Source organism: Marinobacter halodurans, assembly GCF_004327985.1.
Taxonomy (GTDB): domain Bacteria; phylum Pseudomonadota; class Gammaproteobacteria; order Pseudomonadales; family Oleiphilaceae; genus Marinobacter_A; species Marinobacter_A halodurans.
The window spans coordinates 1-57,671 of sequence record NZ_SJDL01000010.1; the positions used below are offsets into that span (position 1 = coordinate 1).

46 protein-coding genes (1 of these 46 running past the window's edge) are annotated in these 57,671 nt (G+C 61.2%); 24 read left to right on the forward strand and 22 right to left on the reverse strand.

All coding sequences use genetic code 11. The annotated features are described in order from the left end of the window. Nucleotides 1-115: 115 nt before the first annotated feature. The 3 genes from EZI54_RS08155 to EZI54_RS08165 form a co-directional block, all read right to left on the reverse strand. Entirely contained in the window at nt 116-487 is a 372-nt protein-coding gene (locus EZI54_RS08155) for a hypothetical protein (protein ID WP_131480858.1), read from the reverse strand. Nucleotides 488-829: 342 nt separating this feature from the next. Continuing rightward, nucleotides 830-2,278 (reverse strand): exodeoxyribonuclease I, encoded by a 1,449-nt coding sequence (gene sbcB / locus EZI54_RS08160; RefSeq protein WP_131480860.1) that lies wholly within the window; start codon nt 2,276-2,278, stop codon nt 830-832. 75 nt (nt 2,279-2,353) lie between these two features. Continuing rightward, nucleotides 2,354-3,226 (reverse strand): DUF6160 family protein, encoded by an 873-nt coding sequence (locus EZI54_RS08165; protein WP_131480862.1) that lies wholly within the window; start codon nt 3,224-3,226, stop codon nt 2,354-2,356. A gap of 387 nt (nt 3,227-3,613) precedes the next feature. Between EZI54_RS08165 and EZI54_RS08170 the strand changes: the two genes are divergently transcribed. After that, on the forward strand, nt 3,614-4,627 hold the full coding sequence (locus EZI54_RS08170) for a response regulator (protein WP_131480864.1): 1,014 nt from the start codon (nt 3,614-3,616) through the stop codon (nt 4,625-4,627). A gap of 3 nt (nt 4,628-4,630) precedes the next feature. Continuing rightward, on the forward strand, nt 4,631-5,605 hold the full coding sequence (locus tag EZI54_RS08175; RefSeq protein ID WP_131480866.1) for a GGDEF domain-containing protein: 975 nt from the start codon (nt 4,631-4,633) through the stop codon (nt 5,603-5,605). Here the strand turns inward: EZI54_RS08175 and can are convergent. Beyond that, nucleotides 5,591-6,262 (reverse strand): carbonate dehydratase, encoded by a 672-nt coding sequence (can, locus tag EZI54_RS08180; RefSeq protein ID WP_131480868.1) that lies wholly within the window; start codon nt 6,260-6,262, stop codon nt 5,591-5,593. The genes EZI54_RS08175 and can overlap by 15 nt on opposite strands. A gap of 180 nt (nt 6,263-6,442) precedes the next feature. After that, entirely contained in the window at nt 6,443-11,335 is a 4,893-nt protein-coding gene (locus EZI54_RS08185) for an NAD-glutamate dehydrogenase (RefSeq protein WP_131480870.1), read from the reverse strand. Between the two features lie 435 nt (nt 11,336-11,770). On the opposite strand from EZI54_RS08185, the gene EZI54_RS08190 reads away from it, so the two are divergent. From EZI54_RS08190 to EZI54_RS08215, 6 genes are read left to right on the forward strand one after another with little or no spacing between them, the layout of a single operon-like run. Further along, nucleotides 11,771-12,733, forward strand: coding sequence for an AAA family ATPase (locus EZI54_RS08190; protein ID WP_131480872.1), 963 nt, complete (start codon nt 11,771-11,773; stop codon nt 12,731-12,733). A 4-nt stretch (nt 12,734-12,737) separates the two neighbouring features. Continuing rightward, on the forward strand, nt 12,738-13,673 hold the full coding sequence (locus EZI54_RS08195; RefSeq protein WP_131480874.1) for a DUF58 domain-containing protein: 936 nt from the start codon (nt 12,738-12,740) through the stop codon (nt 13,671-13,673). A gap of 22 nt (nt 13,674-13,695) precedes the next feature. Then, on the forward strand, nt 13,696-14,181 hold the full coding sequence (locus EZI54_RS08200) for a DUF4381 domain-containing protein (RefSeq protein WP_242674385.1): 486 nt from the start codon (nt 13,696-13,698) through the stop codon (nt 14,179-14,181). After that, nucleotides 14,175-15,185 carry a vWA domain-containing protein gene (locus tag EZI54_RS08205; RefSeq protein WP_131480876.1) on the forward strand — a complete coding sequence of 337 codons (1,011 nt, stop codon included), beginning with the start codon at nt 14,175-14,177 and terminating at the stop codon, nt 15,183-15,185. The genes EZI54_RS08200 and EZI54_RS08205 overlap by 7 nt, the downstream gene beginning before the upstream one ends. Then, complete coding sequence (locus EZI54_RS08210; protein WP_131480878.1) at nt 15,178-17,019, forward strand: VWA domain-containing protein; 1,842 nt, start codon at nt 15,178-15,180, stop codon at nt 17,017-17,019. Before EZI54_RS08205 ends, EZI54_RS08210 begins: the two co-directional genes overlap by 8 nt. Continuing rightward, nucleotides 17,013-18,788 (forward strand): BatD family protein, encoded by a 1,776-nt coding sequence (locus tag EZI54_RS08215; RefSeq protein WP_131480880.1) that lies wholly within the window; start codon nt 17,013-17,015, stop codon nt 18,786-18,788. The genes EZI54_RS08210 and EZI54_RS08215 overlap by 7 nt, the downstream gene beginning before the upstream one ends. A gap of 100 nt (nt 18,789-18,888) precedes the next feature. On the opposite strand, the gene EZI54_RS08220 is transcribed toward EZI54_RS08215, so the two are convergent. Continuing rightward, nucleotides 18,889-20,874: an SDR family oxidoreductase gene (locus EZI54_RS08220; RefSeq protein ID WP_131480882.1), complete on the reverse strand. Its 1,986-nt coding sequence runs from the start codon at nt 20,872-20,874 to the stop codon at nt 18,889-18,891. A 559-nt stretch (nt 20,875-21,433) separates the two neighbouring features. Between EZI54_RS08220 and EZI54_RS08225 the strand changes: the two genes are divergently transcribed. Further along, complete coding sequence (locus tag EZI54_RS08225) at nt 21,434-21,733, forward strand: hypothetical protein (RefSeq protein ID WP_131480884.1); 300 nt, start codon at nt 21,434-21,436, stop codon at nt 21,731-21,733. Between the two features lie 75 nt (nt 21,734-21,808). Continuing rightward, nucleotides 21,809-24,628, forward strand: a complete 2,820-nt coding sequence (locus tag EZI54_RS08230) for an insulinase family protein (protein ID WP_242674387.1) — start codon at nt 21,809-21,811, stop codon at nt 24,626-24,628. Between the two features lie 56 nt (nt 24,629-24,684). On the opposite strand, the gene mtnA is transcribed toward EZI54_RS08230, so the two are convergent. Continuing rightward, nucleotides 24,685-25,758, reverse strand: a complete 1,074-nt coding sequence (mtnA, locus tag EZI54_RS08235) for an S-methyl-5-thioribose-1-phosphate isomerase (protein WP_131480888.1) — start codon at nt 25,756-25,758, stop codon at nt 24,685-24,687. 158 nt (nt 25,759-25,916) lie between these two features. Between mtnA and EZI54_RS08240 the strand changes: the two genes are divergently transcribed. From EZI54_RS08240 to EZI54_RS08280, 9 genes are all read left to right on the forward strand, one after another. Beyond that, a complete protein-coding gene (locus EZI54_RS08240) occupies nt 25,917-27,248 on the forward strand; it encodes a TRZ/ATZ family hydrolase (RefSeq protein ID WP_131480890.1) in 1,332 nt (443 codons plus the stop codon). 40 nt (nt 27,249-27,288) lie between these two features. Continuing rightward, nucleotides 27,289-28,017 carry a bifunctional 2-polyprenyl-6-hydroxyphenol methylase/3-demethylubiquinol 3-O-methyltransferase UbiG gene (ubiG, locus tag EZI54_RS08245; protein ID WP_131480892.1) on the forward strand — a complete coding sequence of 243 codons (729 nt, stop codon included), beginning with the start codon at nt 27,289-27,291 and terminating at the stop codon, nt 28,015-28,017. Further along, complete coding sequence (locus tag EZI54_RS08250; protein ID WP_131480894.1) at nt 28,014-28,694, forward strand: HAD-IA family hydrolase; 681 nt, start codon at nt 28,014-28,016, stop codon at nt 28,692-28,694. The genes ubiG and EZI54_RS08250 overlap by 4 nt, the downstream gene beginning before the upstream one ends. A 39-nt stretch (nt 28,695-28,733) precedes the next feature. After that, a complete protein-coding gene (locus tag EZI54_RS08255) occupies nt 28,734-29,477 on the forward strand; it encodes a YciK family oxidoreductase (protein WP_131480896.1) in 744 nt (247 codons plus the stop codon). A 28-nt stretch (nt 29,478-29,505) separates the two neighbouring features. Further along, entirely contained in the window at nt 29,506-29,745 is a 240-nt protein-coding gene (locus EZI54_RS08260) for a glutaredoxin family protein (RefSeq protein ID WP_131481069.1), read from the forward strand. A 101-nt stretch (nt 29,746-29,846) separates the two neighbouring features. Next, the gene (gene yaaA, locus EZI54_RS08265; RefSeq protein WP_131480898.1) at nt 29,847-30,620 is read left to right on the forward strand and encodes a peroxide stress protein YaaA; all 774 of its coding nucleotides are present in this window, start codon (nt 29,847-29,849) and stop codon (nt 30,618-30,620) included. A gap of 9 nt (nt 30,621-30,629) precedes the next feature. Then, complete coding sequence (locus EZI54_RS08270) at nt 30,630-30,830, forward strand: DUF2788 domain-containing protein (protein WP_131480900.1); 201 nt, start codon at nt 30,630-30,632, stop codon at nt 30,828-30,830. A gap of 162 nt (nt 30,831-30,992) precedes the next feature. Beyond that, on the forward strand, nt 30,993-31,931 hold the full coding sequence (rdgC, locus tag EZI54_RS08275) for a recombination-associated protein RdgC (RefSeq protein ID WP_131480902.1): 939 nt from the start codon (nt 30,993-30,995) through the stop codon (nt 31,929-31,931). 275 nt (nt 31,932-32,206) lie between these two features. Further along, nucleotides 32,207-32,644, forward strand: coding sequence for an REP-associated tyrosine transposase (locus EZI54_RS08280; protein WP_131480904.1), 438 nt, complete (start codon nt 32,207-32,209; stop codon nt 32,642-32,644). A 292-nt stretch (nt 32,645-32,936) separates the two neighbouring features. Here EZI54_RS08280 and EZI54_RS08285 read toward each other — a convergent pair whose 3' ends face one another. Next, nucleotides 32,937-35,672 carry a bifunctional acetate--CoA ligase family protein/GNAT family N-acetyltransferase gene (locus tag EZI54_RS08285; RefSeq protein ID WP_131480906.1) on the reverse strand — a complete coding sequence of 912 codons (2,736 nt, stop codon included), beginning with the start codon at nt 35,670-35,672 and terminating at the stop codon, nt 32,937-32,939. Nucleotides 35,673-35,977: 305 nt separating this feature from the next. Between EZI54_RS08285 and EZI54_RS08290 the strand changes: the two genes are divergently transcribed. Further along, the gene (locus EZI54_RS08290; RefSeq protein ID WP_131480908.1) at nt 35,978-36,907 is read left to right on the forward strand and encodes a histone deacetylase family protein; all 930 of its coding nucleotides are present in this window, start codon (nt 35,978-35,980) and stop codon (nt 36,905-36,907) included. Between the two features lie 28 nt (nt 36,908-36,935). Here the strand turns inward: EZI54_RS08290 and EZI54_RS08295 are convergent, their stop codons facing one another. From EZI54_RS08295 to EZI54_RS08315, 5 genes are all read right to left on the reverse strand, one after another. After that, nucleotides 36,936-37,703, reverse strand: coding sequence for a substrate-binding periplasmic protein (locus EZI54_RS08295; RefSeq protein ID WP_165495717.1), 768 nt, complete (start codon nt 37,701-37,703; stop codon nt 36,936-36,938). Between the two features lie 112 nt (nt 37,704-37,815). Further along, nucleotides 37,816-38,217, reverse strand: a complete 402-nt coding sequence (gene fliS / locus EZI54_RS08300; protein ID WP_131480912.1) for a flagellar export chaperone FliS — start codon at nt 38,215-38,217, stop codon at nt 37,816-37,818. A 33-nt stretch (nt 38,218-38,250) separates the two neighbouring features. After that, nucleotides 38,251-40,230 carry a flagellar filament capping protein FliD gene (fliD, locus tag EZI54_RS08305; RefSeq protein ID WP_131480914.1) on the reverse strand — a complete coding sequence of 660 codons (1,980 nt, stop codon included), beginning with the start codon at nt 40,228-40,230 and terminating at the stop codon, nt 38,251-38,253. A gap of 310 nt (nt 40,231-40,540) precedes the next feature. After that, nucleotides 40,541-40,966: a flagellar protein FlaG gene (locus EZI54_RS08310; protein ID WP_131480916.1), complete on the reverse strand. Its 426-nt coding sequence runs from the start codon at nt 40,964-40,966 to the stop codon at nt 40,541-40,543. Between the two features lie 72 nt (nt 40,967-41,038). Continuing rightward, the gene (locus EZI54_RS08315) at nt 41,039-42,484 is read right to left on the reverse strand and encodes a flagellin N-terminal helical domain-containing protein (protein WP_131480918.1); all 1,446 of its coding nucleotides are present in this window, start codon (nt 42,482-42,484) and stop codon (nt 41,039-41,041) included. A gap of 384 nt (nt 42,485-42,868) precedes the next feature. Here EZI54_RS08315 and EZI54_RS08320 point away from each other — a divergent pair, with 384 nt between their 5' ends. The 3 genes from EZI54_RS08320 to EZI54_RS08330 all read left to right on the forward strand — a co-directional run bounded on the left by EZI54_RS08320 (nt 42,869) and on the right by EZI54_RS08330 (nt 47,419). Next, nucleotides 42,869-44,371, forward strand: a complete 1,503-nt coding sequence (locus EZI54_RS08320; RefSeq protein ID WP_131480920.1) for a flagellin — start codon at nt 42,869-42,871, stop codon at nt 44,369-44,371. 63 nt (nt 44,372-44,434) lie between these two features. After that, nucleotides 44,435-46,318, forward strand: coding sequence for a hypothetical protein (locus EZI54_RS08325; RefSeq protein ID WP_131480922.1), 1,884 nt, complete (start codon nt 44,435-44,437; stop codon nt 46,316-46,318). 21 nt (nt 46,319-46,339) lie between these two features. Then, nucleotides 46,340-47,419: an FkbM family methyltransferase gene (locus EZI54_RS08330; RefSeq protein ID WP_165495718.1), complete on the forward strand. Its 1,080-nt coding sequence runs from the start codon at nt 46,340-46,342 to the stop codon at nt 47,417-47,419. 26 nt (nt 47,420-47,445) lie between these two features. On the opposite strand, the gene EZI54_RS08335 is transcribed toward EZI54_RS08330, so the two are convergent. Genes EZI54_RS08335 through rfbB form a run of 7 tightly spaced genes read right to left on the reverse strand, consistent with a single transcriptional unit; the run spans nt 47,446 to nt 54,097 of the window. After that, nucleotides 47,446-47,760: a phosphopantetheine-binding protein gene (locus EZI54_RS08335; RefSeq protein WP_131480926.1), complete on the reverse strand. Its 315-nt coding sequence runs from the start codon at nt 47,758-47,760 to the stop codon at nt 47,446-47,448. After that, nucleotides 47,721-48,887, reverse strand: coding sequence for a Gfo/Idh/MocA family protein (locus tag EZI54_RS08340; protein ID WP_131480928.1), 1,167 nt, complete (start codon nt 48,885-48,887; stop codon nt 47,721-47,723). The genes EZI54_RS08335 and EZI54_RS08340 overlap by 40 nt, the downstream gene beginning before the upstream one ends. After that, nucleotides 48,884-50,425, reverse strand: a complete 1,542-nt coding sequence (locus tag EZI54_RS08345; RefSeq protein WP_131480930.1) for a class I adenylate-forming enzyme family protein — start codon at nt 50,423-50,425, stop codon at nt 48,884-48,886. The genes EZI54_RS08340 and EZI54_RS08345 overlap by 4 nt, the downstream gene beginning before the upstream one ends. After that, nucleotides 50,422-51,096, reverse strand: coding sequence for an LbetaH domain-containing protein (locus tag EZI54_RS08350; protein WP_131480931.1), 675 nt, complete (start codon nt 51,094-51,096; stop codon nt 50,422-50,424). Before EZI54_RS08350 ends, EZI54_RS08345 begins: the two co-directional genes overlap by 4 nt. A 5-nt stretch (nt 51,097-51,101) precedes the next feature. Continuing rightward, a complete protein-coding gene (locus tag EZI54_RS08355; RefSeq protein ID WP_131480933.1) occupies nt 51,102-52,181 on the reverse strand; it encodes a DegT/DnrJ/EryC1/StrS family aminotransferase in 1,080 nt (359 codons plus the stop codon). Then, a complete protein-coding gene (gene rfbA / locus EZI54_RS08360; protein WP_131481071.1) occupies nt 52,165-53,046 on the reverse strand; it encodes a glucose-1-phosphate thymidylyltransferase RfbA in 882 nt (293 codons plus the stop codon). Before rfbA ends, EZI54_RS08355 begins: the two co-directional genes overlap by 17 nt. A 1-nt stretch (nt 53,047) precedes the next feature. Beyond that, nucleotides 53,048-54,097: a dTDP-glucose 4,6-dehydratase gene (gene rfbB / locus EZI54_RS08365; protein WP_131480935.1), complete on the reverse strand. Its 1,050-nt coding sequence runs from the start codon at nt 54,095-54,097 to the stop codon at nt 53,048-53,050. 234 nt (nt 54,098-54,331) lie between these two features. On the opposite strand from rfbB, the gene EZI54_RS08370 reads away from it, so the two are divergent. Then, entirely contained in the window at nt 54,332-56,332 is a 2,001-nt protein-coding gene (locus EZI54_RS08370) for a tetratricopeptide repeat protein (protein WP_131480937.1), read from the forward strand. A 69-nt stretch (nt 56,333-56,401) separates the two neighbouring features. Here EZI54_RS08370 and EZI54_RS08375 read toward each other — a convergent pair whose 3' ends face one another. Together EZI54_RS08375 and EZI54_RS08380 are read right to left on the reverse strand one after the other, a co-directional pair. Continuing rightward, nucleotides 56,402-57,052, reverse strand: coding sequence for a TIGR04282 family arsenosugar biosynthesis glycosyltransferase (locus tag EZI54_RS08375; protein ID WP_131480938.1), 651 nt, complete (start codon nt 57,050-57,052; stop codon nt 56,402-56,404). Then, nucleotides 57,030-57,671 carry the 3' portion of a TIGR04283 family arsenosugar biosynthesis glycosyltransferase gene (locus tag EZI54_RS08380; RefSeq protein WP_131480940.1) on the reverse strand. The gene runs 69 nt beyond the window's last position, so only the last 642 of its 711 coding nucleotides appear in the window; its start codon lies beyond the right edge, outside the window; the stop codon is at nt 57,030-57,032. The genes EZI54_RS08375 and EZI54_RS08380 overlap by 23 nt, the downstream gene beginning before the upstream one ends.

The following is a 57,671-nucleotide window of genomic DNA, read 5'->3' on the forward strand; positions in this document are numbered from 1 at the left end:
AAAGAGCGTGCAGGGTAGACTTTGACATGGCGTATCATTCCTCTGTTGGTTGTGATCTGGCGAGATCAACCAACAGGATACGCCACCTCTTCAACTTGCCTCCATACACCAGAAATCACCATAGCTCCGCCCCAACAACGACTAGGGTATTCAGGCGACTGGCAAAGTTAATTTTAATCAGTTCATTTCTGAATCGGTTCCAAGGCAAATGGCTGCCGTCAGCGAGCATCAATCCATCCTCATCGCCATGACACTCTAAATGGATTATTGGAGCAATAGCTTCTTTCGGGATTCTTTCGGAGATTGTTCGAAGGCAACGGATGAAAGCGTCTGCATCCTCAACCGGGAATATCTCAGCCGATAGATTCTCGACTTTAGAATCAAGATGCATTAGCTGGTCTTCGAAAAGCCGCGTTCCAGTCTTGAGCTCTCCCTCAGCCAAGGATTCAATGACGATCACTTTGTTCAAAAGGCCGGCTACTTTCATATTCGTCCTGATTGCTTAACCGCGATTAGGCCGCGCTCCGTGATATTGAATATACAAGCGCCCGGTATAACAGCATGATCACCCACCCCATAAACGCCTTATTTCCATAGCATTAACCCCACACGTGATCGCACCCTGCAATATCACCGCGTTCTTCATAACATTCACCAACCTGTCGCCCGCTAACCAATGTAGCCAAACCAACCACACCTCGCCAATGAGGCAGATCAACAAATCAGGCAGGCGCAAGCCGTCGCCCCGAATCGAGCGACAGTCTCAAAGAAAGGATTTATCCGAAGGGATCTTCAGAGGTAGAGATGGGCAGTTTGTCTGCCCTACCCCTCAAACATAAGGAATCAACGATTCCCCATACAACGCCAGCTCTTCCAGAACATGCCGATCCTTCGCCTTCAGTTCCGGCGATTGCAGCCGTTGCTGGATGTCCGCGAAGAAGCCTTCCAGCGAGCGCCAGCCGGCTTTGGGGTGCATCAGGCGTTGTTGTTTGAATGTTTCCCAGCGTTCCTGCTCTTCCGAGTCCAGGGTCTGGGGGTAGTTGCGGGCGCGGTAGCGGAAGACCATTTCCGCGAGGCGGGCGTCGTCGAATTCGGGGGTGGCTTCGCCCATCACTTCGACGGGTTGCTGGAGCAGTTGATCGAGCCGCTTGCGGTCGTTGGGGCTGAGGAAGCCGCCGGCGTAGAGCTGTTCGTCGGGGTCGGTCAGATCGCCCGGGCCGTCGTCCTGGGGTTGGTAGACTTCGGCCAGTTTCTCGCCCAGTCCCCTCGCCTGCCGCAGGATCTGCAGGTTGGCGCGCAGGGTGTCGCCGTCCAGTTGCAGTTGTTCGAGGCGTTCCGGGCTCAGGGATTTGAGCATGGTGCCGGGGGCCAGCACCGGGCATTTGTTGAGCTGGATGGCTTTCAGGGGGAAGCGCTCCTCGTCGCCCAGTTCCGCCTGGGTGCTGAACAGGCGGCGGCGGATTTCCTCGACGTCGGCGTTGATCAGCTCGGTCGGGTCCTTGCGCAGATCGTAGACGATGACGGCGTTCTTGTTGACCGGGTGCTGGGCCACCGGGGCGATCATGGCACAGCAGCCGATGGACGCGGGGTATTTGCTGGAGACGTGGAACACCGGCTTCATGGTGGCCAGGTCGAGCATGGCCCGGGCGGAGTGTTTGTCCTTGTGTTCCAGCACGTACTCGAACAGCTTGGGCTGCTTGTCCTTGATCAGCTTGGCCAGCGCGATGGTGGCGGTGACGTCGGACATGGCGTCGTGGGCCGCTTCATGGCTGATGCCGTTGGCGGCGGTGAGCTCTTCCAGGCGGAAGCTGGGAGAGCCGTCCTCTTTCTTGGGCCAGTTGATGCCCTCGGGCCGCAGCGCGTAAGTCAGGCGCACCATGTCGATGATGTCCCAGCGGGAGTTGCCGTTCTGCCATTCCCGGGCGTAGGGATCGCGCAGGTTGCGGTACAGGGTGTGGCGGGTGACCTCGTCGTCGAAGCGCAGGCTGTTGTAGCCGACCACACAGGTGCCCGGCTGGCTGAAGGCCTCGTGGATCAGGCTGATGAATTCGGCTTCCGGGTAGCCTTCGGCCCGGGCCTGCTGGGGCGTGATGCCGGTGATCAGGCAGGCGACCGGGTCCGGCACGTAGTCTTCGGTGGGCTGGCAGTAGATGACCAGCGGGTCTTCGATGATGTTGAGGTCCGCGTCGGTACGCACGCCGGCAAACTGGGAGGGCCTGTCGTGCACCGGGTCGGCGCCGAAGGTTTCGTAGTCGTGCCAGTAGAAGCTTTTAATCACGTGTTTGCCAACCTCAGCCGTGTCGTTTGGCTGCCGAGTGTAGCAAAGCCGTGAAAAGGGATCAGCAGGCCGGCCTCAGAAGAGGCCGACACCGCGATCGATGTATTCGGTCCGCGCCCGGGAAATGCCGTTCTGCAGGGTGGTGAGGTCCATCTGCATGGAGGTGGGGATGTTCAGGTACACCCCCGCCGCCGCATCGATGGCCGTGCCGCCGGTGGTGTTGCTGGACCAGGACACCGGGGCCTTCTGGAACGAGATGAAGAAATCGTCCGTCGGGCTGACCGTGCCGTCGCCGTTGGCGCTGCCGATGTCCAGGGTTTTCAGGTTGGTCAGCGGCGCGCACTGGACGCCCGCCGCGCAGTCAGTGGCGGCGTCGTCCAGGCCGATGTAACTGGCGCGGGTGTTGGTGGCGTTGCCGCCGGCGTCAAACAGCTGGGCGTCCTGCGCGGTACCGCTGGCGTCTTCGATCTTGATGCCGAGGTTGCCGGAGAAGCTTTCGAAATCGCCGGAAAGCGTGCCCCGGGCCTGCCCGAAGCCCATGCGGAAGCCGACGATATCGCCGTTCTCTTCCGCCAGCTCGAAATACGGGTTGCTGGCCTCGAACGGGACAATCTCGTTGACGTTGTAAGTCTGACCGTTGAGCTGGACCTTGGCGGCGTCCGTCGATATGTGGCCGAGCGAGAGCTGGCTGACCAGCACGTCGGTGCCGTCGCCGGTATCACCGAGGGCCACCGTGTCGATGTTGGTCTGGATTTCGGCGTCCAGCCCCATCGTCACACGGGTGTAGCGGTGTTCCGGCGTTCCATCGATATCCACGGCCATCATGGCCTGACCGGTGACCTGTTCCATCTCGCTGTCGGAGATGGGCTTGAGTTCCGCCTGTACGACTGATGACAACATCAGGCCGAAGCACACCGGGGCCACGCGTTTGAGCGCATCCCTGTTCATGGTTAGTGTCTCTGTGTCGTTGTCTGCGGAAAGACGCGACGGCTTATTCTTGTTATCCGGGACTGCGCCCCGTTTGGCAGGGACCCGGTATCGCACCGCAGCTTTTTGGGGAGCCGATGACGGGCTCTTTATTGTTTGCTTGCGTGACGACTATAGGGGGGCACTCCGGTCATTTAAGTGAGACCTGTCACATTAGGCCAAGTCATCCCCGGCCTTCCTCCGAAACTGTGATTGACGTCTTACAACAAATTACATTCCGTTCATTAAGGTGCGCGCCCTATGGGCTTACGCTTGCCGGAACGATTCTCCAGCCTGTCGCACGGAGCGACTCTCCCCCAACGAAAACTCGTTGCTACACTTCAGGCATACACCAATGAGCGACACGGCATGAGTTACTGCGTCCTGATCTGTGATGACTCCTCCATGGCCCGCAAACAGATGGCCCGCGCCCTGCCCGACGGCTGGGCCGGCGATGTGCGTTTTGCCGAGCATGGCGAGTCCGCCCTGGAGATCATCCGCGAGGGTGGGTGCGATGTCCTGTTCCTGGACCTGAACATGCCGGTGCTCGACGGCTACGGCGTGCTGGAAGCGGTTACCAGCGAGGACCTGCCGGTGATGACGCTGGTGGTCTCGGGCGACATCCAGCCCGAGGCGCGCAAGCGGGTCCTCAAGCTGGGCGCCATGGACTTCATCCGCAAGCCTACCGATCCGGGGCAGATCCGGGACATCCTGGAAGCCTATGGCCTTTACCGTGCCGGGGACATCGCCCAACCGGGCCTCGAATCCCCACCCGCCTCCTGGCCCGACGAACCGCTGGATCTCAACGCCTACCTGCAGGAAATGTCCAATGTGGCCATGGGCCAGGCGGCCGACCTGCTGGCGCGGCTGCTGGACGTGTTCATCAAGCTGCCGGTACCACGGGTGGCCATGCTGGCACAGAGTGAACTGGTCATGGCACTCGGGGCCGCCAGCGAGCGCGAGAGCTATTCCGCCGTATGCCAGGGCTTCAACGGGGCCGGCCTGGCGGGCGAAGCGCTGCTGCTGTTCTCCGATGCCAGCTTCGACGATATGGCGCGGCTGCTGGGCTACGAGGACACCAACCGCAATTCGCTGGAAGTGGAAGTGTTGATGGACCTGTCCAGCATCCTGTTCGGTGCGTTCCTCAAGGGGCTGGGCGATCAGCTCGACCTGCACCTCGGGCTCAGTCATCCCACGGTGCTGGGCCAACATCGCCAGGTGAGCGAGCTGCTGGAATACCACCGGGACAGGGACCAGCAGTTGCTCAGTATTGAGATCAACTACACCATCGAGGACTACAACGTGGTGTGCGACCTGCTGATCCTGCTCACGGCGGACTCGATCCCCCACCTGCAGCAGGCCATCGACTACCTGACGGAGTGACCCATGACTGTCAACCAGGATGACATGCTCGAATTCCACTGGCTGATGGACATGCTGGAGACCGTCGAGGTGGGCCTGATCGTGCTCGACTCGGAATTCCGGGTGCACGTATGGAACGGCTTTATGGAGAACCACAGCGGCGTGACCGCCTCGCGCATCAAGGAGCGGGACCTGTTTGCATTCTTCCCGGATTTACCGGAGACCTGGCTGCGGCGCAAGGTGAAGTCGGTGCGGATGCTCAAGACCCGCGCCTTCACCACCTGGGAACAGCGCCCCTACCTGTTCCATTTCCGGAACACCCGGCCGATTACCGGCACCGCGCCGTACATGTACCAGAACCTGACCATCAGTCCGCTCACCAGTACCGACGGCGAGGTGCGGATGGTGTGCCTGATGGTGTATGACGTGACCGACGTGGCCGCCGGCAATATGGCCCTGGAGCAGGCGAACGAACAACTGCTGCGCCTGAGCGAGACGGATCGCCTCACCGGGCTGCTCAACCGCGGCACCTGGGAGAACCTGTTAAAGGCCGACTATGAACGCTGCCGGCGTTACGGTAGCGACTCGGTGCTGGTGATGTTCGACATCGATCACTTCAAGGCGGTGAACGATACCCACGGCCATGTGGCGGGTGACGACGTGATCCGCCGGACGTCGGAGGTGCTGCTGTCCAACCTGCGCCATGCGGATCTGGCGGGGCGTTACGGGGGGGAGGAGTTTGCCATCGTACTGCCGGAAACCACAGTGTCTGGGGCTGTGGCGATGTGTGAGCGCATTCGCAAGGTCATTGCCGCGACCCCGGTGGATACCGGCACGGCGCAGATCAACTATACGATCAGTCTGGGCGTGGCGCCAATGAGCAAGGACATCGAAACACCGACACAGTGGATCGAGCGAGCGGATGCCGCCCTCTACCAGGCCAAAGAGGGCGGCCGTAATCAAACCTGCGTCACGGACGTGCCGTCACGCGCTCAGTGAACGGACCGGCCGCTCGACCAGGCCCTTCACCGCCTTGTCGTAGATCTCTTCACGCTCTTCGCTGCTGGTGATGCACAGACCCAAATCACGCAGCAGACCGTCGGCCACGTCATACACCCAGGCGTGGACCGACAGGTCCTGACCACGGGCCCAGGCGTCCTGGACGATGGTGGTCTGGCACACGTGACGCACCTGTTCGATGGCGTTCAGTTCACACAGGCGGTCGATCTGGTCCTGTTCGCTCGGCAGCTTCTGCAGCACCGGCTTGAACTGGTCCCGCACGTCCTGGATGTGGCGCAGCCAGTTGTTGATCAACCCCAGCCCCTGGTCTTTCAGGGCCGCCTTCACGCCACCACAGCCGTAGTGGCCCACCACCATGATGTGCTTGACCTTGAGCACTTCCACCGCGAACTGGATGACCGACAGGCAGTTGAAGTCGGTATGGACCACCACGTTGGCCACGTTGCGGTGAACGAACACGTCGCCGGGCATCAGGTTCATGATCTGGTTGGCCGGCACGCGGCTGTCGGCGCAGCCGATCCAGAGGTATTCCGGGGACTGCTGGTTGGACAGACGCTCGAAGAACTGCGGATCCTCTTCCTTGATCTTCTCTGCCCATTCACGGTTGCTTTCAAAGATATGATTAAGCCGTCGCATGTTTTCCTTCTCTGGTTGGGGAGCCGCTGCATGGCCCGGTCGGCGGTAGCCGGTGGCATTCAGCGGTTCCGGTAGAGCCCATCGTTGGCCGGGATGTAGCGGGAGGACGCCCACCCTGGCCACGAAACCAGCGCCGGTCGGGTGCCGGCGCACAAATTGAACGGGATATGCCCGTCAAGTTCAACCCATCGGGCTGGCCTGCGCCTCCAGCGGCGTGTGGATCGACGACTGGGCCAGGTCCAGCAACTCCCGCAGCGCCACGGAGAACATGGCGTACTCCGGCTCGCGGGTGCTGCGCAGTTCCGAGAGCATGGATTGCCAGCGATCCACCATCGGCTTGTGGCGCTCGATCCAGTCCTCGATGGCGGCACTGACGTCGCCATCCTGGCCGCTGATGCGCAACACGCCGGTGGTCAGCGCACGCTGCTGCCAGTCCAGGTCCTCGCGGAAGCTTTCCCGCGCCAGGGCCTCCCAGTGGGAAGACGGCGACAGTTTGGCCACCGCACCGGCGAACCAGTTGAGGTCCAGCCGCTCGCCCAGGCTGTAATACAGGTTGGCTACCTGCTTGAGCGGCACCTGCGTGGTCTCGTGGGCCTCGATGATGCCCAGCGCCGAGTACAGGTAGGAGGTGCCGGCCACCACGGCCGCCACATCCTCCGGAATCGACTTCTTGACCAGCGCGTTGTAGTGCTCGCGCCACTCTTCGCCGGACTGATGCCCGAGGTAGTCCGGCAACTGCGCGATGATATCGGACAACGCCTCGGCAAACCGGTCCACGTGCGACTGGATGTTGAGCTCGCTACGGCGGTTACGCAGCAACCAGCGTACGGCCCGGCGGACCAGTCGGATCAGTTCGTTCATCAGTTCCAACTGCAGCGATGCCGGCACCTTGTTGTCCAGGGCCTCGATCTTGTTCCACCACTCGTCGATGCGGAACACGTCCCGGGCAATGAGCCAGGCCATGGCGATGGCCGACACCGACGCGCCGGTGGACTTGGCCAGCCGGTCCACGAAGGTGATGCCCATGTGGTTGACCATGTCGTTGGCGATCTGGGTGGCGATGATCTCACGACGCAGTTGGTGCTCGCCCAGTTCCTTGCCGAATTTCTTGATCAGCGCATCCGGGAAGACCTTGTTCATTTCCTTCGCCAGGGACGGCTCATCCGGCAGGTCACTCTCGGTGAGCAACTGCTTGAGGTCGCCCTTCACGTAGGAAATCAGCACCGAAAGCTCCGGCCGGGTCAGCCCCTTCTTGTCGAGCTTGCGCTCGGCCAGGGTTTCCTCGTCGGGTAGGAACTCCAGCTCGCGGTTGAGTTTGCCCTCGGACTCCAGGGTGATCATCAGCCGGCGGTATTCCTCCAGCCGGGTGGTGGTATCGGTGTTGGCGATACTGATGGCCTGGGTCTGGCGGTAGTTGTTGAGCAGCACCAGCTCGGAGACGTCGTCGGTCATCTTCTCGAGCATGTTGTTGCGCTGCTTCTCGGTCAGGTCGCCGTTGGCCACCACACGGTTGAGCAGGATCTTCATGTTCACTTCGTGGTCGGAGCAGTCCACCCCGCCGGCGTTGTCGATGAAGTCCGTGTTGAGGCGGCCGCCGTTGAGGCCGAATTCGATGCGGCCGAGCTGGGTCATGCCCAGGTTGCCGCCCTCGCCCACGACCTTGGCCCGCAGCTCCTTGCCGTTGATGCGCAGGCCGTCGTTGGCCTTGTCACCGACGTCGCCGTGGGTCTCCTTCGAGCCTTTCACATAGGTGCCGATACCGCCGAACCAGAGCAGGTCGGCCTGGGCCTTGAGGATATGGCTGATCAGCATGTTGGGCGGTACGCGGTCCGACTTGATGTTGAACAGCTTCTTCATCTCCGCGCTGACCGGGATCGACTTGGCGCTGCGGTTGAACACGCCCCCGCCCTTGGAGATCAGGTCGGCGTTGTAGTCGGTCCAGGCGGAACGCGGTAACTCGAACAGGCGCTGGCGCTCCTCGAAGCTCTTCCTCGGATCCGGTGACGGGTCCACGAAGATGTGCATGTGGTTGAACGCGGCGATCAGCTTGGCGTGCTCGGATCGCAGCAGACCGTTACCGAAGACGTCGCCGGCCATGTCGCCGATGCCAATCACGGTGAACTCGTCGGTTGCCGGGTTGATGCCCAGTTCACGGAAGTGACGCTCGACAGACACCCAGGCGCCCTTGGCGGTAATGCCCATCTTCTTGTGGTCGTAGCCCTGGCTGCCGCCGGAAGCGAAGGCATCGCCAAGCCAGAAGTCGTATTCCTTCGACAGGCCGTTGGCGATGTCAGAGAAGGTCGCGGTGCCCTTGTCGGCCGCAACGACCAGATAGTGGTCGTCCTCGTCGTGGCGCACCACGTTCTGCGGCGGGCGGATGGCGCCGTCGATCAGGTTGTCGGTGACATCCAGCAGGCCGCGCACGAAGGTCTTGTAGGCCTCGATCCCTTCACGCTGGAAGGCGTCGCGATCGCCGCTGTCCGGCAGTTGCTTGGCGACGAAGCCGCCCTTGGCGCCGACCGGCACGATGACCGCGTTCTTGACCTGCTGGGCCTTGACCAGACCCAGGATCTCGGTGCGGTAATCCTCGAAGCGATCCGACCAGCGCAGGCCGCCACGGGCCACCTTGCCGCCGCGCAGGTGTACACCTTCCACCCGCGGCGAGTAGACGTAGATCTCGAACATGGGCATGGGCAGCGGCATGTCCGGGATCTCGGACGGACGGAACTTGTAGCTGATGTACGACTTGTGGTTGCCGTCGGCATCCTTCTGGAAGTAGTTGGTGCGCTGGGTGGCCTTCATCAGGTCCAGGTACAGGCGCAGCACGCGGTCTTCACTGAGGTTTTCCACGTCATCCAGGCCGGAGTTGAACTCCAGCTCCAGCTTCTGCTGGGCGGCGGCACTCTTGCCGGCGCTCTGGTTACGCTCGGGGTCGAACCGTACGGCAAAGAAATCCAGCAGGTTCTGGGCCAGCCCAACGTGGTTGACCAGCGTATTGGAGATGAACGTCTGGCTGTTGGAAATGCGGATCTGGCGCATGTAGCGGGCGTAGGACCGCAGCATCGCGATCTGGCGCCAGTCAAGGTAGCAGGCCAGCACCAGGCGGTTGAAGTTGTCGTTCTCCGCTTCGCCGTACCAGACGCGGCGGAACAGGTCCTCGAAGATCGGCCGTATACGGTGGATATCAACAATCTTGCCGGTGTAGGCCTGCAGCGCGAAGTCGTGGATCCAGACGGACCGGCCGTTGCGGTCCACCACCTCGAACGGGTGCTCGCCCAGGACCCGGAACCCCAGGTTATGGAAGATCGGCAGCACATCCGACAGCGGCAGCTGCGCGTCCGGCGAAAAGAGCTTGAAGTGAACGGTGCTCTCCTCCTCTTCCAGCGCCCGATAGAAGCTCATTTCCAGTTGGGAGCTCTTCGCCGCATCAACGATGTGCTCCAGGTCGATCGCCGTCCGACGGGGTGAGAAGCGGTCCCGGTAGCTGCCGGGGAAGGCATTGCGGTAGAGGCGGATCAGCTCGTTGCCACGCTCTTCGCCGTGGGTCTCGTGCAGGGCTTCGGACAGGCCGTCGCGCCAGGACTGCGCCAGGGAAATCACCTGCTCCTGGATGTCATGGACCGGCAGTTGGCGGTTCTCCACCTGCGGTACCCGGATGGTGAACTGGACCCGGGCCAGCACCGACTCGGAGAAGTGGGTGACGAACTCAATGTCTTCCGCTTCGAGACGCTCCATCAGCACCTGCTCCACATTCAGGCGCAGCTCGGTGTTGTAAATGTCCCGCGGGAAGAACGCCAGGCAGGTGACGAACTGGCCATACACGTCCTCGCGCATGAACACCTTGATCATGCGGCGTTCCTGGATGTAGAGGATGTCCAGCGCCACCCTGTAGAGCTCGTCCGGTTCGATCTGGAACAGCTCGTCGCGGGGGTAGACCGTCAGGATCTGGTCCAGCTCCTTGCCGGCGTAGTCGTTCCGCAGGAAGCCGGAGCGCCTGATCACCTCGTTCACCTTGCGGCCCAGCAGCGGAATCTGGTCGGGACGTTCCTGGTAGACGCGGGAGGTGTACAGGCCGAGGAAACGGCGCTCGCCGATCACCTCGCCCTTGGCGTTGAATTTCTTGACGGCGATGTAGTCCGGGTACGCCGGCCGGTGCACCCGGGAACGCTGGGCCGACTTGGCGAAGATGAAGATGTCGTCGGTGCGGGTCATCTCGGTGCGGGTGCGCTGGGGCAACTCTTCCAGCCGGACCTTGACCGGCCGTTCGTTGTGGACCCGCAGGATGCCCATTTCCGAATCCGGCACCTGGGTCACCAGCATGCCGCCCTTTTCCTTGACGAAGTCGTACTCGTCGTAGCCCAGGAAGGTGAAGTGGTCGTCCGCCAGCCACTCCAGGAAACGGTGCGCTTCCTTGATGTCATCGCTGCTGATCTTGGCCTTGCAGTTGTCCAATTCCTTCAGGATCTCGGTGGACTTGGCCTTCATCGCCGGGAAGTCGTCCACGGCAATGCGGACTTCCTGGAGCACCTGCTGCAATTCGTCCTCCAGGCCACGCAATTCTTCCGGGTCACTGTGCCGGTCGATCTCGAGGACGATCATCGCCTCGTAACTGGTCTTGGCCTTGCCCGCCTTGCTGTCCCGGTCGTGCAGTTTCTTGAGTTTGCCGCTGCGATCGCGCTCGACCTGCAGGATGGCATGGTACAGGGTATGGGTCCCGATTTCGCGCTGGTTGATGGCGATGCGGATGGAGTCGATCAGGAACGGGATGTCCGGGTGGAGGATGAAGATAACGGAGTGGGTCGACTGCCAGCCGTCGCTCTCCAGATCCGGGTTGAATACCGCCACAGGGGAATCCGCAGCCGCACGGTTCTGGATGAACTTCCAGGCGGCGAGTACTGAGCCATAGACGTCGGCAAAGCGGCGGGCCAGTAACTCATCAAGCGGCAGGTGGGATAAATGTTGAACTGCAAATTCACTGATCTTCTTCGCTTCGGTTTTGTTGATCTTTTCGGCAAAGGCTTCGGCCAGCAAGTCATGGAACTGGTCCTTGCTGGTCACCGTCAGCGCGTTCATGTGCTACCCCAACTTTCTGAATGAATGTTAATAAACAAATCCAGTGGAGACCTGTCACAGACTGGGTTCCACTTCCGGGTTATGACAGGCAGCTGGCTTACTCCACTAGCATAGTCAAACCCTTGATTTTTGCTGGTAGGTTACAAACACTGGTCGCCTACGGCGATTGTGGTCAATACGGACTCCGGACCGGTTTGCAACCTGATGAACCTACGGATCGTTCATGACGTCTCCGATGGGCACTTCGTCCGGATGGGTCCGTAAGAGAGAAATGACAGGGAGTGGTTGAAAAAGGTCAGACTGTGACGGACCAATACATGACGCGCAGCAAGGAATGTCTGCCGCATGGGCAGATCTATCGTCGACACTGTGCAACACTGCAACTCGCCACAGCATGGGCTTTTTCAACAGCTCCGCAGACAAACGGAAGGATCAATGTCGTTACAGCGTATATTCGGGGATCTGCGATCCCAATTAGCGAAAAGGATCATAGGGCAGGAAAAGCTGGTTGACCGGCTGCTGATCGCCCTGCTCGCCGACGGCCACCTGCTGGTGGAAGGCGCCCCGGGGCTGGCCAAGACCACCGCCATCAAGACCCTGTCCGATCACATCGAAGGGGATTTTCACCGTATCCAGTTCACGCCGGACCTGCTGCCGTCGGACGTCACCGGCTCCGAGATCTACCGCGCCGAGACCGGCCTGTTCGAATTCCAGAAGGGGCCGATCTTCCACAACCTGGTGCTGGCTGACGAAATCAACCGGGCGCCGGCCAAGGTACAGTCCGCCCTGCTGGAAGCCATGGGCGAACGCCAGGTGAGCGTGGGTATGAAGACCTTCCCGCTGGACCGCCTGTTCCTGGTCATGGCGACCCAGAACCCGATCGAACAGGAAGGCACCTACCCGCTGCCCGAAGCGCAGCTGGACCGGTTCCTGATGCACGTCACCATCGACTACCCGGACGCCGGTGCCGAACGCGACATCCTGCACCTGGCACGACGCGACTATCAGCAGGGGCCGGAACCGACGGATCTGCGCCTGCGCGCCGACGATATTTTCCAGGCCCGGCTGGACGCCAGCGAACTCTACATGGCCGAAGCGGTCGAGGATTACCTGGTGGCGCTGGTGCTGGCCACCCGCCAGCCGGCCAGCCTGGACGCGGACCTGGCCCGTTGGATCGCCTTCGGCGCCAGCCCCCGGGGCACCATTGCCCTGGACCGCTGCGCCCGCGCCAAGGCCTGGGTGGACGGCCGGGAGTTCGTCAACCCGGACGATGTGCGCGCCATCGCCTTCGATGTGCTGCGCCATCGCGTGCTGCTGACTTTCGAGGCGGAGGCCGACGGCATCACGCCGGACGACGTGATCCAGCGCCTGATCGATCGGGTCCCGGTCGCCGCCTGACGCCATGCAGGACGCTTCTCCACTGATTCGCATCGACCTGCCGGAGCTGATCCGCCTGCAGGCGGACGCCCGCGCCCTGCGCCTGCCCGGCACGCGTCCGGTTACGGTGCGCCAAGCCGGGGTCAACCGGTCCCGGCAGAAAGGCCGCGGCATGGTGTTCTCGGAGGTGCGGCTGTACCAGCCGGGCGACGACATCCGCAGCATCGACTGGCGGGTAACCGCGCGCCGGCAGCAACCGCACACCAAACTCTATGAGGAAGAAAGGGAACGCCCGCTGCTGATCCTGTGCGATCTGGGCGATTCACTGTATTTTGGCAGCGAAGGCGCCTACAAGCGGGTGCGCGCGGCCCAGGTGGCCGGGCTGATCGCCTGGCTGGGCCTGTTCGCCGGTGACCAGGTGGGCGGCATCGTGTTTTCCGACCACCAGTGCGATGTGCTGCGCCCAGCCCGTCGCCGGCGGGCGGTGGTGCGATTACTGGACAGCCTCGTCCAGCGTCAGGACGACCACACCGGCCCGTCAGGCCAGAACACCGAAGGAAGCCGCCTGGATGAAGCATTGCGTGAGGCACGTCGTATCGCTCACACCGGCAGCCGTGTTTTCATCATCAGTGATTTTATCAACCTGTCGCCCGAGACCCCGGCGCTGATTGCGCAACTGGCCCGGCACAACACGATCAGCGCCCTGCGGGTCATCGACCCGCTGGAACAGGCGCTGCCGGAGCGCGGCCGGTTTGCGGTCGCCGGGCCTGACGGACCGCTCTGGTTCGACGCCGGCAACAGCGCCTTCCGGGAAGCCTTCCAGGCCAAGGTGGCGGAACACGAATACAAGGTCGAGCGTTGTTTCAGCCTGGCGGGCGTCAATGCCGTGCCCCTGTATACCGGGCAGCAGCCGGCGCAGGTCCTGAAAACCGTGCTCGGCCCACGGGGCCGACTGGGATGAGCACAACGGTCACAACAACAGCATGACACAGGCAGTACAACAACCCATGAATCAGGGCGATCCCCTCGCACAGTTGCGGGATATCCACCTGCCCGAACCCGGCGGCTTCTGGCCACCCGCGCCCGGCTGGTGGATCCTCGCTGCGCTGGTGCTGCTCCTGGTCGCCGCCGTGATCTGGTGGGCCTGGCGCCGGCACCGGCGCAACCGCTGGATCCGCGACGCCCGGCAGGAGCTGGCCCGGCTCGGCGCCGCCGCCCGCTCCGACAACGACTGGTTTACCGAACTCAATGCCCTGCTCAAACGCTGTGCCCGCCAGCGCTATCCGGACCAGCATCCGGATACCCTGAGCGGCCCGCAGTGGAGTGATTTCCTGGCGCGCACGGAGCCGGCACTGGACCGCCAGCAGGTCGAAGCCCTGGTGAATGCAGCCTGGCATCCCTCGCCCCGGATCGAACCGGATCAGGCCAGGGCAGTGGCCGAACGCTGGCTGGGAGGGCAGAGATGCTGAGTTTTGCCTATCCCTGGCTGTTGCTGCTGGTTCTCCTGCCCCTGCTGTGGTGGCGCCGCCGCAGGACGGATGCCGATCAGGTGGCCGCGCCATCCATTCCCGTGGGACACTGGCTGACCAACCTGCCCGGTGTCAGCCGTAGCGGCAATGCCCGCAGCCGATGGCAGAAGCTGTTGCTTTTGGCGGCCTGGGTCTTGCTGGTGGTTGCCCTCGCCCGCCCCCAGTACATCGGCGAAGACGTCAACCTGCCGGTCACCGGCCGGGACCTGCTGTTGGCGGTGGACATCTCACCGAGCATGGAAGAGGAGGACATGATCGTGGGCCAGCGCCAGGTGAACCGGCTGACAGCGGTCAAGGACGTCCTCGATGAATTCATCAAGCGCCGGGAAGGCGATCGCCTCGGGCTGCTGTTGTTCGGCACCCAGCCCTACATCCAGGCGCCGCTGTCGTTCGATCACGAGACCATCCGCACCCTGCTGCAGGAAGCCCAGTTGGGCATGGCCGGCCGGGCCACGGCCATCGGCGACGCCATCGGCCTGGCGGTGAAGCGACTGCGGGATCGCCCCCAGGACCAGCGGGTGCTGATCCTGCTTACCGACGGCGCCAACACCGCCGGCGAAGTCAGCCCCGACAAGGCCGCCGAGATTGCCGCCGCGGCCGGCGTGCGCATCTACACCATTGGCATCGGCGCCGAGGCCATGCTGCAACGCGGTTTCCTCGGCACCCGCAAGGTCAACCCATCGCGGGACCTGGACGAGGACCTGCTCAAGCGGATCGCCAGCCAGACCGGCGGCCAATATTTTCGCGCGCGCAGCACACCGGAGCTGGAATCCATCTACAACACCATCGACAAGCTCGAACCGATCGAGCTGGAAGGCAAGCAGTACCGCCCGACCACCGACCTGTTCTACTGGCCGGCAGGCATTGCCATCGCCCTGTTGCTGATCGGCCAGTTGCTGTCCCATGTTCGCCGTCGCGAAATTCCGGGGGTGAGCCATGGCTGACTTCCATTTCATGCGCCCGCTGTGGTTGTTGCTCCTGGTGCTGTTGCCGTTGATCCCCTTCCTGTTGCGCTTCCAGGGCGAAGGTCAGAGCGGCTGGGCGCGGGTGATTCCCGAAGCCCTGCTGCGGCCCCTGCTGGGTGATGCGGTGGAACAGAATGCCCGCCGCAAGCGCCCCGGCATCATCCTGGGTACACTGGTGATTGCCTGTGCCCTGGCCCTGGCCGGCCCCAGCTGGCGTGAGGCGCCCACACCGCTGATGCAGGAGAACGACAGCCTCGTCATCGTGCTCGACCTGTCCCTGTCGATGCTGGCCCAGGACGTCGACCCGGACCGCCTGACCCAGGCCAAGCGCAAGATCCGCGACATCCTGGCCCAGCGCAGGAGCAGCTTCACCGCGCTGGTGGTCTACTCCGGCGATGCCCACACCGTGACGCCCCTGACCGATGACAGCCGCACCATCGAAAGCCTGCTGGATGTGCTCGATCCCTTCATGATGCCGGCCAGCGGCAACCGGGCCGATCTGGCGGTGGAACAGGCCGAGCGGCTGCTGGACCAGGGTGCCCCGGGCCAGGGCCGGATCCTGCTGGTCACCGATGCCCTGCGCGCCAGTGACTACCAGTCCATCCGCGAAACACTGCAGGGATCGCCCTACAGCCTCAGCACGCTGGTGGTGGGCACCCGGGAAGGCGGGCCGATTCCCCTGCCCAAGCGCGGCTTTATCCGCGACGGCGACCACGTGGTCATCGCCAAGGCCCAACCGGACCGGCTGGCCCAACTGGCCAGTGCCACGGGGGGACTGAGTTCGCCGGTCACCCTGGATGACGACGACATCCGCACCCTGGAACTGCGCTCGCAGGACAGCGACGACTGGCATGAAAGCAAGCGCGACCTGATGGTCAAACGCTGGAAGGACGACGGTTACTGGCTGCTGTGGCTGGCCGCGCCGCTGGCCCTGATCGCCTGGCGCCGCGGGGCGCTACTGCTGATTCCGTTGGTGCTGCTGCCGCTGCTGCCCCAGCCCGCCCAGGCGATGGACTGGGAGGACTGGTGGACCCGCCCGGACCAGCGCGCCGAAGCGCTGATCCAGAAGGACCCGGCGGTCGCCGCCGACAAGCTGGATGACAGCGGCTGGAAAGGCTCGGCGCTCTACCGGGCCGGCGACTATGACCGCGCCGCCAGTGCCTTTGCCAAGGCCGATTCGGCGGATGCCCAGTACAACCGCGGCAATGCCCTGGCCCGCAAGGGCGATCTCAAGGAAGCCCTCGCCGCATACGACAAGGCACTCGAAAAGGACCCGGGCAACCAGGATGCCCGGTTCAATCGTGACCTGGTGAAGAAACTGCTGGAGCAGCAAAAGCAGCAGAAGAAACAGAACCAGCAGAACCAGGGCAACAAGCAGTCCGACCAGCAGAAGCAGCAAGGCCAGTCCGGTCAGGGCCAGCAGAACAAGCCCAACCAGGGCCAGTCTTCCTCGCAACAGCAGCAGGACAGCCAGCAGGGGCAGAATCCGTCCCAGCAGGACCAGAATGCCGACCAGGGCAAACAGGGGCAGCAAAATCAGTCCCGGCAATCGCCCGGTCAGCAACAGGAGGATGAATCGTCATCCCAGGGCCAGTCGGACCAGCAACCGGGCCAGTCCGACGAAAAATCCGGCCAGCAGGCCAAGGCCCAGCCTGCCGGCGAGGCCGGCAACGACAAGCAACTCTCCCAGAGCCAGGAACAATGGCTTCGGCGGATACCGGACGACCCGTCCGGTCTGATGCGCCGCAAATTCCTTTACCAATACCGTGAGCGCGGCAACCAGCAACAAATGGAAGGCGATACACCATGGTAAATCACGTCCGGCAGATGCTCCTGCTGATCCTGATGGCACTTGTCACGACCCAAGCCTGGGCGGACGACAAGGGAACGCTCGACGTTCACGTGGATCGGACGACCCTGCACGAGAACCAGACCCTGACCCTGACGGTCAAGGGCGAAATGCCGTTCTCCATGGACCTGGACATGCTGTTCAACATCGGCGATCTGGAACTGCCCTCACCGGAAGAGGATGCCCTGGAAGAGAACTTCGAGATCCTGGGCAAGCACCAGAAGTACAGTCTGCGCTCAGTCAACGGCGATGCCACGGCCATCGTTACCTGGATCTATGAACTGGCGCCAAAGAAGACGGGCAAGCTCGAGATCCCGTCGCTCAAGTTCCGCGAAGCCCGTTCGGAACCGGTGACGGTGACGGTTGAGCCCGGCGATGCGCCCGCGCCGGATGGCACGGCCCGCCCGGCGTTCGTCGAGGTGGAAACCGACAAGTCCTCGGTCTACGTCCAGGAGCAGTTGGTCCTGACCGTACGCCTGTTTTACCGGGGCAACCTGATCCGGGGCGACCTGAGCCAGCCGGAGCAGAACGACGCCATCATCGAATCCATGGGCGAGCAACAGGAGTACGCCCGTGTCCGCGACAATGTGCGATATCGGGTGGTGGAGCGGCGCTACGCCATCTATCCCCAGTCTCCCGGCACCCTGACGATCGACGGCATCAAGTTCAACGGCCAGGCCCGGGACGACACCGGTAGCCTGACCTTCCTGCGGGATACGGCTGATCCCCTGAATATTCCGGTCAAGGGCATCCCCGACAGCTTCACCGGCGACACCTGGCTGCCGGCGAGCAGCCTGGAGCTATCCCAGGACTGGAGCAATCCCAGCACCGAACTCAAGGCGGGCAAGAGCGTCACCCGGACCCTGACCCTGAATGCCCTCGGCCTGCTCGGCTCGGCCCTGCCGCCACTCAAGGTGGACTATCCGGATGCCGTGCGCAGCTATCCGGACAAACCGGAGCTGAAATCCAACGTGGACAGCCGCACGGTCACCTCGTCACGTACCGAGAGCACGGCGCTGGTGGCGGTCAAACCGGGGCAGATTACCCTGCCGGAGGTGCGGGTCCCCTGGTGGGACACCGTGAACGACAAGGAACGCGTCGCCGTGATCCCGGCGCGCACCCTGACCATCACCGACAGCGCCGGCGTCGCGGCGCCCCCGCCGGCCGCCAAGAACCCGCCTTCGGCACCGGACCAGGCCAAGCCGGTCACGCCCAAGGCCCGGGAGACAGCCCTGGAGGAAGCGCCCCAGCCGCTGCACTCACCGCTGGACAACACGTGGTTGTGGCTGGCCGTGGCACTGGGCACCGGTTGGGCACTGACCGTCCTGTTCTGGTGGCTCAACCGCCGCCGTGCCGCCGTCTCCCCCGGGGAAAGCGACCCACAGGGCGATCCGGCTGAAGCCACCCTCTACGCCGAACTGGAAAAAGCCGCCCGCGCCGGCAACGCCCAGACCCTGAGCCTGCTGCCACGCTGGGCCCGCCAACGATTCGGAAACCAGCACCTGCGCAGCGCCGGCGATGTGGTTCGATTCAGTACCGATGAAACCCTGGCCGAAGAGCTGGAGAAGCTGCAGGAACGTCTGTACGGCGGCAAAGCGGCCGCAGACAGCTGGCAGCCGGAAGCGCTGCTGAAATCACTCCAGCGACTGCGTGACCGCCCGCTGCGCCAGGCCACACCCGGTCTGGCGCCGCTCTACCCGTCCAGTCTGAAGGCGGGTGGCGCCAACTCGTAGAGGGCTGCCGGACTTCCGACCGGAAAGCGGCAGCGCTTTTCCCTTGCCCATAAAAAAACCGGAGGCACTGTGCCTCCGGTTTTTTTATGCCGGCTCGAACCTACCAGTAAATACCCCGCATGATGGCCGCAAAAGCCACCTGCTCGGTCGAGACCTGGGGCTTCTCACCCCGGCGTGAACCGGAGGCGGCGGCGGAGTCCGGGAACATCCGGTAGCCGGTGTTCATCACGATCTCGCCCAGCTTCGGCGCCAGCGCATGCAACACCTGGGCGAAGGTGCCCAGACGGGTGGCGATGCGCTTGGGCCGGTGGATGATCGCCTGGGCCACCATGTCGGCGGCTTCGTCCGGCGTTAGCGTCGGCACCTGATCGTAGATCTTGGTGGGCGCGATCATCGGCGTTTTCACCAGCGGCATGTTGATGGTGGTGAAGGTGACATTGCGGTCCGACCACTCGGCCGCGGCACAGCGGCTGAAGGCATCCAGCGCGGACTTGGAGGCCACATACGCCGAGAAACGCGGGGCGTTGGTCAGCACGCCGATGGACGAGATGTTCACGATGTGCCCGCGGCGCTGCTCCAGCATCTTCGGTGCGAAGCCCATGATCAGGCGAACCGAGCCGAAGTAGTTGAGCTGCATGGTGCGCTCGAAATCGTGGAAACGGTCGAACGACAGGTCCAGCGAACGGCGGATCGAACGGCCAGCGTTGTTGACCAGCACATCCACCTGGCCGTGGTTGTCCAGCACTGTGCTGACGAATTGATCACACGCTTCCATATCGGAGAAGTCGCACTGGTAGGCGTGCACGCTGGCACCGCGGGACTCCAGCTCGGCGGCCACCTCTTTCAGGCGCTCCGGCTTGCGCGCGCCGATCACCAGGATGGCGCCGGCATCCGCCAGCTTCTGTGCCGTGGCCAGACCGATCCCGGATGTGGCGCCGGTGATCACGCAGACGCGACCTTCGACGGTGCCTTTCAGGGTGCGATCCTTGAACAGGTCCGGATCCAGGTGGCGCTCCCAGAAATCCCAGACCACCGGTGCGTAGTCCGCCAGGCGCGGCACCTCGATGCCGGAGCCCTTCAGCACACGCTCGGTCTCGCGGGCGTCGAACCGGGTCGGATAGTTCACGAACGACAGCACCGACGGCGGAATGCCCATGTCGTCCAGGACCGCATTGGTGATGCGCTTGACCGGTGGCAGGTTCTTCAGGCTCTGGCGGATAAACGGCGGCACGAAGCCGAACATGCGGCTGTCCACACGCATCGCCATGCGCGGCGCATGACCGGCCTCGCAGAAGATGTTGAGGATCTCGCCAACCTTGTAGGGATCGGGGTCCACCAGGTGGAAGCAGTTGCCGTCCTCACCATCCAGGTGGGCGATGTGGTCCAGGGCCGCCACCACGAAGTCCACCGGCACGACGTTGAGCCGGCCGCCTTCGATACCAATGGTCGGCACCCACTGCGGCAGCGCCGAGCGGATTTTCTGGATCATCTTGAAGAAGTAATAGGGACCATCGACCTTGTCCATCTCACCGGTCTTCGAGTGGCCGATGACCATGCCGGGACGGTAGATGCGGAACGGCACCGTGCACTCGTAGCGCACGACGCGTTCGCTGTCGTGCTTGGTCTTGAGATAGGGATGATCGAGTTTCTCCGCTTCCTCGAACATGTCTTCGCGGAAAGTGCCCTTGAACAGGCCGGCCGCGGCAATGGAAGACACGTGATGGAAACAGCCGGCGTTCATGGCGGCCGCCGCGGCGATCGCCTGGTGGGTACCATCGATATTGGCGGCGCGCTGGGATTCCTCGTCGGCGCCCATGTCATACACCGCTGCCAAATGGAAGAAGTGGCGGATATGCCCCTTCAGCGACTTGAGCACGTCGCCATCAATGCCCAGCTGCGGTTTGGTGAGATCGCCCACGACCGCCTTGATCCGTGTCTCGTCAACGCCGCAACGCTCACGCAACCGGTCGATCTTTTCCAGTGACTCCTCGCGCACCAGCAAGTGCACCGTACCGCCGCGTGCGAGCAGTTTCTCTACCAGGAACCGTCCGATGAACCCGGTTCCACCCGTCAGGAAATAGTCCATAGTTTGCCCATCCACTTATTGCTCTTATTTGGAATCGACCACCCTCAACACCTGCCGGTCGTCACAGGCCTGTGGTCACCTGTGCATCTCGCCCGGCAGCGCTGTGGGGACAGCTGGAAGACTCCCTCTCCGTGATCCTGCCGGGACTGTCCAGTCCCGGCAGGATCGGTCGCATTGTACGCAATTGTTTTTTGCAAGTATCGTATTTTATTAGAGCATTTACTCCGTCTAATCCACTGTTTTTACTAGATTAATTACTCTAAATCCGTGAGAGGGGTCGGGGCAGGCACACGTCCCGGCCAGGGGCCACGGGGCCCCACAGCACATTCGGAACACCTCTGAAATGAGCCTAGCACAGCGTCTGTCGGACGCATGGCCAGGAATGCACCGGGTTTGACCCGGGTCGCCGAGGGTGTTGCAAAAGCATCGTCAATCTGTGCGCCAAGGACCAGACCATGCACAATGGACCGGCGAGGCGTCGCAGAATTCCCGCACGGGCGGGACACGATGAGGATGCAATGACATAATCCGCGACCTTTGAACTTTTCGGGAGCACACCATGTCTGACAAAAACGCCCATTCCGAGCGCTACATCAAGATCGCACGGGCCTGCCTGAAGGCCATCAACGATTCCGGCACCAGCGGCGAGAGTCGGGAAGAGAAAATCCAGAAGGTGTACGATGCCATCGACGACGCCTTCCAGGCCGAGTTCAACGACTACCGTCAGTCACTGGCGGTCATGGGATCGGTCCTTGAACGGATTGCTTCCGGCGAGTTGAGTGCCGAGGCCGCATCGGATTTGGCCCGCAAGACGCTGGCAGGCTCCGGCCATAGTGTGGCGAATCGCCCCATTCACTGAGCGTTGCCTAATTCCGGCGATCACATCGCACCGTGATCGCCCCACGATTCTGAACCCGGGAAAAGGAGTGTTGTGTTGATCGGTCACAGGTCCCCGTTTCGTTTACTGGTCCTTCTGCTTTTTGTCACCCTGCCCCACCTGGCGCTCGCCGCCGCAACGCCGGTCAAGAGCCCCAACGACGATAACCAGTATCGCTATCTGGTGCTGGATAATGGCCTGCAGGTCCTGCTGATCTCCGATCCCGATGCGGATAAAGGCGCGGCAGCGATGAACGTTGCGGTCGGCAGCGGCAATGATCCGGAGAATCGCCAGGGCCTGGCCCACTTCCTGGAACACATGCTCTTCCTGGGCACGAAGAAATACCCCAAGCCGGGTGAATACCAGCAGTTCATCACCAGCCACGGCGGCAGCCACAACGCGTTCACGGCGTTCCGCGATACCAACTTCTTCTTTGACATCCAGGCGGATTCCCTGGAGCCGGCACTGGACCGATTCGCGCAACAGTTCTCGGCGCCGCTGTTCACCGCCGACCTGGTGGAACGGGAAAAGAACGCGGTGAACTCGGAATACTCCTCGAAGCTCAAGGACGATGGCCGTCGTTACTTCTCGGCCGAAAAGGCGGTGTTCAACCCGGAACATCCCTACAGCCGATTTGCCGTGGGCAGCCTGGACACCCTGGCCGACCGCCCGGGCGATCCGGTACGCCAGGACCTGGTCGATTTCTGGAAGAGCCATTACTCCGCCAACCTGATGACCCTGGTGGTCTATGGCAGGCAATCCCTCGATGCCCTGGAAAAGATGGTGCGCCCGCGCTTTTCAAGGATCGAGAACCGCCACCTGGACAAGACCGATTACAACGCACCCCTGTTCAAACCGGGCTTCCTGCCGGCCTTCATGCAGGTGCAGTCGCTGAAGGATATGCGCCAACTCGACCTGACGTTCCCGCTGCCGTCCATGGAGGAGGAATACGCGGATAAGCCGACGGGCTACGTCGCCAACCTGATCGGCCACGAGGGCCAGGGCAGCCTGCTGAACGTGCTGAAAAATGCCGGGCTGGCCGACAGCCTGTCGGCCGGACAGGGCCAGGACGACGGTCACCAGACCAGCTTCAACATCAGTATATCGCTGACGCCCAAGGGCGCGGAAAACTGGAAGACCGTCGTCGCCCTGACCTTCGATTACATCGACAGGATCCGCAAGGACGGCATCCAGAAGACCTACTACGACGAGCTGAAGCAACTCTCGGACATCGGCTTCCGCTTCCAGGAGAATTCGTCGCCGATCCACAAGGTCAGCTCGCTGGCCATGCAGCTCCAACGCGTGGCGCCGAAGGACGTGCTGCAGGCCCCTTACATGATGCAGGACTACACGCCCGAGAAATACCGGGCTGTGCTCAAGCAACTGACGCCGGACAACGCGCTGATTTCCCTGATGACGCCCAAGGCCCTGCCGAAGGACGCGCCCAGAACCAAGTGGTACGACACGCCCTATCAGGTCCGTTCGTTCAACGCCGCCGACCTGGAGGATGCCCCCAAAGACCTGGTCGCCCAACTCGGCCTGCCGGCGCCCAACCCGTTCATTCCGGAAAACTTTGCCATGGTCGACGGCAAGACCATGGATCACCCCATTGCCCTGTCGGGCCAGGTTGCCCCAAAGGTCTGGTACGCGCGGGACAAGCGGTTTGGTGCTCCCAAGGCCGACGTCTACCTGAGCCTGCGCTCGCCGCTGACCCGCGACTCCGCACGCGGCCAGGTGCTGACCAGCCTGCTGGTGGACAGCATCAAGGATAATCTCAATGCCTACGCCTACCCGGCCCAGCTCGCCGGCCTGGATTACGCCGTCTACAACCACCTGCGCGGCATGACCATCCGGGTCAGCGGGTACGACGACAAACTGCACGTGCTGCTGCGTCGAATCATGAACCAGGTGGCTCACCCGGACATCGACGCCCAGCGTTTCCAGATCAATCGTCAGCAACTGATCGACGACCTGCGCAACCAGAAGAAGAGCAAGCCCGTTCAGCAGGCGGCGATGAAACTGCAAAGCGCCCTGATTGAAGGTGCCTGGTCGGTGGACGACAAGCTGGCTGCTGCCAATGCGGTCACGCTTTCGGACCTGCGTGACTTCGCCGGCCAGTTCCTGGCCGAGGTGGATCCGGTCATGCTGGCCCACGGCAACCTGACCGAAGCCGCCGCCATGAACCTCCAGCGCCAGGCCAATGCCATCCTGTTCAGCGACAGCACCATCGACGACGTGCCCCGCAGCGGTGTCCGCCAGTTGCCCAAGGGGGAATTGACGGTGAACCTGCAGGTGGATCACCCGGATACCGGCTACGCGCTGTACCTGCAGGGCGACTCCACGGACTTCGATGAGCGGGCCCGTTTCGACGTCCTGGCCCAGATCATCGGCGCGCCTTTCTACGAAAGCCTGCGCACCCAGCAGCAACTGGGATACATCGTCTCGGCAAGCTCCTTCGAAATGCTGGAGGTGCCGGCCCTGGGCTTCATGATCCAGTCACCGAAGGCCAGCGCCGCCGCCATCGACCAGGCAGTCAGCGACTTCCTGAAAGGCTTCGACAAGAATCTGGCCGACATGAGCAAGGTCGACCTTGAGCGGGAAAAGCAGGCTGTCCTGAGCCAACTACTGGCGCAGGATCGCCGCTTGAGTGAGGTCTCCGAACGTTACTGGCAGGAGATCGACCGGGGCGAGTTCGACTTCGACAGCCGCCAGCAACTGGCCAGGGCCATTCGCAACGTCACCCTGGACGATGTGCTCACCACCTACCGCCAGACCATCGAGCCGCGCCTGCACAGCCTGCGGGTATCGACCGGTGCCGGGAAGGCAGCCGATGACAGCGCACTGGCGCAACTCAAGAGCGCACCGTTCGTCTACTGATCCGGCAAGCGCCCCGCCCGGCACTGTTGTATTGTCGCGCGGGGCTCGTCCCTCAATTACCGGCGGCCGAACATGGCGGTCATCTGTTCGGCATCCGGCTTCTCGATCACGCCTTTCTCGGTAACGATGGCGTCAACCAGTTCCGCCGGCGTCACATCGAATACCGGGTTGTAGACCGGCACTTTGCCCGGAGCAATGGCCACGCCGCGCACCGCCCGGACTTCCGTACCGTCCCGCTCTTCGATGGGGATGTCCGCGCCGGACAGCAACGCCATGTCGACGGTGCTGGAGGGCGCCACCACCATGAAACGCACACCGTGGTGACGCGCCAGGATGGCCAGGCTGTAGGTGCCGATCTTGTTGGCGACGTCACCGTTGGCGGTAATCCGGTCCGCCCCCACGATGACCCAACGGACCTCCCCCTGGCGCAGGATCTGCGCGGCGGCGCTGTCCGCATTCAGCGTAACGGGGATGCCTTCCTGTTGCAGCTCCCAGGCGGTCAGACGGCTGCCCTGCAGCCAGGGCCGGGTTTCGTCGGCATAGACCCGTTTCAGGCGGTTGGCGTGCCACAGGCTGCGAACCACGCCCAGGGCCGTGCCGTACCCGCCGGTAGCGAGGGCGCCGGTATTGCAGTGGGTCAGCACCGAAAACGGCGCCTCTTCCATGATCGACAGCGCGTGACGTCCCATCAGCCGGTTGGCGGCCACATCCTCGGCGTGGATGGCCTCGGCTTCGCCGGTCAGGCTGGCAATCGCCTCATCCGGCGCCTGGCAGGCCTGCAACCGGGTCTTCATCCGTTCCAGGGCCCAGAACAGGTTGACGGCGGTGGGCCGGGAGGCGGCCAGGACATCGATCGCCTCGCCAATCACCGTTTTCCAGTCGTCCTGCACCCGCGCCTGGATCGCCGCCAGTACGACACCGTAGGCGGCGCTGATCCCGATTGCCGGCGCCCCGCGGACCACCATATCCCGGATAGCATCTGCGACGCCCTGAGGATCCTGGTAGGTCAGCCACACTTCCTGGTCTGGCAGCAGGCGTTGATCCAGCAGCGCCAGGCGGTCGCCATGCCAAAGGATCGCCAGGGTGCCGAGACTGTCGGGGCCGGGCGTCGGTGCGGATTGATCAATCATTAAAAAGCGTCCTGATATTGGGAAGTTACTGGCTGCAATTATAACGCCTTGAAGCTCTGCGGGGCACGCGGATCGCTGGTTCCACCGGTCCGACGTCGCTATACTGGCGTGCATACCGGCCCGCGCCGACATTCCATGGAAAACCAACCAGGACAGGCATGACCGCTGACACCATCACCGCTGTCGACACCCGAATCAACGCCCGCTGGATAATCCCGGTGGTTCCGTCCGGTACGGTTCTCAACCACCACGCCCTGCTGATACAGGGCGACCGGATTGCAGCCATCGTACCCCAGGACGAAGCCGACCAGCGCTTTCGTGCGCGGGAAACCCTCGACCTGAATGACCATGTGTTGCTGCCGGGCCTGGTCAACGCCCACGGCCACGCGGCCATGTCGCTGATGCGGGGACTGGCCGACGACCTGCCGCTGATGACCTGGCTGAACGACCACATCTGGCCGGCCGAGGCCAAATTCGTCAGCGACGAGTTCATTGCCGACGGCACCCGGTTGGCGCTCGCGGAAATGCTGCGCACCGGCACCACCTGTTTCTCGGACATGTACTTCTTCCCGGAAGTCGCCGCCCAGGTGGCCACCGACGTGGGCATCCGCAGCCAGATCTGCTTCCCGGTCCTGGATTTCCCCACGGCCTGGGGCGATGGACCGGCGACCTACCTGAAAAAGGGCGCGGACCTGATCGACCACTGGGGCGAGCACAGCCACACCCGCATTGCCATCGGGCCGCATGCGCCCTACACCGTCTCGGACGGACCGCTGAAAGACATCGTCAGCCTCGCCGCTGACAAACAGACAGCCATCCAGATCCACCTCCACGAGACGGCGTTCGAAGTGGCCGATGCCCTCGAGAGAACCGGCACACGCCCCACGCAACGGCTGGCTGATCTCGGCCTGCTCTCCGGGAGCACCCAGTGCGTTCATATGACACAGGTGGACGGCAGCGACCTGACCCTGGTGGCGGAGAGCGGCGCCCACGTGGTCCATTGCCCGGAATCCAACCTGAAACTGGCCAGCGGTTTCTGCCCGGTGGACAAGTTGCAGAAGGCCGGCGTGAACGTGGCCATCGGGACCGACGGCGCCGCCAGCAACAACGACCTGGACCTGTTCGGCGAGGTCAGCACCGCCGCGCTGCTGGCCAAGGCGGTGGCCGAGGACGCGTCAGCACTGTCCGCCCACGATGCGCTGGCGATGGCCACCATCAATGGCGCCCGCGCCCTGGGCCGCGAACAGGAGATCGGCTCGCTGGAAGCCGGCAAACTGGCGGATGTGATCGCCATCGACCTGAGTGATCCGTTCAACCAGCCGATATACGACCCGGCCTCGCACCTGATCTACAGCCGTCATGGCCGCCAACTGAGCCACAGCTGGATCGGCGGCGTACCTCAGGTTCAGGACGGCGTCCTGACGCGCATCGACGTGCCGGACCTGATGCTGCGGGTCGACCACTGGGCGCAACGCATTCGCCAGGGCTAATCCCCTGACTCGTTATTGTTTTCTCACAGGAAAGACACGAATGAGTGGTAACAACGTAGACCGCAACGAGATTGCCAAATTTGAGGCGCTGGCCAGCCGCTGGTGGGATCCCAACAGCGAATTCAAGCCGCTGCACGACATCAATCCGCTGCGCCTGAACTACATCGACGAGCGCGCGCCCCTGCCCGGTCGCAAGGTGCTGGACGTCGGCTGCGGCGGCGGCCTGCTCAGCGAGGGCATGGCCCAGCGCGGTGCACACGTCACCGGTATCGATATGGGCGAGGCACCGCTGTCGGTGGCCCGGCTCCACGGCCTGGAATCCGGTATCGAGGTGGACTACAAGCAGATTCCCATCGAAACCCTGGCGGAGGATCCGGCCCACATCGGCCAGTACGACGCCATCACCTGCCTGGAAATGTTAGAGCACGTACCCGAGCCGGGGTCGATCATCCAGGCCTGCGCCAAGTTGCTGCGCCCGGGTGGCGACCTGTTCGTCTCCACCATCAATCGCAACCCCAAGTCGTTCCTGTTTGCCATCGTGGGCGCCGAATACGTGCTCAACATGCTGCCCAAGGGAACCCATGAGTGGCGCAAGTTCATCCGGCCCTCCGAGATGTCGGACTTCCTGCGCCACGCCGGGTTCGAAGTGAAGGACCTGACCGGCATGACCTTCAACCCGATCACCAGGGTCTACAAGCTGGGCCGCGACGTGGACGTCAATTACCTGATGCACGCGCGCCTGGACGACGGCGGGAGCGGTCCGGCGTGAAGCGACCGCGTGCCATCCTGTTCGACCTGGACGGGACGCTAATCGATACGGCGCCGGATTTCATCCGCTGCCTGAACGCCGTCCGCGCCCGTTACAAGCTGCCCCACCTGCCCGAGCCCGAGATCCGCGAGTCGGTGTCCGACGGTGCGCGGGCGATGATCCATGTGGGGTTCGGGCTGACGCCGGAAGACGAGGACTATTTCGACCGGCACAGCGAGTTCCTGGACCTTTACGAAAGCGAGATCGCCGTGGAGACCAAGCTGTTTCCCGGCATGGAAACCCTGCTGACCTGGCTGGAAGAAAATCGCATCGCCTGGGGCATCGTCACCAACAAGCCGCGCCGATTCAGCGTGCCGCTGCTGCACGCGCTAGACCTTCATGACCGGAGCGATGTTCTGGTCTGCCCGGACGACGTGGATCAGCGCAAGCCTCATCCCGAATCCCTGCTCCTGGCCAGTGAGCTGTTGCACATTCCCGCCGCGGAGTGTATCTACGTCGGCGACCACGCTCGCGATATAGAAGCCGGCAAACGCGCGGGCATGACCACCGTGGCCGCCCGCTACGGCTACATCCGCCACCCCGGCGAGATTCCCGGCTGGCAGGCCGATTTCATCATCGATTCCGCCGGTGAACTGCTGGCCATGCTGCAGAACCGGTACACTGGAAAAGAAGCCTGAGGGGCCCGCCCCGGGTTCCCGGATCAAGGAGCGCAGACCATGCAAGATTACAAGGCACCTGCCGACCTGCTGAAAGATCGCATCATCCTGGTCACCGGCGCCGGCGACGGCATCGGCCGGTGTGCCGCCAAGACCTATGCCGCCCACGGAGCGACGGTTATCCTGCTGGGCCGGACCATCAGCAAGCTGGAATCGGTCTACGATGAGATCGAGGCCGCGGGTCATCCCCAGCCGGCGATTGTGCCGATGAACCTGGAAGGCGCTGCGGTCAAGGATTACGAGGAGATGGCCATGACCATCGAGGAATCCTTCGGGCAGGTGGACGGCATCCTGCACAATGCCGGCCTGCTGGGCCAGCGCACGCCGATCGAACTCTACGATCCGGAAATCTGGGAGCAGGTGATGCGGGTCAACGTGACCGCACCATTCCTGCTCTCCCGGGCGCTGATCCCGGCCATGCGCAAGTCCGACGACGCCTCCATCGTGTTCGTCTCCTCCAGCGTGGGCCGCAAGGCCCGGGCGTACTGGGGCGCCTATTCGGTGTCCAAGTTTGCGCTGGAAGGTCTGAGCCAGCTCCTGGCGGACGAGCTGGACGACGAGCGCCACAACGTGCGGGTAAACAGCCTCAACCCCGGCGCCACCCGGACCAACATGCGCGCCCACGCCTACCCGGCCGAGAACCCGGACAGCAACCCGACGCCGGAAGACATCATGCCGATGTTCCTGTACCTGATGGGGCCGGACAGCCACGGCGTGACCGGCCAGCAGCTCGACGCGCGGTGACCCCATGAGCCAGGACGCGCTTCATCCCATGCAACTGGTGTTTTACACCACCGACAACTGCCAGCTTTGTGGACTGGCCGAGACCCTGCTCGTACAGACCCCCATGGATCCACCGATCCCAGTGGACGTGGTGGACATCGCCCAATCCACGGAACTGGTCGCCCGTTACGGCGAACGGATCCCGGTATTGCGCCGGGCCGACAATGGCCGCGAGCTGGACTGGCCGTTTACCCGGGACGACCTGATGGTTTTCCTGGATAAAGCCTGAGCTGATGCACCGCATAGCCAGACTCAATTTAAACGCCGGCAATTTATAATTTATGATTATGGCTGTTTTTAATAGCCTGACCCGACATTGAGGACCCAATCATGCTGATGGTCATTTCCCCGGCCAAGAACCTGGATTACGAAAGCCCCCTGGCGACACAGAAATACACCCAGCCGGCCTTCCTGGACGACGCCTGCGAACTGATCGACCAGCTCAAGACGCTGGAGCCGCACCAGGTCAGCAACCTGATGGGCATCAGCGCCAAACTGGGCCAGTTGAATGCCGAGCGCTACCAGCAGTGGCATACCCCGTTTACGCCGGACAACGCCCGCCCGGCCGTGCTCGCCTTTAACGGCGATGTCTACACCGGACTCGATGCGCCGTCGTTCGACGACAAGGATTTCGAGTTTGCCCAGGACCACCTGCGCATCCTGTCGGGTCTCTACGGCATCCTGCGTCCGCTGGACCTGATGCAGCCGTATCGACTGGAGATGGGCACCCGGTTCGAGAACAGGCGCGGTAAGGACCTCTATGCCTTCTGGAGCAACAAGCTGACCATGGCGCTGAATGACGAACTGGCGGATGAAGGCCAGGTGCTGATCAACCTGGCGTCCAACGAGTACTTCAAGAGCATCAAGAAGAAGGAACTGGACGGTCGCATCATCACGCCGCAGTTCAAGGACTGGAAGAACGGCCAGTACAAGATGATCAGCTTCTACGCCAAGAAAGCCCGCGGGTTGATGTGCGCCTACGCGATCAGGAACCGGATCAATGAGCCGGAGGCTCTCAAGCAGTTCGATTGGGCAGGCTACCGCTTCAGTGAAGAGCAGTCCAACGGCGACAACTGGGTTTTCCTGCGGGACGAACCGGCCTGATCAGCGTCCATGAGTGAAGCCCTGTTTTCCGAGATCGCCCTTTATGTGCTGTTGACGGCGTTGATCGCCTATATGGGCTTTATCGTCTGGGATCTCGCCAGGAAATCCAACGCCGGCCGCTTCGGCACTGCGCTTCTGTTCATGGTACTGGGGGCCGGTGTCGTGGGCTTCGTCATCAAGACGATCCTGGTTGAAACGCTGGATTTCTGAGTTCTCCCAGCGACTTACCGAGCCGCAGACCAACCGTCCGTTATTTCGACACTGACCTTTGCCCCCGCTTTGTGCTTCAATGCGCAATCATCTTCTGCCGGAGACGATCAACCCTCCGGCCCATCACGTTTCAACAACCATTCAACTCAGGGAAACATCTGAATGTGGTTTCGTAATGCCCGTATCTATCGATTCACCAAGCCGTTCAACGTATCCGTCGAGGAACTGGAGCGCCAACTGGGTGAGTCCGCCTTCAAACCCTGCGGTCCGCAGGAATCCTTCCGCCAGGGCTGGGTACCACCGTTGGGACGCCACGGCCAGCAGTTGGTGCACAGCGCCAACGGCTATCACCTGATTGCCCTGCGCAAGGAAGAGCGTGTGCTGCCGGCCGCCGTCCTCAAGGAAGCAGTCACCGAGCGGGTCGAGATGATCGAGGCGGAGCAGATGCGCAAGGTGCCGCGCAAGGAAAAGGACGAGATCAAGGAGCAGCTGACCCAGGAAATGCTGCCCCGGGCCTTCACCAAGTCCAAGCGGACGTTCGCCTACCTGGCGCCGCAGGATGGCTTCATGATCGTCGATGCCGGTTCCGACAAGCAGGCCGAGGAAATCGCCACCACGCTGCGCAAGTGCATCGGTTCCCTGCCGGTCCGCCCACCCGCGCTGGAACAGGCGCCGACCTTCACCTTCTCCGGCTGGCTGAGCGAAACCATCGACCTGCCCCCGACCTTCTCACTGGGCACCGAGTGCGAGCTCAAGGACACCAGTGAAGACGGCGGCGTGGTGCGCTGCAAGGGTCTGGACCTGCTGGGCGACGAGATCCGCAACCACCTCAATGCGGGCATGCAGGTCACCAAGCTGTCCCTGGGCTGGGAGGACAGCCTGACCTTCGTGCTGGACGAGGAACTGGCCCTGCGCCGCCTCAAGTTCGGAGACACCTTCCAGGAAAAGCTGGACGACGTGGACGCCGACGATGCCGCCGCCAAGTTCGACGCCGCATTCACGCTGATGACGCTGGAACTGGCGCGCCTGATCCCGGCGTTGCTGGAAGCGCTGGGTGGCGAGGATCGTTCGGCGATCGTGGATGAGGAAGAAGCGGCGTAATTCCGCTACTTGCAGGCAGCCCTGCGGGCTGCTCCGAAGCTGAAGCATCGGCTACATTGCCAGTCAACTCGAGCATGTAGCAGATGCTTTAGCTTCTGAGGCGCCGTAAGGTGCCCCGACTTACTGAGGTGCTGATAGAAGCGCACCTTCCAAACCGCCTCAATGCTAGAGCATCGACCAAATCACCGGTCAACTCGAGCGTGTAGCAGATGCTTTAGCTTCTGAAGCGCCGTAAGGTGCCCGTTGAATGCCAACTCCATGGAAGGAGTTAATTCTTGAGTTATAAGAACGCCACCGCCCACCGACATTCAATAGCAGGCCAAGAGTACCTGGTCACTGCATGCACTCAGAATCGCTATCCGGCTTTCCAGGACTTCAACACGGCCCGGGCTGCCGTCGCTGCGTTAAGGAAAACGGAAGAGAATGGTCTGGCAAAAGTCATGGCTTGGGTCATTATGCCCGACCACCTGCACCTTCTATTGGCGCTGACTGGCGTCGGAAGCCTCGGAGACGTTTTAGCTCACCTGAAAATTCAGGCATCACGAAATGCCGGTAGCAAAATCCCCTGGCAAAAGGGCTATCACGAGCGGACGCTGAGAAGAATCGAGGACCGACAGGATATCGCGCGATACATTATTCTTAATCCTGTACGCGCTGGGATAGTGCGAACCGTTCGCGAATATCCACATTGGGATTCGATGTATTTGGGCTAAGGTGTAAATCCTGATGGATGGCTGCCCTCTGGGCAGCTCCGAAGCTGAAGCGTCGGCTACATTGCCAATCAACTCGAGCATGTAGCAGATGCTTTAGCTTCTGAGGCGCCGACAGGGGCCCTGTTATGGCCTCAGTCGAAACTTTAAGAATATCGACAACACGCTAGCAGCCCTGCGGGCTGCTCCGAAGCTGAAGCGTCGGCTACATTGCCAGTCAACTCGAGCATGTAGCAGATGCTTTAGCTTCTGAGGCGCCGAAGGTGCCCTTTTAAGCTTATGCTGGGCAAAAACTTTACCCTCGCAACCTCTCCCTTTGCCAATCCGTTTCCGGCTCATTGAGCGGCAGGCGCAGGTCCAGGACGTCTTCTTCCATGTTGTAGGTGATCTCGAATCCGAGATGACGCGCCAGGTTGAGCATGGGGTGGTTGTCCGGCAGCACGTTGCCGATCATTTCGACGGTGCCGCGGGCGCGGCAGTAGTCGATCATCTTGCGCATGAGGATGTAGCCCAGGCCCTCGCCTTTCATGTCATCACGCACCATGACGGCGAATTCGCACTGGAGGTTGTCGGCATCGGTCCAGACGCGCACGGTGCCCAGGGTTTCCTCGCCGGTGCCGTCTTCGCGCTCGGCATTGGCGATAAACACCATCTCCCGGTCGTAGTCGATCTGGACCATCTGGGCCACGTCTTCGTGGGAGAAATGCTTGCGATACTGGAAGAAGCGGTAACGGATCGACTCCGGTGACTGGTGATGATGGAATTCCAGGTGCGCCGGCTCGTCCTCCGCCAGCACCGGCCGCACGATCACCTTGCGCCCGGATTTCGGCAGGACCACCCACTCCTCAAGCTCCCGCGGATACGGCTGGATGATCGGGCGTCCCGGCTCCTCCGCCAGGTCAATCGCCACGTCCACCGCCACGGCGCCATGTCGGTCAAACAGCAGTGGCAGGATTTCCAGGCCGCGAATGTGCGGGATGTCGATCACGATCTGGGACAGGGTGACCAACGTTTCGCAGATCGCCCGGATATCTTCCTCGGGCTGCAGGCTGTACTCCCGCAGCAGGCGGTACATGTAGGTTCGCCGCAACAGCTCCTTGGCCAGCACCATGTTCAATGGCGGCAGCGCGATCTGGCGGTCGGTCATCACGTTCACACTGGCGCCGGCCGCGCCGCAGACCACCAGGGGACCGAATACCGGGTCCCGCGTAATCCCGACGCTAAAGGCAATGCCGCCCAGGTGCTGGTAGGTGCGCTGGACGGCAAAGCCCAGGAAGCCGCTGCGGGGAAAGTGGGCGCGATACTCGTCCATCAGGACCTGGCACGACTCGATGATTGCCGACTCGCTGTTGAGCCCCTGGATGGTCGACTTGTAGCGCCCCCGCCCGGTCTGCTCCTCCATGAACGGATGACAGCCACGCTCGTGGATCAGGGTAACGTCAATGGGCCGGCGCTCAACCTGGAAGCTTTCCACGACCCCTTCCACATCATCGCAGTAGACCGTGTCCACGGCACGAATACCGTAGTCGCGGATGACTTCCCTGGCCTCGCTGTTGGACAGGTGGTTGCGGCCGGAGCGGTGCGCTTTCATGACGATCTTGCGGGCGACCGAGCTGTCGGCGAAGTGATCGGTGAAGGACTCCGGGGTCTCCCGCAGCAATCGCTGGACCCGCTGGTGATGGACATGCTGCATGAAGGCATTGACCGCTTTCTCCGGCGAGAAGAACGAGGGAATGCCCGCCCGGTAAAACTCATCCCTGGCCTCCAGCACCGTACTCTGGCCCAACCAGCAGGTGAAGGTGTTCAGTCGGGTACCCTTGCTGGCCTGCACCACGGCATCGGCAATCTGTAGGCTGTCTTCAGTCAGACTCGGGGCATACATCACCAGCACGTTGGACACGTTGGGATCCTTGGCCAGGATCCGCAAAGCCTCGGCATAGAGTTCCGGTGACGCGTCGTAGTTCAGGTCGATGGGATTCTTGCGGGTCCAGTAGGACGGCAGGTGCTTGGCCAGGGACTCGATGGTCTCCGTCGATAGCGTCGCCAGTTCGCCATCCAGTCCCGCCAGACGATCCACCGCCAGCACGCCCGGCCCGACACCGTTGGCCATGATCACCAGCTCTTCCCGGCGCACCGGGCGCATGCGGGTCAGCGTTTCCAGGGCGTCGAACATCTGGCCAAGGCCGTCGACCCTCAAGACACCGGCCCGGCGCAGCACCGCGTCGTAGATCGGATCGGTGCGCGTCACGCCCACCGGACGCTGTACCGGCAACCATTCGGATTCCGGCACCCGGCCACTCTTCACGGCAATCACGGGCTTGGTCCGGGAGGCCACCCGCACCGCCGAGATGAAGCGCCGGGGATTGGGAATGCTTTCAATATGCAGAAGGATGGCCCGGCATCGGGTGTCCTGGGCCAGGTAATCGATCAGGTCATCGTGACCGATGTCCATGCCGTCACCCAGGGTGAGGAAATGGGAGAACCCGACACCCCGGGCAAAGGCCCAGTCGATGATGGAACTGGCAATCGTACCGGACTGGCCGACGAAGGCGACCTTGCCCGGTATGGCGCCCATATGGGCGTAGGTGGCGTTCAGGCTGCGGAACGGCACCATCAGGCCGATGGTATTGGGGCCCAACACCCGAATACCGGCCTCGCGCGCCGCATCGCGCACCGAGTACATCAGCGGCTGTCCGGTCTTGCTGTGGGCCCGGGACATCCCGCCGGTCATTACGATGGCCGTGCGGACACCCGCCTCGCCCAGTTGGCGGATCATCTTCGGCACGGTATCCGGCGGCGTACAGACGATCGCCAGATCCGGCTTCATCGGCATCCGCGATACCTTGGGGACGCAAGGTACGCCGTGGACGTTCTGGTACTCATTACGGTTGATCACCAGCAGCTGCCCCGGGAAGCCGCCGGCCATCAGGTTCCGCAGCACCATACCGCCCAGGTTGTCCGCCCGTTCCGACGCGCCGGCAATCACGATCGACTCCGGATTGAACAGGCTTTCCAGATACCGTGTGCCCAAGTCGTCGCCCCTCCAGCAGGCCGCGTCATTACCCCGGAGTGCGGCAAAGCGACCTGGCTCGAATGCCAGGCGCCTTGCCACCCCTCCTCAATCTGCCTCTCATGTTAGGCGGTCCGGCGTGGATTTAAAACGAAACTTTTTGGATTGGAAACGACCGATTGTCGCAGGCTTGCCCCCATGACCGGGCACCAAAAACCTCCGGAACGACGGCTCACATCCCCACCAAAGAAGCAAAGCGAGTCCCCGTCATCCCTGATAACATGAGAAAGGACAGGCCATAGCGCACCGGTTACACGGGACCAATAATGACAACTGCGTTCTTCTACCACGATGACTTCCTGAAACACGACATGGGCCCGGAGCACCCCGAGTCCCCGGAACGGCTGAAGGCCATCATCAGTTACCTTGCCGACACCGATCTGGAGCAAGAGCTGGATTGGGTACGGCCGGAGGAGATTACCCGGGACCAGCTCCTGCAGGTGCACCCGGAGAGCTACCTCAGCCAACTGGATATGATGCAGCCCACCCGCGGCCGCGTGTTCACCGATCCCGACACCGCCATGATGCCCCACACGCTGCGCGCTGCCCGCCTGGCTGCCGGCGCCAACGTGCAGGCGGTCGACATGGTGCTGTCCGGACAATCCACCAATGCGTTCGTGGCTGCACGCCCGCCGGGCCATCACGCTGAGCGCGGCAAGTCGATGGGCTTCTGTTTCTACAACAACATCGCCCTGGCCGCCCGGCATGCGCTGAACTTTCACGGTCTGGAACGGGTCGCCATCATCGACTTCGATGTACACCAGGGAAACGGAACGGTCGACATCGTCCAGGGCGATGAGCGGGTCCTGATGTGCTCAAGCTTCCAGCACCCCTTCTACCCCCACTCCCATGTCTATCGGCTGCCGGAGAACATCATCAACACGCCGATTGCCGCCGGGACGTCCGGGGCAGACTACCGGCGCACGGTGGAAGAGGCCTGGCTGCACCGCTTACAGGATTTCAAGCCGCAGTTGGTACTGGTCTCCGCCGGATTCGATGCGCATAAGGCGGACCCGCTTGCCGAGCTGCAACTGGATGCCGCTGATTACCGATGGCTTACAGACCTGATTACCTCAATCGCCCGTGACTACGCCGACAACCGGGTGGTTTCCAGCCTGGAAGGCGGCTATAACCTGAAAGCACTGGCCGAGGGCGTTGCCGCCCACCTGGAAGGTCTGGTTGCCATTGAGGACTGAACCGCCCAGGCGCCCGGAAAGTCGCTGATTAGAGAGGTAACCGGAAGATATCGGCGAGATCGCCGTCCCGCTCAAGCTGCTGGAGTGCCTCCCGGATGGGACCTTCCAACTGCGGATAACGGGCGCGGCGAGACATGTAGAGGATCCCCCGCTGCCCTTCCCGGAAAACGCGCGTGCGGAAACGGTCCGGTGACAGCTGGAGGGATTGCATGGTGCGGTAGAGGGCCTGATCACTACACAGGATGGCACTCACCCGCCCCAGCTTGAGCATTTCAATGGCCTGGAAAATGTCCCGCACCGGGAACTTGCGAATCGATGTCGCCTGCTCGAACTTCTCGCCGTAATAGGTGCCGCTGATAAAAGCCACCGGCTTACCGGCCAGCCCGTCCAGGGAAAGCTCAAAGTTGCTGTCCGACATTGCCGTCAGCATCACCTGCGTGGTGACGACGGTGCCCAGACCGATGGCGGCTTTATCCAGCAGTGGACTCTCGAACAGCACCACGAAATCGACGGTGCCTTCCAGCAGCTCACTGATGGCCCGTCGGTGGGGCCTTAATTCGTATGCAATCGGCAGATTGGCAACGGCAACCAGGCGATGTGCAAAGGTCACCAGCGTTCCGTCCGGCTGGCCGTAGCGATCCTCGAAGCCCCAGGGCCAGACTTCGGGAATGGCAAAAATGGCGGGCTCCGGTTCGTCATCCGACTTGTGATCCGCGACGACCGGCGCTGTACCGGCAATCAGGCACAGGCAGGCCAACAGGCAGACAGCGACCGGACGCCGGAAAATAGGCTTCATGTGGCAGGACAACCGCTCAAACAGGCCAACGTGGAGCCAGCATACCGGGTATACCATCAGGACCCTATTCGACTATAGGGGTCCTGCTACAGCTCTAAAAGACAGGACTCGATCAGCCGGTGGCCTGCTGGCCGGACATCACCTCGTCGCGGATACCGTCCCAGCCTTCCTTGACCTGGCGCAGCAGATCGGACACCTCGTCCAGCTTGGCCGCATCATTGAGCCGGTTCGCCTCAAACAGCGTGCGCTCGATGTAGTCGTACAGGCCTTCCAGGTGACGGGCCAGGTCGCCGCCTTTTTCGAAGTCCAGGAAGCTACGCAGACCGCCAACGATCTCGATGGCCTTGCTGATCAACCGCCCCTTGCCCTCGTAATCCCTGGCCTGCATCCGGGCCTTGGCCATGTTGATCCGTTCCAGGGCGCCGTTGTACAGCAGCTGAATCAGCTTGTGCGGATCCGCATCGGTGATGCTGGTCTGGGTATTGACCCGCTGGTATGCCTGTAAACCGTTCATAATCAACCTCTTGATTGCCTGTGCAACAACGGATTAGTTCTTGCTGTTATTGTTGGGTGCCAGGGCCGCCAACTGCTGGGTGACGTAGTCCTTGGTACTGTTGAGCTGCGAGATCAGCTTATCCGCCGCACTGAACTGCGAAACCAGGCGATCACGGTATGCGTCGATACGTGCCTGCAATTGCTCGCGATCATCGGCGATGTCATCCAGCGTGTCCTGCAGGCTGTCAGTGCGGGCCTCGATCACGCCGTCGGCACTGAGCATATCAGTGACCATGTTGACGGTACGCTCGCCCAGCCCCTCGATGTAGGTAATCGTTCCGCGATTGCCGGTCGCGTCACCGGTGATACGGACTTGCATGCCCGCCGCCTTGGACGTTCCCTCGACGAAGAGAACCTGCCCTTCGCCGGTGGCGCGTTGACCGTTGATCGTACCCGCCACGTCCTGCCCGGCGGTGCCCGTGGCAACCGACAGCCCCAGGTCGGCTGCGCTGTTGGTATCCACGGACGTGATGCTCACGTTCGATTCGCTGCCGTAGGTGCCGGACTTGAAACTCAGCGCACCACTGGTGGCATCAAAATCCACCTGCACTTTCTTGCCGGTGGCGCTGAGGGCGCCGCTGCTGTTGAGCTGCGTCTGGATTTCCGCAGCCAGTTGATCCCGTGTGTAGGTGCCTGCGGTCAGTTGGATGCTGACCGATGTCTCACCGTCGATCTTGAACGACAGGTTGTCGTTGTTGCTGTCAACCGTCACCGAACCGGTTCCGACATTGGCGCCAGTCAATGCGCCCTGGGTCGCCGCCTGGGTGACGTTAATGCTGTACTCACCGGGTTCGGTGTTGATGTTGCTGCTGATAAACTCGACCTGGGCATCCGAGGCACGTCCCTGCTCACCGAACAGCGCGGCAACATCATCCGGATGCTTCGTCAGCTGCTCCTGAAACTTGCCGGCGTCAAAGGTCAGTTGTCCGGTCTTGTAGTCCGTGGTAATCCCCACATCCGCCAGGGAGCGGACACCCGCGTTCTCCAGCCCGGGAACGACACCGGTGAGCATGCTGCGGAGCTGGTTCTGTATGCCCCGCACCGTGGCATCGCCGGACAGCAAACCACCGGTCTGGGTCTCTGCGTTGTAACCGGCAAGCCCCTGGATAGTCTGCTGCAATGCATTGAACTTATCGACAAACGACTGAACCCGGTCGGCAACGGCGCCGGTATCCTGGGTCACCTTGACGGTCGAGGTCACGCCCTCCGCCTTCACATCGAACGTCAATCCGTCCACGACATTATCGATGGTATTGGAGGACCGCGTAATGGTAATGCCGTTCACCTGCACGACGGCATCCTTCGCCGCAACCGTTTCGGTGAGATTCTGGGTCGTGTCGTTGAAGACAAACTGGGACAGACCGGAGCCATCGGTATTGTTGCCGTCGCCGTCATTGACGGAAATCCGGATGGCATTGTCAGTACCGGTCTCATCGGACGACAGCACCAGTCGATATCCATTGCCGGTATCGATTACCCCTGCATTGGCGCCAATACCCGCATCGTTAATGGCGTCGGCAATCCCCTGCAGGGTGTTGTTGGAGCTGTCGATGTCGATGTTCTTGACTTCGCCGCCCACGCTGAGGCTGATCCGGCCGGTACCAATAGCGGTGCTATCCTTGTCATTAAAGGTGCCGGATGCCAGGGACTGGGCCTGCGCCAGACTGTCGACCTGGATGGTGTAATTGCCGCGACTGGCGGACGCGCTGTCGACCGACACTTCGACATCGTCGTTGGATGACGTGGCGGAAAAGGCCTTGAGGTTCTCGACCGAACTCAACTGGCGCATGGGCAGACGCAGCTCGGTAATGGCACTGCGCAGCGTCCCATAGGCCGAGATCAGCGCCTGGGTTTCCTTTTCCTTGCTGTCCAGCCGGTTCGCCGTGGGCTTCCGCTCGGCCTCGACCAGTTGGTCCACGAGGTCTGACGTCAGTACGCCGGAACCGATACCCAATGAAGAAATGTTTGCCATGTCGATCGCCTCCCCAGGAAGGCTGCCTGTCCATTTGTACGCTTATCGGCCGCAAGCGGCAAAACTTTGCCAGTCGGGACCACCAATTTGTAACAGCATGTATCCGGAGCCGGGTGCGCCCCGCAGATCAAGTTCTGCTGCTATGCCACCGCTCTCGCCAATCGGCGGCGCGAGAACCTAATCCGTTGATACCAAAGGCCAGATCCACACTAAAACCTCACAGCCTGAATGCAGAACACCGCCGGCTTCTCACGAAGGCGGCGGTGCTGAAGTCCCGTTATCCTTGACCGGCTAAAGAAGCGGCAAGCTTCTACACTTCGATGTTGAATAACGTCAGCGGTTCATCCTGCTGCAAATTTTCGGCCAACCTCAAAGCCACATCGTCCGGAATCTGTCGAATAACCTCTTCCGTCTTCTGGTCCACCACACGTACGATCGTCTTGCCGGAGTCGTTATCGACCTCGAACTGCAGGTCACGCTGCACGGTCTGGACAAAATCATTGAGGCGGGAAACGGCTTTATCGAGAGATTCCTTCTGGGCCTCCTCCTGCTTTTCCATCCGCTGCACTTTCGAAAGCTGCTGCGGCTGGTCGAGCGATACAACATTGGAAACATGCTGGACTCGAGCGGAAGGCTTGGTTCCTTCTGCCTGAGGTGACGCAGACGCCCGAGCCGGAGCTTGTTCACTGGGGCGAACCAGCTTCAAATCCGGGCTGTTCAGGTTTACGTCAGTCATAGCTCACCTCGCTATCCTCATGCGGCGAAAAGCCGGCCCCCGAAGGGACCGACCGTTGCCGTGCTACCCCTATTACTGCAGGAGGGACAGAACCTGCTGCGGACGGGCGTTAGCCTGTGCCAGGACAGAGATACCAGCCTGCTGGAGCACCTGTGACTTGGACAGCTTCGCTGTTTCGGCGGCGAAGTCCGCGTCCAGGATCCGGCTTTGCGCTGCTGACAGGTTCTCAGAGGTGGTCGCAATCGCATCGATGGTTGATGAGAAGCGGTTCTGGATCGCACCCAGGTCAGCGCGCTGGCTGTTGATGGAGGTCAGCGCGGCGTCGATGGTTTCGATCGCAGCATTCGCACCGTCAGCCGTGGTGATGTCGATCGCGGCGACGCTTTGGAGTTGCCCGCTTTCGGCCGTGCTGCTGACAACCTCGTCAGCGTTACCCACGATGCTGAAGGCAGAGCTGGAGCTGAAGTCGACTTCGCCGGTCACACGGGTGCTGTCATTGCCCCCGGCCACCAAGCTCGCAGTGGATCCGTCTGCAGACGTTACGGTGACGTTGGCAGAAGAGTCAGCAATGACGATGTCGTCACCCGCGTCGCTCTCGAGCAGTACGTTGCCGGAATCGTCGAGGCTCGCCGTGATACCCGTGGTCGCGGATGCATCGTTGATAGCCGTAACCAGCGCGCTGTTATCGCCAGACTCGACCGTCGCAGAGATGGTGATTGCGGTACTGTTCTCACCCGTCAGATCGAAAGAAACTGTACCAGCGCTCAGGCCGGAGATGGTCGCCTCAGTATACGCATCGGCGCTTACACCCGTCTTGGAGGTCAATTCATTGACGGACGCAGCGATATCACTGGCTGTGGCGTTCGCACCAAACTCGGCCAGCTCCGTTGCACCATTACCGGAAACGGTGATGTTGCCTGCAGCAATACCATTGCCACCGGGATCATCAGCAGCAGCGGCCGTCAGGTTACCAGTCAGCGTGCCGTTGCTGGTATCTGCGGTGTAGTTACCGATATCGGTCGCACGCGCACTGCCCAGGGACACGTTAATGGTCTGGTTGGCGTTAGCGCCCACCTGGAACTGGGAGTTGGTGAACTCACCGTTCAGCAGCGTACGGCCGTTGAAGTTGGTGGTGTCAGCGACACGGTTCAGCTCGGCCTGCAACTGGGTGACCTCAGCCTGCAGCGATTTACGGTCGGTGGACGAGTTGGTGTCGTTGGCGGACTGCACGGACAGCTCGCGAATACGTTGCAGCAGGTCGCCGGCCTGGCCCAGGGCGCCTTCAGCGGTCTGCGCCAGGGAGATACCGTCGTTGGCGTTGCGCTGGGCAACGTTCAGACCGCGGATCTGCGCGTCAAAACGGGAGGAAATGGCCAGGCCCGCGGCATCGTCCTTGGCGGAGTTGATGCGAAGACCGGAAGACAGACGCTCCAGAGCCTGATCCGACAGAGACTGGGACTTGTTCAGGTTGTTCTGAGCGGACAGTGAAGCGACGTTAGTGTTGATACCGAGAGCCATGATGCTTCTCCTATAAAACCTATGTTTCTCTTGTGGAAGAGGTCTGGCGCCCGTCCTCGTTTATTGGGTGCGCCGCCCTGCTGTAGTGCTTAACGGCGCCCATTACGGTTCCTTTAGAAAAAACTTCCGAGTTTATTGTTAACTAATGTAAAAGCGGCAAAGGCCTGCCACGTTACCCCGCCAACGACTCGTCACGCCTGCCGGGATACTCGCCCGAAAGAAAAGATTTAATCGATATATTTCATAGCCTTAAAGCGATAAAAAGAAAACTGGCATGACCTTCGCTTTGTGCCGCTCAGGAATGCTTTTTTCTGAACAACGGCCGGCAGGGCGTCCTTGTGATCGGGCACTGAGCTACCGGCTTCTCTGAATAGGGAGAGCGATATGCCTCAGATTATCAACACGAACATTGCCTCGCTGAATGCCCAGCGAAACCTGAACACATCCCAACGGGACGCCGATACCGCACTGCAACGCCTGTCTTCCGGTCTTCGCATCAACTCCGCCAAGGACGATGCCGCGGGCCTGGCGATCTCGGAGCGTTTCACGTCGCAGATCAGAGGCCTCAACCAGGCTGTGCGCAACGCCAACGACGGTATCTCCCTGGCGCAGGTCGCCGAAGGCGCGCTGGATGAATCCGGCGAGATCCTGCAGCGCATCCGGGAGTTGTCCGTGCAGTCCGCCAACTCAACCAACTCCGCTTCCGACAGGGCCGCCCTGCAAAGCGAGGTAAACCAGCTTAAACAGGAGCTGCAACGTGTTGCGGACACCACCGAGTTCAACGGTCTCAAGCTGCTTGACGGTTCCTTCCAGGCGCAGACTTTCCAGGTGGGTGCCAACGAGAACCAGAGCATTTCGGTGTCGGTAACCGGCGCGACCAATGAAGACCTGGGGAATTACTCAGTCGAGAGTGTCAACGATCAGGACAACCTGGGTTCTGGATCACCGTCAGCAGTAGCGGGAAACCTGACGGCGACCAGCCACCCGATTGCCGCGCAGAACCTGACCGTTGCCAGCGCTCTTGACCAGGTCGATATCGCGATCCCTGCCGGCGCTTCGGCGGCGGACATCGCCGCACAGGTCAACAAAGAGGAAGAACGCACCGGCGTGACGGCCACCGCCCGCACCGAAACGACGCTGACCACCAATGCGGCCGGTACCGTTACGTTCGACCTCAGTTCCGGCGACCAGGTATCAACGATTTCCGCGTCCATCAGCGACCCCAACGATCTGTCGGAGCTGGCCTCGGTCATCAACAAGGCCGCAGGCCAGACCGGTATCAACGCGCGGGTTGAGGACAACACCCTCGTCCTGACCCAGGATGCCGGCAAGGACATCCAGATCGAGAACTTCTCCCACAGCGGCCCGGGCAACATGACCGTCGCCGGGGTAACCGGCAGTGGCGCGTCGACCGACCTGATCGGCAATGACGATACCCAGGACTCGGTTGTGGTGACCGGCACCGTCGACTTCTCGTCCTCCGGTGCCTATGCGGTGAGCTCCGACATCGACAACACGGCCGGCTCCCTCTTTAACGTGGTCGCCGATACGCCGGTCGGTGCCCAGCGGGAGACGGTGTCGAGTATTGACATCAGCACCGTCGAAGGCGCCAACAACGCGATCTCCATCGTCGACGGCGCCCTGGCTGTAGTGAACGGCATCCGGGCGGATCTGGGTGCGGTGCAGTCGCGTTTCCAATCCACAATCGCCAACCTCAGCACCACGTCGGAAAACCTGACCGCTGCCCGCTCACGGATCCAGGACGCCGACTTTGCCGCCGAAACCGCGGAACTGGCACGGACACAGGTCCTACAGCAGGCAGGCCTGTCCATCCTGGCCCAGGCCAACGCACGACCGCAGCAGGTATTGCAGCTGCTGCAGGGCTAAACTAGCCTTTTGGGGTGGCACAGGCGTGCTACCCCGTTCCCTCCCGCTGTTTAAGGACCTGCCGTGACGATTGCCTCGCTTGAGAAAAAACTGTTTACCCGTGACGACGCGGGCTTCAAGAAAGAACTGTTCGACATTCTCGATGCAATCGAAAAAGGCAACCCCGTCCTGGGCGGTGAGCGGCTGACACAGGCCGGCGAGGCTCGCCGATCGCCGGGCATCCACCCGCTGCACAAAGACGCCAGTCTTTTCGACAACCAGAACGCGGTTCAACGACTGGCCACATGTATCACCGGGTTTCTCTGCGCCCCGCAACTGGAGCTGACGACGCTGGAGGCCCGCAAACTCGTCTTTTACAAGACGCATCTCACCGACATCTTCTACCTGTCTGACTTCGGCAATCTCGATCACGTCATGATATACCGGGATCTCTGGTCTCCCGAGGGCGGCTTCCAGCTCAAGACCGATGCCGACATCTTCCTGCTGATGATCTGCTGGACGATCAACAGCGAGATGGTAATGCCGTTCGACACCCTGAACGAACGCATTCCGCAAGAGATGCTCTACATGCTGACCTCTGTCTTCTACCAGCTTGAGCAGATTCAGACATCCAGGGGTTACGATAATTTTGAGATAGCCTTCAACGCCTTTCTCAGGTTACCGGATGGCTTGGACATCACTTTGTGCAGAGTCATGCTGGTTAACATCTGGATGGGCTGCTCCTACTGGGACATCCCCAACCGGCACTCGATCAAGGCCAGGATCAACCGGTTGATCCGCTCGGCTAACCCCACGGTGGAAACCCGTGAAGCCGGTCCGATGAATAAGCGTCCCAAAATCGCCATTATGCTCGAACGCTACCGTTCCGATCATGCCGTATACCGGTGCTTCCATGCCTATATCTCGGAGCTGAAGGATCATTATGAGGTGTGCTTCTTCGTTGATGAGAAGGATGTGGACGACGTTAGCAAGAACGACGCTGACCACTGTGTTTTCGTTGAAGGCAATCCCAAGGACATCCGCAAAATCGCAAAGCAGGTCAATCACTATCGACCCGACGTCATTTTCTATCTCTCGCTCGGCATGAACATCTGGACGGTGCTTCTCGCAAACTTTCGCCTGGCACCGGTGCAGATCATGGGCTATGGCCACCCGGCATCCGCCTACACCGACACCATCGACTATGGCTTTCTCGTCGGATGGCTGCCCGGCCCTGATTACCAGTCACTGTGCACCGAAAAGGTGATTAACTTCACGATTGATAGTGGTAGCGATATTGAGCTCCACCCCCGGACCGACCTGTCCCTGCGAGCCCCGGTCAACGAAACTTCAACGTCCGTCGTCCATATTGCCGTAAACAGCTCGTTGATGAAGATCAGTGACCGCGTGTTGCAGGTATGCCGGATGCTCAGGCAGCACTCTGAAAAGCCAATCGAGTTCCACTTCTTTCCGGCTCATGAGCGGGGTTTCAAGTTACTCGCCTTCCAACGCAAACTCGCCGGAATTTTTGGCAGTGGATTTCATGTGCATCCGCCATGTCATTATGAACTCTATATGCAGACACTGGCGCAGTGCCATTTTGCGATCGGGACATTCCCCTTTGGGGGCACCAACACCAACACCGATTCCGTTCTGCTCAGCCAGCCCAAGCTCTATCTCAAAAGTGAGGGCGACCTCGCAGAGCTCACCGACTACTGTAATTTCGCCCGTTTCGATCCCGAAGCCGGCTTTGTCTTTTCGACAGAACTGGAACTCATCGCCACCGCAATCGTCTGGATACACAATCCGAGCGAGCATGCGGATGCAGTCAAAAGGGCCGGCAGAATGCGCGATGTCCTACTCAACACACTGGCCACGTCGAGCGATTTCAAGCGCCAAGAAAACCTCAGTTTCCTGCGAGGCTTTAAACACCTGATAGCCGGTGAGCCGGCCAACAGCTTGATATAGATGAAACTCCCGGGGAAAGCCATGACGGTATCGGCAAAAGCAAAAACCGAATATGCTCGCAAATTCTGCAAGGCTTTCGAGCTCTCCGGGCGGCCCAAGTTTATTCTTGGGACCAACGAATACGCCCTTAGCGTCGCGGAACACATCGATATAGACGGTTACCTCAACGACTTTACCCAGCAAAAGGAATTCCATGGCAAGCCCATCATTCCCATCGATGACGTGCCCGCCGATGCGCTGGTCCTGACTGCTGTTGTCTATCGCCCCAAATCGGCCCGATCGAGAGTCAAATCCTATCCTTTCGACAGTCTTGACTACTACGCTTTCGCCAAGCACACCTCCCTTAGCATCAGGGACATCGAGTACTGGCAAGGCTTTCAAGAGGACCTCGAAACTCACGCGGAAGCCTACCAGCGGCTCCATGATCGCTTCGAGGATGAGGAATCACGCCTGTGCTTCTCCCGGCTCATCGCGTTTCGGCAAAGTTACGACATCGACCATATGGAAAGCTTCAATTGTCGGGAGGACGAACAGTACTTCGAACCTTTCCTGAACCTGAAAACCAGCGGAGAAGTCTTCGCCGACATTGGCGGTTTCGACGGCAAGACCACCCTGCAGTTCATCCATCATTGCCCGGACTACAGGCGAATCCATTATTTCGAGCCTTCTGCCGAGAATATGCGGGCATCGAAGCGAATCCTGTCCGGAATTCGGGATGTTGAGTTCCATGCGGAGGCTCTATCCAATCATACGGGTCCGGTAAGCTTTGCTTCCGACGGCAGCAGTTCGCGTGTTGCTACTGATGGAGAGGGCCTTGATACGATCACGGCCGTTCGGTTCGATGAACTCGTGAGCGAGCCCACGACCTTCATCAAGATGGATATTGAGGGTTTTGAGCATGCAGCCCTAGCGGGTGCTGAAGCACATATCCGCGCCTACAAGCCTCGCCTGGCGGTCTGCGTCTATCACCGTCCAGACGACTTCCGGACGGTTCCCGAGCGGGTTCTGTCTTATTATCCGGACTACAGGGTATATCTCCGACACTACATGGAGGGCTTCACAGAAACCGTCATGTTCTTCGTGCCTCCGGGGCTGGAGTAACCGTCCAGCGGAAATCCCATCCTGTCCTAATCGAGCCGTTTCTCACGGATGAGGTCGGCCAGCCCACCTACGGTCTGGAACGCCTCTCTTTCAAAATCCTCATCCTCGAATTCAATATCAAAGTGCTCTTCCAGCTCGGCAATAAAACCCAGGAGTGAAAGCGAGTCGACGTGTCCGGCCGAAAGGTATTCGTAATCTTCCAGATCCCCTTCTTGCGGAAGTGGCCCACGCTTTTCCAACGCGCCGGCAATAGTGCCGACAACCTCAGCACGGAATTCCGGGTCCTTGCGTGAATACCGGGTCATTGCTTGGTACTGCCTTTTGGCTTGAGATAGATCCATTTTTCCTGCTTTGCTGATGCCACCACAGCATCGAGCAGACGTATGCCTTCCGCCGCATGTTGCACACCGAAAACATGGGGTGAACTGACCGGTCGGCCTTCCTTGAAATCGATAACAGCATCGGCCAGATCCTCGTAGAGGTTGGCGAAGGCCTCTATGAAACCTGCCGGATGGCCCGCCTTGAAGCGTTCGTAGCGACGCTGGCTGGCGTAGCTGACATCTCCCGCCCGGTCGAGGATTTCCCGTCGGCCATCTGCGTGGTTCAGTAGCAGTTCCTCAGGACTGGTTTGCAACCACTCGGCACTTGCCTGGCGGCCAAAGACCCGAACACGCAGGCCGTTGCGATATCCCAGGGCGGACTTGCTGTACCACATCTGGCATTGCATACCATCCTCGTACCGCAGCAGACAGGACACGTTATCAACGACACCATCGAACCAGCCGTGGCTGTCCTGGTCAGCGACAACCTTCGCCGGCTGTTTGTCCGTCAAATATTGGTTCAGGTGATGAAGATGCACCGCGAGATCCAGATAGATCGTTGGTATATCACCATCCTTGAGTCGCCAGGACTGGGGACAGGGGCGATCGCCCGACGCGGTGAGTCGAATGAAGCCCTCCTGGGGCATCTCGATCTGGACGTGTAGAATCTCGCCCAACTCCCCCGCAAAGATCTTATGACGGAGCTCCCGCAACATCGGGTAACCGCTGTAGTTATAGGTGACAGCCAGGAACCCGTGCGTTTCTTCCAGGACATGTTCGATGCGCTCTATTTCCTGACGATTGCAGGCCAGCGCTTTCTCGCAGATCACCGGATAGCCGGCCCTGAGCGCTGACTCGACCATTTCCGCGTGACAAGGCGTGGGCGTGAGAATAACAACGGCGTCAGCCTTGCCCCTCTCATCCTCCAGAAGGGTCTTCCAGTCCGGATAAAGCCGCTCCGGCGATACCCCCCAGCGCGCTGCTGTTTCCGCGTTGACCTCGGGGCGCGTGCTGAAACACCCCGCAGCCAGTCTCCAGCGGTGGTCCATCTGGCTGGCGACACCATGTGTATAGCCGACGGCCGATACGATAGAGCCGCCGATGAAAGCTAATTCCAGGGGCTTAGGTTGCTTTTGGTTCAAGCTCATACCTCGAATACCGGGGTCATGTTTTTCGCCTGCTCGGCAATAGCCCGTCGATCTATCTTGGATAAACCACTCCGGGGAATCGCGTCGAAAGCATAGATACGACGAGGTTGCTGGTAGTCACTCAGCTCCCGTAAACATAGCAGGCGCACGCGGCGTATCAGTTTTCTATCCAGATCCGGAGCCACGAGAGCAACCGCAACGGCCTCGCCCAGGGTAGGATCCTCCACCGCGAAAACCGCGCACTCGACCACCAATGGATCGCTGTTGACGACATCCTCTACATCCCTCGGATAGACATTGATGCCGCCGGTGATAATGGTGTGCTTGTGCCGCCCCAGGAAGTACAGGAAACCGTCCTCATCGAGCATCCCGATGTCGCCGGTACGAAAGTAGTCTCCGTGCATTGCGGCCTGGGTCGTTTCAGGCAAGTCGTAATAACCGGAAAAGGCCAGTGGACTGGCGACTTCGATTTCGCCAGCCTCGCCGGCGGGAAGGGGATGGTCATCATCACCGACCACTCGAATGTCCACACCAGGCACCGGATACCCGACGGAATTCCATTTTTCCGGGAATGCGGTGGCATTCAGGTCGGAGACTGTCGCGACCTCTGAGGCACCGTAGCACTCATGGAACTCACCATCAAAGACCGCCATGAAGGCCTTCTTGCTATCAAACGATAGCCGCTCCGATGACGAGACCAGCACTCGCAAACACCTCGGCAGGCACTCTCCCCTGGCATGACAATGGTCGATGATGCGCCGGACCTGCGTGGAGACAATCATGGTGAACGTGACCTTCTGACGCTCCACCTGCTCCAACCAGGCGTCAACTGAAAAATGGGTTTGCAGCACGCTGGTAGCCCCCGTCATCAAAGGCAGCAGAACGAGACGCTCGGCCAGCGAGTGGTACAGGGGGGTACAGGCGATGACCACGTCGTCTTCAGAGAGACCATACAGCGCACATGCACTTTGAGCGCGGGCTACTTTTGTTTGTTGGCTAAGAATGATGGGCTTGGGATCGCCGGTCGACCCCGATGTCAGCGTCAGGATAAAAGGGATGTCCTTCCCGGTCTCATCAAGGGGCACCTGCCCGCTGGAGGCCTCGGCCCCGTCACGGCGAGTCCGAAGCTTGTCATACCCGTCGACGTCGCCACCGACGGTCAGCCAGCGTATATGGCCGTCCTCGAGGTATTGACCGAGTTCCTGGACACGGGCATGCCAGACAACGCAGATCTTTACGCGAGTTCGGTTAAAGACTGCTCCAATGGCCCGTGGCCCAAGGCTCATGGAGTGAGGCACAAGCACCAGGCCGCATTTGGCCGCTGCCATCAGCAGAATCACGAACTCGCGGCAGTTCGGTAGCAAAACCCCGACATGATCGCCCTGGCGCAGTCCGACCTCCCTTAAATGGGTAACAGCCGCCTCGACGGCGGAGTCGAGTTCCCGGTAGGTCTCCTGTTGCCCGTCGATCACCAATGCCGTCTTGTCAGGGAATCGGGCGACCTGCCTTGCAAAGCGGGAATAGATCAGTTCGTTCATACGACCTTCATCAACCTCAGAAAGGTCTCACTTTTAAAGCGGTGTCGAATAGCCTGGTCGGAAAGCAATACGTCCCCCGCCTCCGAACTCTTCGCCAGGAAGGTGTTCGCCGCGACAAACGTTTCAGGAGCCACATCGATACCATGGGCAGCTGAAGCGTTCATACCGAACACCGACCGATCGCCAATACGGGTCTCACCGCCTATAGCGACGCCACTATTCAGCCAACCACCGTCTCCCATTATTGTCCCGTGACCGAGGTTCACGTGGCTGCTCAGGAAATTGGCGCAGCCCAACTGGGACCAGGGGTGGATGACGGCGTACTCAAGGATGATGTTGTTGTCACCAAGCTCTGTCGACGGATACAGACGAACCGAACGGTCGACGAAGTTCGCCAGCCTGTAACCTTTGCTCCTGGCCAGCGCACAACGCTCTATCCGGATCCGGTTCATTCCCGTATAACCAACGGCCACCAGCATCTTATAGCGACTTGGCGCGTAACGTTCCTCGACGTCCTCAAATGGAACCAGCGGCAGGTCGCGAAACGTCGGGAATTCGATGAGCCGCCGCTCCACGGTGAAAGCCACCACCTCGTACTGCAGCGACACGATCTCGGCCATCATCCGGGCCATGTGACCGTTACCGTAGATAATCAATTGATCACGTTTCATACTCTTTACTTATCCGGTGTCGCCGATTTGACGATATTGCAGATGTCGTGGATCTGCGGCGAAGTCAGGCCGACAAAGATCGGCAGACAGAGTACACGATCAGCTTGCTGCCGACCGGCATCGGTAAACTGCCTGGAGTAGAGGCCCAGGGTTCCGAGCGCCGGATAGAAATAGCCGCGGCTGTCGTAGCCTCCCCTGGCCAACTGTTCCCTGACCCGGTTCCGATGGGCCATGTCCCGGCAAAGGATGGGGGCATAGGCGCCGTTTAACGAGGCATCGGCTGAAAATTCGGGCATCTCGACCCAGTCTCCGAGCTCCCTTCGATACTGATTCCGGACGGCACACCGCTGCTCGATGATCTCGTCAACACTTTCCAGCACAGCAAGCCCCATCGCGGCGTGCAGCTCGCTCATTTTGGCATTGATGCCAACCTCAACAGGCATGCCATCCCGAAAGCCGAAGTTGATCATCCTGTGCGCCACCTCAAGGTCGCTCGAGTCCCTGAAAACGACGGCGCCGCCTTCACCACTGTGAAACAACTTGGTGGCGTGAAAACTGATCGTCGCTGCATGCCCCCACCGCAAAAGGCTTCTTCCTTTATAATCGACGCCAAAGGCATGGGAGGCATCGTAGATCAACTTGAGGTTGCGTTTCCGGGCAAGATCTTCAAACGCCTCCACGGCGCATGGATTGCCATAGGTATGAACGGGAACAAGTGCGTTTGTAGAGGCATCAACGATTTGAGCTGCCGACGCGGGGTCCAGGTTCAAAGTAGCGGAGTCGATGTCCGCGTAGCGGGGCTCCACCCCTTGCCATGCCAGCGCCGAGCTCGTCGCCGGGAACGTAAAGGGCGTCGTTACGGCAGTCCCGCCATTGATACCCAGTGCCTTTGCAGCAATCTGGATCGCCAACGTGCCGTTCCCGACCAGCAACATGTTCTCAACCCCGAGATGCTCTTCCAGACGGGACGTAAGCTCCTGGACCAGCGGGCCGTTGTTAGTCAACTGGCGCGACGCGTAGACCCGGTCCAAGTAATATTCGAGCCTGTCGCGAGGCGGAAGGAAGGGCCTAGTCACCGGAATCATATTCATCCACCAGATTGCGAACGTAGTCGCCATAGCCATTGCTGGCCTGGAACGACGGCAGTTTGCGGATATCGTCAGTCGATAACCACCCTTCGTTTAAGGCGATTTCCTCGAGACAGGCAATCTTGAAGCCCTGCCGCTTCTCAATCGTTTCCACAAACTGGGCCGCCTCCAACAGACTCTCGTGGGTGCCGGTATCGAGCCAGGCGAAACCGCGTGTCAGCTTTTCAACAGCCAGCGCCCCCCGCTCAAGATACACCTGATTGATGGATGTGATTTCCAGCTCCCCGCGTTCCGATGGTTTGATGGAGCGAGCAATATCGATGACGTCGTTGTCGTAAAAATAGAGTCCGGTAACGGCGTAACTGGACTTGGGTCGATGGGGTTTTTCTTCCAGCGAGATGGCGCGCCGGTCCCTGTCGAATTCGACCACACCAAACCGCTCGGGATCACGTACCTGGTAGCCAAAAATCCGGGCACCCGCCTCCAACCCAGCGGCCTCCCGGAGTTTTGGCGAGAAGCCCTGCCCGTAGAAGATGTTGTCGCCGAGAACCAGGCAGACGGAATCTCGTCCTATGAAGTCCGCCCCGATCAGGAACGCCTGCGCCAGCCCTTCAGGCGCCCTTTGAACGGCGTATGACAGGTTGATGCCGAAGCAGCCGCCATCGCCGAGAATGCGCCTGAAGCTGTCATGGTCCTCTGGTGTCGTGATGATGAGAATGTCACGAATACCGGCCAGCATCAGAACCGACAAGGGATAGTAGATCATCGGCTTGTCATAGACAGGGAGCAGTTGCTTGGATACCCCCATGGTAATGGGGTAGAGCCGCGTCCCGGAGCCACCGGCAAGAATGATGCCTTTCATCCTATCCACTGCCTCCCGCACCCTGACGGCTTCCATCTGCGCCACTTCCATACAGCCATTCCCGATTGTCGACATACCAGTCGACGGTCTGGCGAATGCCGGACTCGAAGGTGTACTGCCGAGACCACCCCAGGGCCGTCAATGCTTCGCTGGGAGAAACGGCATAGCGGCGATCATGGCCGGGGCGATCGTCGACGAACCGGATTAGTTGCCGGTAGCCATGCGGTCGGGGCAGCCGCAGTTGAAGGTGATCGCAGATGGCCTCGACGACCTCAAGATTGGTCCGCTCCGATTGCCCGCCGACCAGGTAGGTTTCACCAACCTGCCCCTGGCTTAATATCCGGAACAGCGCCTTCGCATGATCATCGACATGCAACCAGTCCCGGATCTGGTCACCCCGCCCATACAACGGCAGTGGCTCTCCCCGCAGTGCGTTGAAGATGGTGAGAGGAATCAGCTTCTCCGGGTATTGAAACGGGCCGTAGTTGTTCGAGCAGTTACTTAACACCACGGGGACGCCATAGGTGCGCCCCCATGCCCGGACCAGATGGTCCGATGCGGCCTTTGTCGCCGCATAGGGCGAGCTTGGCGAATAGGGTGACGCCTCGGTAAACGGCAGGGCATCCGGCGCCAGATCGCCAAAAACCTCATCCGTGCTGATGTGATGGAAACGAAAGCGGGACCGCTCCATGGCGGATTGCCGCTTCAGGTAATGCCTGGATGCCTCCAGAAGAACAAACGTCCCGACAACATTGGTCTGCACACAGGCCTCCGGCCCATCAATCGAACGATCGACGTGGGACTCGGCAGCCAGATGCATGATGGCATCAGGGTGGTATTGTTCAAACACCCGTTCCACGGCCGTTCGATCGCAAATATCCACGGCCTCAAAACGGTAACGGTCGCTGCCACGCACAGCATCCAGTGCTTCCGGCGTGGCTGCATAGGTCAGCTTGTCCAGATTAATCACAAAGACATCGGTCTGCTGGACCAAAAACCGGATCAAAGCGGAACCAATAAAGCCCGCGCCTCCAGTAACAAGTACCTTCATGTTGTTCTTCAACTCGTTGCGGCAACACTGAGCATAGCGGAGCAACATCCGTACCGAAACTCTCTGGGCCTCTTTATTTCAATCGCACCCTTTGAAAACAGAGGATTATCGGTACATCCGCAAGATTGGCACAGCTTTCGCCTTACTTCCCTCAACAACGGTCTACGGCCAGAAAAGCTGCAGATTCTTGCCGCCCTCCTTCGAAAAGCGGCCAGAACGATCACGAGGTGAAACATGCAGGCACAACACCACCCCCAAGTCGCTTCACGGACCCAGGCGAGCATCGCGCGGCTGCTACTGGCCGCCAACAGCGCCTACGGTGAGTCCAATCGACCGGACAACGGCTATACCCAGCGCGTTGAAGCCCGGGCTGAAAGCCGGCAGTTGCTGGCGCAGGTGATGGAACTGACTCATGACAACGCAGCCGCCTGGGGCCTGCTGGGCCGCCTGGAAATGGACGACGGCAACCTCGATACCGCCCGGGCCCTGTTTGAGCGCAGCCTAGACATCAACCCGGACCAGGCCCAACAGTACACCAACCTCGGCTACTGGGCCCTGGCCTGCGAGCGTCCGGCCCTGGCCGAGCAGTACTTCCAGGAGGCTCTGCAGCGGGACCGGCAGTCTGCCGCCGCTTTCTGCGGCATTGCCCATGCCAAGCGCCGGCTGGGCCAGTTCGACGTGGCCTACCTGCATTACCGCAAGCTGCTGCAGCTTGATCTGAACTGGCCATCGGTGTGCACGGGTATGGTGACGTGCGCCAGCCACCTTGAGGTAGAGTGTGCCGACCACGAACTGGCCTACGACGCCATCACACTGCTCAGCCGCGATGACGTTGCCCATCAGGACCTCGGCCGCTTCGCCGCCGCCATCCTGTGCCAGCAGTACGACCTGGACAATCCCAATGCCGCGGTCCTGCTCGAAGCCGCCGCCGAGGATGAGTTGCTCCTGCTAGCCCTGGAAAAGACCCTGATGCCGGATATCCGGGTCGAAAACCTGGTGACCCTGCTGCGTCATGCCATCCTCACCGAAATCGCACAAACCGCCACACTGCGCCCTGAGGTTCATGGTCTCGCCGTAGCCATCGCCCTGTATGCCGACCGGGCCGGTTACGCGCTGTTGGTCGGCGATGAAGAAGAGCGGATGATTGACGCCATCAACAACAGCATCCGCGCGCAGTTCGCCATGGGCGAGCCGCTGGAGGATATCGCGGGCTCGCTGATGATCAGCGCCATGTACGGCGCCCTGTTCCACCAAACCTTCGCCGTGGACATCGGCCGCTGGAACCTGACGCAGTGGCCGGTCGGCCTGCAGCCGCTCCTGGCTGCCAGCTACTACCATCGCGCAACGGAAGAGGCCATCAAACAGCCCTTCGAGGAAAAGGCCGCTGAACTGACCCTGGAACGGGCCGACGTACCGCAGGCCTGGCCGGCCTGGCAGACCCTGTCCCGCCACAGCGAGAGCAGCCTCAAAGCCATCATGAGGACCAAGCTGGGGCTGGATACCGACACCCTGCCGGAGACCCTGCGTATCCTGGTATGCGGTGCCGAGTCGGGGCAACGGGCGCTGGAACTGGCTGCCTCCCTCAGCGACGTGGAAGTCGTGGCCGTGGACGAGTCGCTCTCAAACATCGCACGGGCCAGTCGCACGGCACAGGAGATGGGGCTGCATCATATCGTGTTCTGGCCCTGGTCCCTGGCCAACCGGTTTATTGCCGATGGCCACCGGGTGCACTGGGTCGAGGTCGGGCGCCTTCCGTCGGAGCAGTTGCACGCGTTGTCGCTGGCCAGACTGGTGGACCAGGCCAGTGGCCATGGTGCCGTCGTGCACCTGCACACCCGGGTTGACGGTGATTCGGAGGCCGACCGCCACATCCGCCAGCTTATCCGGCAGCACAATCTGCCGGAGACCCGGGCATCCCTTCGCCGCCTGCGACGCATGATCATCAACAATGCGCAGGATCAGGAACTGGGCGCGCTGCTTCGCGAGGATGATTTCTACGGTCTGGGTGGCTGCTATAACCGCTGGTTCCGCCCGCAGGACGAAACCCAACTGGAAGGACTGATTGGCCTGCTCAGCAACGAAGTCAACTGGAAGCTGGTTCGCGCCCAGGACAGTGACGGCCACAGCCTCGCACTGGCGCCGGTCCAGAAGCAGCTGCAAGCGGAGGCGACGGGCAGTGATGTCCAGAGCGTACAGGGGCAGCCGCTGACGTTGTACTTCATGAAACGGCGATAGCTCCCCCTCTTCCTGCCCTGAAGCAGCCCCGCCCGTCGCCGACGGGCGGGGCTGCCCGTAGCCACCGGATCAGCTTGCGAATCGACCTGCCAGGAAACGCTGCCAGTCGGTGACGTCGTCGACATCCCACCGGTTTGCCAACTGCCTGACGGAGAATCCGGCGTCTGACAAGGCCGCCAGTGTCTGCCCCAGGACACTTGCCGTTCCCCATTCGATCCCGGTCAGCGTATCGCCCAGGTCGCGACGGGCGCCGATCAACACAAAACCACCATCATCCGACGGTCCCAGAACCACATCCACCTTATCGAGCGCTGCATACGCCTGCTGGATGTAACCCGAATCCACGGAGGGGCAATCGCTGCCCACGATAAGCGCTTTGGGAGCCTGTGCCAGCCCCGAGCTGAGTGCGTGAGCCATACGCGCACCCAGATCCACGCCTTCCTGACTGAACTGGGGCACGCCAAGCGTGCAAAGCCGCTCCAGCAACTCGTGAGCGTGGGACACGCTGGGTGGCTGCGGCCGATCCCACCAGAATGCCAGGGGGTAGCCCGACGCCACCAGGTTATCGAGAACGGCACGGGTCAGGAGAAGGTGAGCCTCAAGGGCCTGATCCGCCCCGATCACAGCGGCCAGACGGGTTTTCACACGGCCGTATTCAGGCCATTTGGCAAACTGGATCAGCATGCCACCGGCCGGATCAGTCCGCTCGGGTGTTCGCATCGGGATAGTAGACCTCGGCCAGCTTCAGGGGATCTTCGCCGCGCCAGTAACGCCAGCGCAACTGCCACATCAACAGCATGGTCCTGAAGACCCCCTTCTGCTCCCAGCGGCGGCTGTCCGTCGTCACCCGGGAGCGGACGCAGTAGGGGCGAGAGAGCGCCAGCAGGCGCCGGCTGAGGGCGATGTCCTCCATTAATGGCAGGGACTCGAAACCGCCGACTTCCTGGAAAATGACGCGACGCACGAACATGGCCTGATCTCCCGTCGCGATTCCGGTGACCCGGGAACGCTGGTTCATGAACCAGCCGATCACCCGGAAGACCAGTCGCTCACCGGAGAGACGTACGTCAAACCGGCCCCAGGCCTCCGGGCTGTCAACGAATTGCTGGAGTTGGTGCAGGGCATCCAGGGGAAGACGGGAATCGGCATGCAGGAAGACCAGCACTTCGCCGCCCGCCAGTGCAGCGCCAGCATTCATCTGGTTCGCCCGACCTCGCGGCGACGAGACCAACTGATCGCAAAGCGGTTCGGCGAGATCCCGGGTTGCATCGCTGCTGCCGCCATCCACCACGATCACTTCGTGCCCCTGATCGCGCCAGCCCTGCAGATCGTTCAAGGC

Excerpts from the sequence above, each read along its gene's own strand:
- rdgC (WP_131480902.1), top strand. The coding sequence starts at position 30,993 with ATGTGGTTTCGTAATGCCCGTATCTATCGATTCACCAAGCCGTTCAAC.
- EZI54_RS08295 (WP_165495717.1), bottom strand. The coding sequence starts at position 37,703 with ATGAAGCCTATTTTCCGGCGTCCGGTCGCTGTCTGCCTGTTGGCCTGC.
- EZI54_RS08210 (WP_131480878.1), top strand. The coding sequence starts at position 15,178 with ATGGCTGACTTCCATTTCATGCGCCCGCTGTGGTTGTTGCTCCTGGTG.
- EZI54_RS08215 (WP_131480880.1), top strand. The coding sequence starts at position 17,013 with ATGGTAAATCACGTCCGGCAGATGCTCCTGCTGATCCTGATGGCACTT.
- rfbB (WP_131480935.1), bottom strand. The coding sequence starts at position 54,097 with ATGAAGGTACTTGTTACTGGAGGCGCGGGCTTTATTGGTTCCGCTTTG.
- EZI54_RS08170 (WP_131480864.1), top strand. The coding sequence starts at position 3,614 with ATGAGTTACTGCGTCCTGATCTGTGATGACTCCTCCATGGCCCGCAAA.
- EZI54_RS08270 (WP_131480900.1), top strand. The coding sequence starts at position 30,630 with ATGAGTGAAGCCCTGTTTTCCGAGATCGCCCTTTATGTGCTGTTGACG.
- fliS (WP_131480912.1), bottom strand. The coding sequence starts at position 38,217 with ATGAACGGTTTACAGGCATACCAGCGGGTCAATACCCAGACCAGCATC.
- mtnA (WP_131480888.1), bottom strand. The coding sequence starts at position 25,758 with ATGATTGATCAATCCGCACCGACGCCCGGCCCCGACAGTCTCGGCACC.
- EZI54_RS08255 (WP_131480896.1), top strand. The coding sequence starts at position 28,734 with ATGCAAGATTACAAGGCACCTGCCGACCTGCTGAAAGATCGCATCATC.
- EZI54_RS08240 (WP_131480890.1), top strand. The coding sequence starts at position 25,917 with ATGACCGCTGACACCATCACCGCTGTCGACACCCGAATCAACGCCCGC.
- EZI54_RS08350 (WP_131480931.1), bottom strand. The coding sequence starts at position 51,096 with ATGAAACGTGATCAATTGATTATCTACGGTAACGGTCACATGGCCCGG.
- EZI54_RS08165 (WP_131480862.1), bottom strand. The coding sequence starts at position 3,226 with ATGAACAGGGATGCGCTCAAACGCGTGGCCCCGGTGTGCTTCGGCCTG.
- EZI54_RS08320 (WP_131480920.1), top strand. The coding sequence starts at position 42,869 with ATGCCTCAGATTATCAACACGAACATTGCCTCGCTGAATGCCCAGCGA.
- EZI54_RS08335 (WP_131480926.1), bottom strand. The coding sequence starts at position 47,760 with ATGGATCTATCTCAAGCCAAAAGGCAGTACCAAGCAATGACCCGGTAT.
- EZI54_RS08200 (WP_242674385.1), top strand. The coding sequence starts at position 13,696 with ATGACACAGGCAGTACAACAACCCATGAATCAGGGCGATCCCCTCGCA.
- EZI54_RS08205 (WP_131480876.1), top strand. The coding sequence starts at position 14,175 with ATGCTGAGTTTTGCCTATCCCTGGCTGTTGCTGCTGGTTCTCCTGCCC.
- yaaA (WP_131480898.1), top strand. The coding sequence starts at position 29,847 with ATGCTGATGGTCATTTCCCCGGCCAAGAACCTGGATTACGAAAGCCCC.
- can (WP_131480868.1), bottom strand. The coding sequence starts at position 6,262 with ATGCGACGGCTTAATCATATCTTTGAAAGCAACCGTGAATGGGCAGAG.
- EZI54_RS08355 (WP_131480933.1), bottom strand. The coding sequence starts at position 52,181 with ATGATTCCGGTGACTAGGCCCTTCCTTCCGCCTCGCGACAGGCTCGAA.
- EZI54_RS08315 (WP_131480918.1), bottom strand. The coding sequence starts at position 42,484 with ATGGCTCTCGGTATCAACACTAACGTCGCTTCACTGTCCGCTCAGAAC.
- EZI54_RS08225 (WP_131480884.1), top strand. The coding sequence starts at position 21,434 with ATGTCTGACAAAAACGCCCATTCCGAGCGCTACATCAAGATCGCACGG.
- ubiG (WP_131480892.1), top strand. The coding sequence starts at position 27,289 with ATGAGTGGTAACAACGTAGACCGCAACGAGATTGCCAAATTTGAGGCG.
- EZI54_RS08340 (WP_131480928.1), bottom strand. The coding sequence starts at position 48,887 with ATGAGCTTGAACCAAAAGCAACCTAAGCCCCTGGAATTAGCTTTCATC.
- EZI54_RS08290 (WP_131480908.1), top strand. The coding sequence starts at position 35,978 with ATGACAACTGCGTTCTTCTACCACGATGACTTCCTGAAACACGACATG.
- EZI54_RS08310 (WP_131480916.1), bottom strand. The coding sequence starts at position 40,966 with ATGACTGACGTAAACCTGAACAGCCCGGATTTGAAGCTGGTTCGCCCC.
- EZI54_RS08195 (WP_131480874.1), top strand. The coding sequence starts at position 12,738 with ATGCAGGACGCTTCTCCACTGATTCGCATCGACCTGCCGGAGCTGATC.
- EZI54_RS08375 (WP_131480938.1), bottom strand. The coding sequence starts at position 57,052 with ATGCGAACACCCGAGCGGACTGATCCGGCCGGTGGCATGCTGATCCAG.
- EZI54_RS08260 (WP_131481069.1), top strand. The coding sequence starts at position 29,506 with ATGCAACTGGTGTTTTACACCACCGACAACTGCCAGCTTTGTGGACTG.
- EZI54_RS08370 (WP_131480937.1), top strand. The coding sequence starts at position 54,332 with ATGCAGGCACAACACCACCCCCAAGTCGCTTCACGGACCCAGGCGAGC.
- EZI54_RS08190 (WP_131480872.1), top strand. The coding sequence starts at position 11,771 with ATGTCGTTACAGCGTATATTCGGGGATCTGCGATCCCAATTAGCGAAA.
- EZI54_RS08220 (WP_131480882.1), bottom strand. The coding sequence starts at position 20,874 with ATGGACTATTTCCTGACGGGTGGAACCGGGTTCATCGGACGGTTCCTG.
- EZI54_RS08330 (WP_165495718.1), top strand. The coding sequence starts at position 46,340 with ATGACGGTATCGGCAAAAGCAAAAACCGAATATGCTCGCAAATTCTGC.
- EZI54_RS08185 (WP_131480870.1), bottom strand. The coding sequence starts at position 11,335 with ATGAACGCGCTGACGGTGACCAGCAAGGACCAGTTCCATGACTTGCTG.
- rfbA (WP_131481071.1), bottom strand. The coding sequence starts at position 53,046 with ATGAAAGGCATCATTCTTGCCGGTGGCTCCGGGACGCGGCTCTACCCC.
- EZI54_RS08175 (WP_131480866.1), top strand. The coding sequence starts at position 4,631 with ATGACTGTCAACCAGGATGACATGCTCGAATTCCACTGGCTGATGGAC.
- EZI54_RS08155 (WP_131480858.1), bottom strand. The coding sequence starts at position 487 with ATGAAAGTAGCCGGCCTTTTGAACAAAGTGATCGTCATTGAATCCTTG.
- fliD (WP_131480914.1), bottom strand. The coding sequence starts at position 40,230 with ATGGCAAACATTTCTTCATTGGGTATCGGTTCCGGCGTACTGACGTCA.
- EZI54_RS08345 (WP_131480930.1), bottom strand. The coding sequence starts at position 50,425 with ATGAACGAACTGATCTATTCCCGCTTTGCAAGGCAGGTCGCCCGATTC.